Below are 57671 nucleotides of genomic sequence, written 5' to 3' on the forward strand. Positions count from 1 at the left end.
GTCGGTGGCGTTGGTGATCCGGACGCCGCTAGTGTTGTAGGGCGGCGGGAAGGTGAACGGGCCGCGCGCCGGCAGCAGCGCCTGCAGGACCGCGGCCGACAGTCTCGGCCGCACCTGTCCCGTCGTGGCGCTCTCCAGGAAACCGCCCGGCGCGATCGCGGTATCGGCGGCGGGCGTCGATTGCGACAGCGCCGGCATCGGCACCTGCACCAGCGCGACCACGCAGGCAATAATGGATGGAGAGAGACGAACGGATGGCAGACGAAGAACGGACATGGTGCTCCTCCTCACGCGGAGAACCACCAGTCCCTAAGTGGATTCTCTTGAGCTTCCTTCTCTTCGGCAGCCCGGCTGTCAAAAAAAACTCTGACCCGCGGCTTTGCGTCCCCGCCTCGCGACGGGTTTGCTCTTATCGGGAAGGGGTCTCCGCACAAGCAATCCAGACCCGAGTGCGAGGCTAAGGTGGAACACGGGATTTGTCAACGGAAAAACACGGAGAATGGATCGGAAAAATCCTTGGTCGGCGCGTACTATTCAGGTGATTACTCTAGGGATATGGCGCATTCTCGAGGGCGCCAGACCGGCTGTTCGCCCCGGCCCTCCCGCCTGCGGCGGGCGCGCCACGACGTCCGGAGCGCCCGCTCCGGATCGGACGGGTTTATTACACTGGGCATTCAGGTGTTTACCTGATGGCGGCTGCCCAATCCTCGGGGTATTCATGGCAGTCAAACCCGGGAGAGGGGCAGCCTAAGCGGGCTTCCGGGGGGGGCCTTTTGAAGGTATCATGATCGACACCTATTCCAGGGAACCTCGGTCGTCCGGCGGAGCGGGGCCCTTCCGGGGCCTGCGGGAGGAGGGCATGCAATGAAGGGGGGACGCAACCAGGCGGAACTGAAAACGGAACTGAAACAGGTGCCGTCCGAATCGACCACGGCGCTCCTGCGCGAGCTCGTGTCGCACCTGCGGCAGCACCGGACCCAGCTCCGGGAGGAATGGGCGCAGCGCATCACCGAGGCCAGGCTGCTGACGGCGATGACCAAAGAGGAGGTGTTCGCCGAAGCCACATCGGTCTACGACAACTACGTCGAGGCCCTCGAGACGGGAACCTTCGAAGCGCTGCAGGCTTACGCCCGGAACCTCTCCGAGCGCATCATCCCGCGGGGCGTGCAGACGGACGAGGTCGTCGGAATCGTGCTGCTGCTGCGCGACGTGCTGGCCCGGTCGCTGTTCGGCCGGTATCACGCCGACTTCGACAAGCTCAACAGGATCCTGGATGCCTACGAGCCGGCCGCCAACCGCATCGCCATCACCGTGGCCGTCGGCTTCGTCCAGGAGCGCGAGCGTACCATCCGCGAGCAGCAGGAGGCGATCCGGGAGCTGTCGACCCCCGTCCTCCAGGTCCGCGAGCGGCTCCTGATCCTGCCGATCATCGGCGTCATCGACCCCCAGCGCGCCCGCCAGCTCACCGAGCAGCTCCTGCGCGGCATCCGCACCAACCGCGCCCGGGTCGTGGTCATCGACATCACCGGCGTCGCGGCCATGGACTCGAACGTCGCGAACCACCTTGTCCTCACCGTCGAGGCGTCCCGTCTCCTCGGCGCGACGGTCATCGTCACCGGCCTGTCGCCCGAGATCGCCCAGACGCTCGTGAACATCGGGGTGGATCTCACCAAGATGAACACCGTCGGCGATCTGCAGGGAGGGATCGAGGAGGCGGAGCGGCTCCTGGGCTACAAGGTCCATCCCGTCGAGAAGCCGGAACTGACCGAATAATCTAAGGGGGCCTGCCATGGCCGTCCCGATTCTCAAGCAAGGCGCCTACCTCATCGCGAGCGTCCAGTCCGCCCTGACCGACGCAGACCTGCTGGAGCTGCGCAACGCCCTGGTCGAGATGGTCGGCCGCTACAGGTCGCGCGGTGTGATCGTGGACGTCACCGCGATGGACGTGATGGATTCCTTCGCCTCGCGGACGCTCCGCGACATCGCCCACATGATCCGGCTGCGCGGCGCCGAGACGGTCATCGTGGGCATCCAGCCTGAGGTGGCCTTCACGATGGTGCAGCTCGGACTCACGCTCGAAGGGGTGGCCACGGCGCTCGATCTCGAGGAGGGCCTCGCGTTCCTGGATCGGGGGGCCAAGAAGATGGGCCGTGATGTGGGCGCGACCGGCTGATGCGCTGGGAGCAGCGGACATCCGCGGCCGGCGCGGATGTGCGGCATGCGGGGGAGCGGCCTCCATTGAAGGACGAGACGAAGATCGCGATCCAGGGGGATCAGGACCTCGTGGCGGCCCGCCAGAAGGGACGGGCCCTGGCGCAGCAGCTGGGGTTCTCCAACAGCAATCTCACCCTCATCGCCACGGCGATTTCGGAGCTGGCGCGGAACATCCTTCTTTACGCGAAGACGGGCGAGATGACACTGGGCGTCCTGCAGGACAACGGCCGGGAGGGCATCGTGGTCGTGGCCCGGGACTCGGGCCCCGGAATCTCCGACATCCCGCGCGCCATGCAGATGGGGTATTCGACCTCGGGCAGCCTGGGACTCGGCCTGCCGGGAGTGAAACGGCTGATGGACGACTTCGAGATCGTCTCCAAGGTGGGCAAGGGGACGACGGTGACGGCGACCAAATGGAAGCGCTGAAACGGACGCGCCTCGCCTGGAGCGTGGCCAGCAGGGCGCGGGCCGGCGAGACGGAGTCGGGTGACCGATGCGTCGTCACCGAACAGACGGACGGCGCGCTCCTGGCGGTGGCGGACGGGCTCGGCCACGGGACCGAGGCGGCGCTGGCGGCGGACCTGGCGGTGCGGACGGTGGAGCGCTACGCCGCGGATCCCCTGATCGAGATCGTCAAGCGCTGTCATCAGAGTCTGCTCCGGACGCGCGGCGTGGCGCTGAGCCTGGCGCGCTGGGACGCCCGGGATCGCGTGCTGACCTGGATCGGCGTGGGAAACGTCGAGGGGCTCCTGCTGCATTCCAATGGAGGAGCGGCTCCCGCGAGCGACCGTCTGGTCCTGCGGGGCGGCGTCGTGGGCGTCCGGCTGCCGGCCCTTCTCGTCGCTCCGGTGGTCGTCACCGGGACGGGCCTGCTCGCTCTTGCGACCGACGGCATCTCGGGCGGCTTCGACAAGGAGATCGTCCTGTCGGGCCGGCCGGAGCCCATGGCGGATCAGATCCTGGCCAGACACTCGCGGAGCGCGGATGACGCCATGGTCCTGGTCGCGCGGCTCGAGGGATGACCCGATGAGAGACGAACACCTCGCGGCCCTCAAGGCCCGGTACGCCACGGCGCTGCGGGACTATCTTGGAGACCCCGGCGAGTCGGCGCTGCACCACGCCTACGAGCTCGGACGCCGGGCGATCGTGGACGGCCTCGGAGTCATCGACGTGATCGCCCTGCATCAGGAGGCCCAGGGCAAGGTTCTCGAGGAGCAGAAGGCGCCGGAATCGTGCGTGAGCGCGGTCGAGGGCTCTGCCCGCTTCCTGACGGAGAGCCTGTCACCGTTCGAGATGACGCACCGCAGTTTCCAGGACGCGGTCGCGGCGCTGCGTCGCCTGAACGAGATGCTGGAGGAGGAGGCCCGAAGGATCGCGCACGCGCTGCATGACGAGGCGGGACAGCTCCTCGTCGCGGTCCACCTGGCGGTGAAGGAGGTGGCCGACGGCCTGCCCCCGCGCGCCCGCGACCGCCTGATCGGAATCCGCGCTCCGCTGGATGAGATCGAAAGGCACCTGCGGCGGCTGTCGCACGAGCTCCGCCCGACGATCCTGGACGACCTCGGGCTCGTCCCGGCGCTGGAGTTCCTGGTCCAGGGAGTCAGCGAGAGGGCGGGCATCCCGATCGCCGTGGAGGGCCCCAAATCGCCCCGCCTGCCGGCCCCGGTCGAGGTGGCCATGTACCGGGTCGTGCAGGAGGCCGTGCGGAACGCCACGAAGCACGCCGTGGCGAACCGCGTCGACATCCGTCTCGCCGTCCTGGCGGACGAGGTCCGCTGCTCGGTCAAGGACGACGGCCGCGGCTTCGACGTCCCCGCGACGCTCAACCGCAAGGGGGACCGCGGCCTGGGGTTGATCGGAATGCGCGAGCGTCTCAACGCGCTGAACGGGCAGCTGACAATCGATTCGTCCCGGGGGCGCGGGACGGAGATACGCATCACCATTCCCTTGGGAGAACACCATGCCGATCCAGGTTCTGCTCGCGGATGACCATCAGATCGTACGTCAGGGGCTGAAAGCGATGCTCGAGCACGAGGGATTCAAGGTCGTGGGCGAGGCGGCAGACGGACGGGAGGCGGTGACCCTGGCCGAGACCACCCACCCCGACGTCGCGGTCCTCGATCTCGCCATGCCCGGCCTGAACGGTCTGGACGCGGCGCGCGTGATGCTGCGGGCCTCCGACCGGATGAAGGCGATCCTGCTGACCATGCACACCGACGACCCCTACGTCCTCGAGGCGTTGCGGGCCGGCATCAGCGGTTACGTTCTGAAGACGCAGGCCACCCTCGACCTGGTGCAGGCGATTCGCGAGGTGACCCGCGGGGCCATCTACCTGAGCCCCGGCGTGTCGAAGACCGTGGTCGATGCGTACCGCAACAAGTCCGACCTGCCGCCCGATCCGCTCAGTCCGCGCGAACGCGAGGTCCTGCAGCTGGTCGCGGAGGGGAAGACCACGAAGGAGGTCGCGGCCCTTCTTGGCGTCAGCGTCAAGACCGCCGAGTCGCACAGGACGCGCATCATGTCGAAGCTCGGTATCCACGAGACGGCCGGGCTGGTGCGCTACGCCATCCGCCGGGGCCTCGTCCAGCCCTGATCGTCCGACGGCCGCGCCTGCTCCCCACCCCTCCCTCGGGGAAATTCCCTTCATTCGCTCAGGTCATCACCTGATTTGACGAGGAGGTCTCGCGACGTATCGTCATCGGCAGTCGCCGGACCGGCTTCAGCGGCTGACCCGTTCCGCTGTGACGGACGGGTTGATGGACTGGTTCCCGGTGCCACGTGGTCCTTTTAAGGGCGCCGGGTGAAGGCCAGAGCCGGAAGGGCAGTCATCGATCTCCGGGCCGGCATATGGACCTGCCTCCCCGCGAGCCGCGGCCGGGTCCGCCATCAGGCCCACGCCGCAGGCTCCCGCCACTCCGGCCCCGCCGGGCCAGGGACGGGTCGCGGGGCGGAGGATGGAACATGAGGAAGCCTTCGACAGGCCGATGCGATGAATACCCGCGTACTGGTGGCTGACGACCACCCCGTCGTTCGCCAGGGCCTCAAGTCTCTCCTGACGCGCGAAGGCTTCAGCGTCGTCGGCGAGGCGGCCGACGGCCGCGAAGCGCTGCGGCAGGTCGAGGCCCTCCATCCCGAGGTGGCTCTCCTCGACCTGGGGATGCCCGGCCTGAACGGCCTGGACGCGGCGCGCGAGATCATGCAGAGCAGCGCGGGCACCAAGGTCGTCATCCTGACGCAGCATGCAGAGGAGCCGTACATCCTCGAGGCCCTGCGGGCCGGCGTTCATGGTTACGTCCTGAAGAGCCAGTCGGTTTCGGACGTGGTCCAGGCGATCAGGGACGTCACCCGCGGCAAGCTCTACGTCAGTCCGGCCATCTCGGAGGTGGTTGTCTCGGCCTATCGCGGTCAGACGAGGCTCCCCGCGGACCTTCTCACCACGAGAGAGCGGGAGGTCCTGCAGCTCGTCGCCGAGGGCAAATCGACGAAACAGATCGCCGAGCTCCTCGGAATCGCCCAGAAGACCGCCGAGTCGCATCGCAGTCACCTGATGGTCAAGCTCGGCATCCACCAGGTCGCAGGCCTCGTGCGCTACGCGGTCCGGCGCGGCCTGGTCCAGCCCTGAGATCCGCCCCCCGCGACGGCGGCGTCGAATCCGGGATCTCCCGACTTTCTTTGAGGAGTTCCCCTATTGCCCCGCTCCTCCGCAGGAGGTACGAATCGTTGTGACAGTCTGGAGCTCCGCCCGAGGGCGGGTTTCCGGGGGGCGCCATGACGACGATGACGGAGCGGACCGAAAGAAGGGTGCAGCCGGCCTGGCGTGTCCTCTGGACACAGAGCCACTGCGAGCAGCTGGTGCACGACCAGCTGAGAGTGCGGGGCTTCGAGAGCTTCCTGCCGAAGATCAATGTCTGGTCGAGGCGGGCGGGAAGGCGTCATCTGATCCGGCGCCCGATGTTCCCCGGGTACCTGTTCCTGCACAACACCCTGGACAAGCAGGCCTACATCGAGGTGCGCAAGGCGCGCGGCCTGGTGGCGATCCTGGGAGAGTCGTGGGAAAGACTGGCGACGGTACCCGACTCCGAGATCGCCTCGGTCCTGGCGCTGTCGCAATCCGATCTGCCCTCGATGCCCTATCCCTTCCTGAAGGCGGGGATGCGCGTGCGCATCGCCAGCGGGCCGCTGGCGGGGGTCGAGGGGATCCTCGAGCGCCGCAAGGCGGACAAGGGGTTCCTGGTGCTTTCAGTCGATCTGCTGAGCAGCAGCGTCGCGGTCGAGGTCGACTGCACCTCGGTGGTCCCCGCGTGACCGGGAGAGGCGGCCGGGTCGCGCAGGGGATCGGTTTTCTCGGCGGAATCGTCTTCGGTGGAGCGGCGATGGCCCAGCCGGATCTCTATCTCAAGGGGAGCCTGTCGCTCGCGGAGGTGCGGGACGACAATCTCTTCTACACCCCCGAGTCCAGGGAGAGCGACGTCATCTCCAGGCTCACCCCGGGGATCGAAGCGGGCTCGCGCGCGCCGCGTTTCGACATCGCCGGCCGGTGGGCCCTCGATGTCGAGCGCTTCGCCGACCATCCGGAGCTGGACACCGACCGGGCGCGGGAGTCCGCCGCGCTCGATCTCCACACCCGACTGTCCCGGCCGGTGACCTTCTCTCTGCATGGTGACTACGTGTCCACGCTGACACCGGGCGAGCTCAACCTGGCGACCGGGCTGGCGGGCGGCCGCGCGCGGGCCCGGAGGTTCTCCGCGAGCCCGTCGATCGCCTGGAAACTCGGCCGCGCCACGGACGGCACCTTCGCCTACGCCCGGACGAAGGACGACCTCGCCGGCGGCTCCAGGACGGACACCCGGAGCTCGACCCTGGGGCTGGAGCACCATCACTCTCCCCGGGACACCATGACCGCGGACTACGGCTTCAGCCGGTACGCCTTCGAGGGGAGCGGCCCGGTCGCCGTCCACACGCTGACCCTCGGCTGGGAGCGTCGCGTCGGTCCGCGAAGCTCGTTCGCGCTCCGCGCCGGTCCGCGCTATTCGGGCGGCAGGTTCGATCCCGAAGCGTCGGTGGCCCTGCAACATGGCGCCGGCCGCATCGACACGTCGCTCACTGTCGCAAGGACCCTGAGCACGGTGATCGGGCAATCGGGAACGTTTGTGACGGACAGCGCGCTCGCAGGCATCTCCTTCCGGCCGTCCCCCTCGCTGAGGCTGGGCATGACACCCGGTGTGTACTGGATAGGGGATCCGTCCGGCGGGCCGGAGACCCGGGTGTACGCGGTCGGTATCGAGGGAAGCTGGCGCATCAACGACTGGCTGTCACTCGTGGGCAGGTATCGCAGGAACCAGCAACGCGGGATTCTGGTCTCCTCCACCACGGGGACCGGCGACAGCGTGCAGGAGATCGCGCGCGACACCTTTTTTCTGGGCCTGACCGCCGGCCGCAGCGAGACCCGGCCGCCGGCCGCCGCAGGCGCGTCCGCGGAGGGAAGCCGATGAACTCCGGTCGCAGGATCGATGCATCGAAGTGGACGCTCGTGGCCCTGTGCGTGACGCTCCTGTCGGCGGGATCCCCGTCTCCCCGGGCGGAGGACCGGGGCAAGAGCGAGCCGGGGAAGGGCCCCGCGACGCCGGCCGGGGACTACCGGATCGGACCGGAGGACATGCTCGACATCGCCGTCTGGAAGAACGAGGCGCTCAGCCGGAAGGTGCCGGTCCGGCCGGACGGCATGATCTCTCTCCCGCTCCTCAACGACGTCCATGCGGAAGGGATGACACCCATGGAGCTCCGCGAGGTCCTGATCAAGCGGCTTGCGGAGTACATCCCCAATCCCGAGGTCTCCGTGATCGTGCAGGAGGTCAAGAGCCCCAAGGCGTCGGTCCTCGGAGAGGTCGCGCACCCCGGACGCTACGATCTCAAGGGGCGCACGACCGTCCTGGACGTTCTGGCGGCGGCGGGCGGCCTGACCGAGTTCGCGTCGCGATCGCGCATCGTGATCCTGCGCGAGGGAGGGGGGCGCGACAGACGCATTCGCTTCAACTACGACAAGGCGATGGAGGATGGCGATGCGAACCTCGAGCTTCGCCCCGGCGACATCGTGCTCGTCCGTTAGACGGATCGGGGCGGGCCGGGTGACGCGTCCTCTCGAGAGGAGTGAACGAAAAGGGCTTGTCCGCCGCCCCGGCCGGAGTTCCTGCCTCCGTCCGGCGTCCACCCGGAGGCCCCCCCGCAGCCGGGTGGCATGCGGGGCGGCGGACTCCAGTTCTCCAAGACCCGGATCGGACGGTCACGACCCGCCATGGCCAGCCTCGCCCTGTTCTGGATTTCCGTCCTGCTGATCGGCTACTCCCAGATCGGCTACACGGCCCTCATCCGCGCGTGGGCGGCGGGGCGCCGGCGCTGGGACGACGACCGGGATGAGCGGGTCCCGAGAGTCTCCATTCTCGTCGTGGCCCACAACGAGGCGGCGCGGATCGAGGGACGGATCGAGAATCTCCTGGCGCTCGACTATCCGAGGGATCGCCTGGAGGTCGTCGTGGGATCCGACGGCTCGAGCGACGACACGGCCTCCCGCGCGCGGGGGTTCGCGGCGGCCGGCGTCAGGGTCCTCGCCTTCCATCGTCGCCGCGGCAAGACCTCCGTGCTCAACGATCTGGTGCCCCGCTGCCGCGGCGAGATCGTGGTCCTCGCCGATGCCCGCCAGAGGTTCGAGCCGGACGCGGTCCGCGCCCTGGTCCGCCGTTTCGCCGACCGCACGGTCGGAGCGGTCGGCGGCGAATTGATCCTGGCGGACTCCGCCGGCTCGACCGTCGGGAGAGGGCTCGGTCTCTACTGGCGGTTCGAGAAATCGATCCGGCTGAGCGAGAGCCGCGTCGACTCGACGGTCGGTGCGACGGGCGCGATTTACGCCATCCGCCGCGATCTGTTCGATCCGATCCCCGACGACACCATCCTGGATGACGTCCTGATCCCGATGCGCATCGTCCGTCTCGGGTACAGGGTGGTGTTCGAGCCCGCGGCGCGCGCCCATGACCGGCCCGCGGCCGCCGCGCGCGAGGAGTTCGTGCGCAAGGTCCGCACCATCGCAGGGAACTTCCAGATGTTCGCGCGCGAGCGCTGGATGCTGAACCCCCTGCGGAACCGTCTCTGGCTGCAGACCGTGTCGCACAAGGGTCTCCGCCTTCTCGGACCGCTTCTCCTCACGACCGCCCTGGTCAGCAACGTGTGTCTCGCCGGCCGGCCGTTCTATGACTGGACGCTCCTGCTGCAGGGCGTCTTCTACGCTTCGGCCCTCGTCGGTCACCTCGAGCGCGCCGCGAGGAGGCTCCCGGTCGTCGCCGTTCCCTACACTCTCTGCCTCCTGAACTGGGCCACCGTCGTCGCGCTCCTGCACGTCCTCACCGGACGCCAGAGCGTCACCTGGGACAGGGCCGGACTCCGGTCCTGATCGGCACGGACCCCGGGACCCTCGCCGCGCGCCGGACATTCACCTAGTCCCCTCCGAGGTTCACTCACCGCCTCTCCCGGATTTCTCCAGGCGGACTTTGCAGAATCGACCAGATGGCCGCGGATTCCGCATGGCCGTAGTGTTAGCGGCCGATGAGGATCGTCGGTGCGCGGTCCATGGCGGACGCCGAAAGGAGGGCACGTGAAACGGGCGCGACGAGCCGGGAGACGCCCGCGGGACCGCGCCGACGACCCGCGATTTCGGAGTGGCGTTCAAACGCGTGACACAGTCTGGAGGTCGGAATGACTCGAACCATCAGTCAGCTTCGAACACTGGCCGTGCTCGCCCTCACGGGGGCCGGTCTTCTGGCCTGGCCCGCGGCCGCGACGGCCCAGACCGTCAGCGGCTCCGCGAGCGCGGTCCGGGCGAGCGTATTCGGGATGACGACCACCCTCGCCGACACCGGTCCCCTGGCCGATGCCTCTGACCTGCGGGATGCCTCCAACATGGCGGCCGGCATCCTGTCTCTGGGGAGCGCCGACGTCCTGCACGCTGCGACGGGGGCAAGCCCGGATTCCGTCGCCTCGGAGGCCTCGCTCGCCGACGCGGGTCTGGCGGTCGCCGGCAACTTCATCTCCGCCGCTTTCGTCATGGCCAGGGCCCTGGCCCCGGCCGCCGGTTCGCCCGTCGGCACGTCGGAGATCGACGGTCTTTCGATCAACGGTGTGCCGGTCACGGTGACCGGTCAACCCAACCAGACGGTCTGGCTCCTCGGTGGGCGGGTGATCCTGAACGAGCAGGTCCCGACCTCGACCGGCACGACCGTCAACGCAGTGCACGTCATCGTCAGCGGCGTGGCCGACATCGTGCTCGCCACCGCCAGCGCCGGCGTCGGCTCCAGCGGCTCGGGTCTCCCTCTGCCGCCCCCGCCGCTGCCGCCGCTCTTTTGAGGAAAGGAGGATGACCATGAGAAAACTCATTCTGCTTCTGGCGGTGGTCGGGTTCGCGGTCGTCTGTGGCGGTCGGATCTTCGCCTGGGGAGGTGGCGAGCAGCCGCCGTCCGATTTCGTGACCGGCGGAGGGTGGATCGTCGGAACCCCCTCCGGCGCCAAGGGGAACTTCGGCGTCGGCGGTGGCGTCAAGAACGGCGCCTTCTGGGGTCACTTGAACTATCTCGACCACGGCTCGGGCCTGCATGTGCAGGCGACGAGCATCACCGGCTACGTGTTCGTCGACGACCGTACCCGCGACATCTGCGGGACCTATACGACGAACACCGGCGACAGCGGCTACTTCCGCGTCAGGGTGACCGACAACGGCGAGCCTGGCCGCGATGATTTCTTCGGGATCAAGCTCCAGAGCGGCTATCTCGCCATGGGCGATCTGGGCGGCCCCGATCCGGGCGGGGGGAACATCCAGCTGCACAAGGGGAACGCTTCCAACACGCCCCCGACGACGCCCTCGTTCTGCCCGGTGTGATCGGCGTGTCCGTGCGCACCGGGCCGGCCGACAGTGCCTCGACCTCCGGTCTTCCACTGTCGAGGGATAGATGAATCGCCTGACCCCGCGGGCGGGCGCGAGCGAACACCGGCCCGGTGCGCGCCCGCCCGCGGTCCTTCCTCCGGGATCCCCCCGCGCGCCGGCTGCACTTGGAATCGGAAGGATCCCGGGGGACCGAGTGCACGTTTCTCCCCGGGGCGATTGCGGAATGCCCCGATGGTTTCGTCGCCCGTCGACCTGTACAACAGGGGCGCACGCTGACAGAGGAGTCGAAGCGGTGATTAACGAGGCGGTGGTCCGATGACGGTGGTCCTGGCGCTTCTCGAGTGCGTCCTGATCTGCGCCGCGACCTGCGCCGCCATCCACTTCGGGTCCGCACCGCGCGCCGGAGGGGCTGTCCTCCTGGCGATCGCCCTGGAGCGCTCGCTGGCCCTCTCCGTATCCTGCGTCGTCGCCTTCTATTACCAGCAGCTCTACGATCTGCGCGCCGTCAGGACGTTCAGGGCGTTCCTCGCCCGCCTGCCGAAGTCCGGCGGGCTGGCCTTCGTCCTGACGCTCGTCCTCTGGAGGCTGATCCAGCCGACGGAGATCCATCGCCTTGTTCCGCTCCTGATCCTGGCGGCGCTCCTCGCCGTCCTCCTGCCGCTGCGGGCGCTCGTCTATGGGTTTGCTGCCCTGCGTCCGTTCGCGCGGCGCAACCTGGTGCTCGGCACCGGTCCTCTGGCGAGACAGATCGTGCATGAGCTGGAGGCGCTCTCCGGCTCCCGTGATGCGCTCGCCGGCATCGTCGCCGAGAGCGGCGGCGATCGTTCCCTGACGATGAAGGCGCCGGTCCTCGGGACTCTCGAGGATCTGGACACGATCCTCACCCGGACCGATCCCGCGCGGATCGTGGTTGCCCTGGATGAACGACGGGGTCGTCTTCCTGTGAGGCGCCTGCTCGAGGCCAGGGTCCGGGGGATCGCCGTCGAGGACGGGGGGGAGGTCCTGGAGCGCCTGACCGGCAAGATCGCCATCGAGTCGATCCTGCCGGGCGCCCTGGCGTTCTCGAAGGACTTCCGCGCCTCCCGCGCCCACGACGCCCTGGCGCGGGCGGGCGGCGTACTGCTCGCGGGCGCGGGTCTCGTCCTCTCGTCCCCGCTCTTCCTCCTCGTCGCCCTCCTGATCAAGCTCGACTCGCGCGGTCCCGTCCTGTTCGTCCACGAACGCGTAGGGCTGGGGGGCAGGCGCTTCCGTCTTCTCAAGTTCCGGACGATGCACCCGGCCGACGGCGCCACCTCGGAATGGGTCCGCGAGAACGAGGATCGAATCACCCGGGTCGGCAGGTGGCTGCGCAAGTTCCGACTCGACGAGCTGCCGCAGTTCGTGAACATCCTGCGGGGCGACCTCAACTTCATCGGGCCGCGGCCGCACCCGGCGTCCAACTTCGATCTCTTCGACCGGGTCGTTCCCTATTACTGGCTGAGAACCCTGGTCCGTCCCGGAATCACGGGCTGGGCGCAGGTGCGCTACGGGTACGCCAACAACCTCGAGGAAGAGACGGAGAAGATGCGCTACGACCTGTACTACATCAAGCACCGCTCCTTCCTCCTGGACGTGCGCATCCTGCTGGACACGGCCCGGGTCGTTCTGCTGGGCCGCGGCGCCGAGTCCGTGGAGTCCCCTTCGGGCGAAGCCCGGGAGTACGACCGGGTCGCCGCGCTGCTGCCGCATCTCCTCCTCCGGCGCGACACGGGGCGGGCGCTCGCCCTGCACGGCGCCGCGACCCCGCTGGCGCTCGGCGACGATTTCAGGCGCCGCTCGGGAAAGCGACGGTCCTGAGGGCCCGCGACCGGCCGGAAGGCGGGCCGGCCCGGGGGCGGCTCAGGGATCCACCGCCCCGGTTCTGAGGGACCGCCTGATTGGATCTCGACGTCATCCGTCGCATCCTGTGCCCGGGCCGCCGGCGGATCGGTGGTCGCGAATCGCGGGAGCAAGACATGTGCGGCATCGCGGGGATCGTGGACTTCGAAGGGGGATCGGTCAGCGAAGAGCAGGTGCGCGCGATGTGCGCCGTGATGCGACACCGCGGGCCGGACGGTGAGGGGGTATATTTCGCGCCGGGAGTGGGTCTCGGGATGCGCCGGCTGAGCGTCATCGACCTCGACACGGGGGATCAGCCGGTGCGCAACGAGGACGGTACCGCCTGGGTCGTGTTCAACGGCGAGATCTACAACTACAGAGAGCTGCGTCGGGACCTGGAGGGGCGCGGGCACCGCTTCCACACCTCCTCCGACACCGAGTCGATCATCCACCTCTACGAGGACCGCGGCCAGGCCTGCGTCAAGGCGTTGCGCGGCATGTTCGGCCTCGCCATCTGGGACCAGACGCGGAGAACGCTGCTCCTGGCGCGTGACCGGCTCGGTATCAAGCCGCTCTACTACACCGAGGTGGGCGGCCGGCTCGCGTTCGCCTCCGAGCTGAAGGCGCTCCTGCAGCTGCCCGAGGTGGAGGCGAGGATCGACTGGAGGGCGTTCGGCGCGCTGCTCGGGACGCTCTGCACGCCCGCCGACCAGAGCATCGTCGCCGGCGTCAAGAAGCTCGAGCCGGGTCACGTGCTTGTGGCGCGGCCCGGCCGGGGCGTCCGGGTCGAGCGTTACTGGGACGTGTGGTTCGACCCCGTCATGGGCCGCCCGGAGGCGGACGTCGCCGACGAGCTGCGGGGCCTCCTCGAGGAATCGGTGCGCCTGCACATGGCGAGCGACGTCCCGCTGGGCGCCTTCCTCTCAGGCGGGATCGACTCGAGCAGCGTCGTGGCGCTGATGACGCGCCAAGGCGGTGGTCCGGTGAAGACGTTCTCGATCGGATTCAGCGACGCCGATTTCGACGAGACCCCCGACGCGCGGCAGGTGGCCCGGGCCCTGGGGACCGACCATCACGAGAGGATCCTCGCCCCCGACGCGACGGAGATTCTCGAGGACGTCGCCTTCCACCTCGACGAGCCGTTCGGCGACTCCTCGGCCATCCCGACCTACATGGTCTCCAAGCTCGCCTCGGCGCACGTGAAGGTGGTGCTGTCCGGCGACGGCGGCGACGAGCTGTTCGCGGGCTACGAGCGCTATCTTCGGGAGGAGCGCGAAAGGCGTCACGGGGCGCCGGCGCGCTGGGCGATGGGCCGCATCGGCCGCCTCATGCCGCGCGGCATGAGGGGCCGCGAGCGCATGCTGCATCTCTCCCTGCCCGACGACCGGCGCTACCTGCATGGCCTCACGCTGTACGAGCCGGACGACACGAAGATGCTTCTCCGCCCCGACGTCTACGCGGAGGTCGCCCGCCACGATCCGTGGGCCCGAGAGGCGGCGCGGCTGTCGCGCGACGGCCACTGGCTGTCGCGGCTCCAGGACCTGGATCTCACCAGCTACCTGCCGCTCGATATCCTTACGAAGGTCGATCGCATGAGCATGGCCCACTCGATCGAGGCCCGCGTCCCGCTCCTCGATCACAAGGTGGTGGAGTTCGCGGCTAGGATTCCGCCGGAGATGCTGCTGCGCGACGGACGGTCGAAGCACATCCTGAGGCGCGCCATGGCCGGTCTTCTCCCCGAGTCGGTGTTCGAGAAGCCCAAGCGCGGCTTCGCCATCCCCCTCGGCCGCTGGTTCGGCGGACCGCTGCGGGACCTCCCGCGCGACGTGCTGCTGTCGGAGCGCAGCCGGCGCAGGGGGATCCTGGACATGGCCGGCGTCGAGAGGCTCCTCCAGAATCCGAAGCGGCGCGGAACTCTCGACCTGCCAATCTGGACGCTCCTCTCCTTCGAGATGTGGTGCCGGACGTTTCTCGACCGGCCACGCAGGCCGATCGCATCCAGCCCGCGACCGCTGCGGCATGAGGGACGGCCGGCGTGGGCTGCGGCGCGCCCGCTGGTCTCGGCATGATCACGACGCTGACCGGCGACCTGGAGCGGCTCGACTCGGTGGTCGACCGGCTCGGAGCGCGGGCCGCAGAGAACCCCCCGGCTCCGGCGGTGGTGGCGGGCGGGAAGGTGTTGACCTACCGCGACCTCGAAATCCGATCCTCGCGGCTGGCGAAGCGGTTGCGCTCCCTGGGGGTCGGCCCCGACGTCATCGTGGGGCTGTGCCTGGAGCGCTCGCCTGACCTGGTGGTCGGGGCGCTCGGGATCCTCAAGGCGGGCGGAGCCTACCTGCCGCTCGATCCGTCCCACCCCGTCGAGCACCTGGCCCGGCTCCTGAATGATGCCGCGCCCCGGATCCTCGTGACCGCGGCGTGCCTGGCGGATCGCCTGCCACGCGGGGACCGGCGCCTGATCGACCTGGATGCGGAAGCCCCTGACGATGGTCCGGAGCCTCCGGGACACGGCAGCATGTCCATCTCCCCTCGAAGTCTGGCGTACGTCATCTATACCTCCGGCTCGACCGGCCGGCCGAAGGGAGTGGAGATCACGCATGGCGGCCTGTCGAACCTGGTGCGCTGGCATCAGGCGGCGTTCGCCGTCACGGCGCAGGATCGCGCCACGCAGATCGCCGCGGTCGGCTTCGACGCTGCGGTATGGGAGATCTGGCCCTATCTCGCGGCCGGCGCCAGCGTCCACATTCCCGACGAAGCGATCCGACAGAATCCCGAGGCGCTGCGCGACTGGCTGGTCTTCGAAGAGATCAGCGTCACGTTCCTGCCCACGCCCATGGCGGAGCGGATGATGACGCTCGCCTGGCCCGCCGGCGCTCCCCTCCGCGCTCTGCTGACCGGCGCCGATACGCTGCACCGCTACCCGCCGCCCGGCCTGCCCTTCAAGGTGGTGAACAACTACGGTCCGACCGAATGCACGGTGGTCGCGACCTCCGGAATCGTCCCTGCCGACGGAAGCGCCCAGCCGCTGCCCACGATCGGCCGGCCGATCGACAACGTTCAGGTGCACATCCTGGACGAGCGACGGCGACCGGTCGCGCAGGGTGCCGCGGGTGAGCTGTACATCGGCGGTGCGGGCGTCGGTCGAGGTTATCTGAACCGTCCCGATCTGACGGCGGAAAGGTTCCTCAGAGACCCATTCAGCCCGGAACCCACGGCGCGTCTCTACCGGACGGGAGACCTGGGCCGGCGACTTCCTGACGGCCAGATCGCCTTCATGGGCCGGCTCGACGAGCAGGTCAAAATCCGCGGCTATCGCATCGAGCCTGCCGAGATCGTCCGTGCGCTCAACGAACATCCGGATGTCCGGGAAAGCGCGGTCGTCGCCCACGAGACCGCGCTGGGCGACAAACGGCTCGTCGCCTACGTCGTGCCCGCCTCGCGAGAGCCGCCGGCCCCCCGGGCGCTGAAGGACTTCCTCGCGACGCGTCTTCCGGGCTACATGGTGCCCGCCGCCTTCGTGGAGCTTAAGTCCCTGCCGATCAGCGTGAGCGGCAAGCTCGATAGCACAGCCCTGCCACTTCCGGACGAAGGGACCGTCCTTCGGGAAGACGGCTACGTGGCGCCGCGCACGCAGGTCGAGGAGCGCGTCGCCGGGATCCTCGCGCCCCTCCTGGGCCTGGATCGCGTCGGCGTCCTCGACAACTTTTTCACGCTCGGCGGCCACTCCATGCTGGGCACGCAGCTCATCACACGTCTGCGCGAGGCCTTTTCCGTGCAGCTCGCCCTGCGCACCATCTTCGAGACGCCGACCGTCGCCGGTCTCTCGACCGAGATCGAACGCCTCCTGCTCCGCAGGCTCGAAGCCATGAGCGAGGACGAGGCCGCACGGATGCTGCGATGAACGCGAGCCGACTCGCCACGCCGGAGGTCGCCCCGCCGCTGAGCCTCTATCACCTCCTCGAACCGGAGATCATCGCCAACCCGTACCCGCTCTACAGCCGTCTACGGACCGAGGACCCCGTGCACTGGGATCCGTTCCTGTTCGTCTGGGTGGTGACGCGCTACCAGGACGTGATCCGCGTGCTCCGCGATTTCTCCGCGCAGTGCGCCCCGACGCCCGAGCAGCTCAAGGCCATGGGTGTCGCCGACCTGGGCCCGATCGCGAAGGTGATGGTCAAGCAGATGCTGTTCATGGACGCGCCGGCCCACACGCGCATCAGAGGTCTGGCCGCCTGCGCCTTCACGCCGGCGCGCGTCGAAGTCCTGCGGAGCCACATCCGCGAGATCACCGACCGCCTGCTGGAGCCGGTTCTCGCGAAGGGACGAATGGACGTCATCGCGGACCTGGCCGAGCCGCTGCCGTGCATCGTCAGCGCTGAAATGCTGGGCGTGCCGGTGGAGGACCACCGCCGGCTCAAGGCGTGGTCGCAGGATTTCGGGCAGATGCTCGGCAACCTCCAGCACGATCCCAATCTGACACCCGGGGTCCTGCGCACTGTCGAGGAGATGACCGCCTACTTCCGCTCCGCTATGCGCGATCAGAGGAGGCGCCCGCGGGAGGGTCTGGTGAGCACCCTGATGAACGCGGAAATCGACGGCGATCGTCTCACGGAGGAGGAGGTGATCGCGAACTGCATCCTGACCATGGTCGGGGGTCAGGAGACGACCACCAACCTCATCGGCAACGGCGTCTTGTCGCTCCTGCGCCATCCGGACCAGCTCGCGATGCTCAGGAGCGATCTTTCCCTCATCCCGTCCGCGGTCGAGGAGCTGCTCCGCTTCGAGAGTCCGAGCCAGCACACGAGTCGCCTGGCCCCCGCCGATGTCGAGATGGGCGGGCGCCTGATCCGAAAGGGCCAGGTGGTGGTCGCGGTCATGGGCGCGGGCAACCGCGATCCCGATCGGTTTCTCGAGCCCGACCGTCTCGACATCACCCGCCAGGACAACCGTCACCTGGCGTTCGGTTGGGCCGCGCACTTCTGCTTCGGTGCGCCGCTCGCGCGCATCGAAGGTCAGATCGCCTTCGAGGGGATCCTGCGCCGCATGCCCGACCTCGCTCTCGAGCCCGCTCCCCTCGTCTGGCGGACGAACCTGGGCCTGCGCGGCCTGAAGACGTTGCCGGTGACGTTCAGGCACGCCGCTCCCGCCCCCTCGTCCTGACGAACGGTCCACCGCGATGCCCATCGAGGCCCCTCCGGCCGCCTCCTCCGGCACCCCGCTCTCGGAATCGAAGCGCCGACTCCTCGAGAAGTACCGGCGCGGGGACGTTTCCGAGACTCAGGCGGATCGCGACGTCATTTCGCGCCGGCCCGCGGGAGTGAACCCGCCGCTCTCCGTAGGTCAGCATCAGATATGGCTGCACAGTCAGATCGCTCCCGAATTGCCGCTCTACAACGAGCCCATGACGGTGCACCGGACGGGCCTCCTGGACGTGCCGGCCCTGGAGTGGAGCCTGGGAGAGATCCTCAAGCGTCACGAGATCTGGCGGACGACGGTGGCGGTCGTGGACGGCGAGCCGGTCCAGGTCGTCCAGCCGGCCGCGGCATTCTCCCTCCCGGTCGTCGATCTGCGGTCGCTGCCCGGGGCCGCGCGGGAGGCGGAGGCGCTGAGGCTCGCCACCGAAGAGGCTCGACGACCGATGGACCTGGCCCACGGGCCCTTGGCGCGATTCAGACTGATCCACCTGGGCGACGAGGCACACCGGCTCTACATCACACTCCACCAGATGATCTTCGACGGTGTATCGATGTACTCCGTGTTCCTCCCGGAGCTGACGTCTCTCTATGAAGCCCGCGTCGAGGGCCGGCCGTCGCCCCTCCAGCAGCCCCAGACCCAGTACGGAGATTTCGCCCTCTGGCAGAGGCGGCGACAGCGGGAGGATCTCCCATCGAATGCCTTGGACTACTGGCGGCGGCAGCTGGCTGGTGCCCCCGCTGTGCTCGAGCTGCCATGCGATCGGCCGCGACTCTCGCTGCAGACCTTTCGGGGCGGCCAGCCCACGTTTGCCCTGTCGAAGGACCTGAGCGAGCGGCTCAAGACGCTCTCGCGGTCTCTTGGGGCGACGCTCTTCATGATGCTCCTGGCCGCGTTCAACGTCCTCCTCTACCGCTACACGGGACAGGAGGACATCCTCGTCGGGACGGCGGCGACGCGCCGCCGCCGGCCCGAGCTCGAGCACGCCCTGGGTTTCTTCCTCAACACGCTGGTGCTCCGGACTCGTCTCTCGGAACAGCGCAGCTTCCGGGATCTCCTGGCGAGCTTGCGGGAGACGACGCTCGAGGCCCTGGCCCACGGAGATGTTCCGATCGCGGAGGTGGTGAAGAGCCTGCAGCCCAATCGGGATTCAAGCCGCAATCCGCTGTTCCAGGTCATGTTCATCCTGGAACCTCCCCTGCCTCCGCCTCGGCCGGGCTGGACCCTGACGCAGATGGACGTGAACACGGGCATATCCCGGTTCGACCTCTATCTCGAGGCCGACGATCGGCCGGAGGGGATCATCGGCCGCGTCCGCTACAGCACCGATCTCTTCGAACGCGCGACGGTCGATCGGCTGCTCGAGCGCTTCGAAGCCCTGCTCGAGAGCATCGTGGCCAATCCGGAGCAGCGCATCTCCGCCCTGCCCATCCTCGCGCCCGCCGAGCGCAGCGGCGCGCTCCATGACGGCTGCCAGGCGGGGCCGATCCGGCCCGCAGCGGCGTTCGAAAGGAACGAGATCGAGCAGAGCCTTGCGCAACGCTTCGCTCATCTGGCTGAGAGACACCCGCAGCGCGTCGCCGTCAGGGAGGAGGGAGGGGAGTGGACCTACGCCGCGCTCGCTGCAGCGGCAGACCGCGTCGCCGGAGGCCTCGGGGCGGAGCTCGATGAAGACGGAGCGCGGGTAGCACTGCTGCTCGACCACGACGCGCGGATGGTCGCCGGTGTCGTCGGCGCCTTGAAGGCAGGCGGCGTCTATGTGCCCCTCGATCCGGGCCATCCTTCCTCGAGGTTGTCGCACATCGTGGCGGACTGCGACGCCCGCGTCGTGCTGACCACCGCGCGTCATCGAGATCTGGCCGGGACGTTCGCGGGAGCGCGCAAGGTGCTCATCCTGGAGGAGATCCTGGACCGCCCGTCCGGTGACGGACGACCCCGGCTGCCGTCGCCGGACAAGCCCGCCTACATCTTGTATACGTCCGGGTCCACGGGTCGGCCGAAAGGGGTCCTGCAGAGCCACCGGAACGTGCTGCATTTCATCCGGGCCTACAGCGCGAGTCTCCGCCTCCGCGCAGACGATCGGCTGACACTCTTGTCTTCCTACAGCGTCGACGCGGCGGTGATGGACATCTTCGGTGCGCTCCTGAACGCAGCAACACTCTGTCCGATCGACATTCGCGACGTCGGTCTCGCGGGCATGCGCGACCGGCTGCGACGCGACGGAGTCACCATCTATCACTCGACACCCACGGTGTTCCGGCACCTGATCGGAGCGTTGTCCGGAGGCGGGCTGTCCGATAGCCTGCGGTTCATCGTCCTCGGAGGGGAAGAGGTCCGCCGTGAGGACGTCGAGGCGTACCGGCGGCTCACAGGGCCCCGCTGCCGATTCGTGAACGGTCTCGGACCCACGGAATCGACCGTGTCCCTGCAGTACTTCGTCGACAAGGAGACCCGACTCGGTCGGCCCACGCTACCGGTCGGACGCCCGGTCGCGGATACCGAGGTGCTGCTGCTCAGTCGGCGGGGCGAACCCGGCCAGGTGTACGGGGAGATCGCCATCCGCAGCCGTCACGTGGCCCTCGGCTACTGGCGGAAACCGGTCCTGACACGGGAGGTCTTCCTGCCCGATCCTGAAGGAGGTGACAAACGGATCTACCGGACCGGGGACATGGGACGGTTGCTCGCGGACGGTTGCATCGAGTTCGCGGGGAGAAGAGATTCCCAGCTGAAGATCCGAGGATTCCGGGTCGAGCCGGCGGAGATCGAGGACGCGCTGTCGCGGCATACAGGCGTCCGGGAAGCCACAGTGGCGGTCTGCGATGATCCCCGCGGTGAGAAGCGCCTCATGGCGTACTGGGTCGCCGGTGCCGATCCGGTGCCGGCGGACGAGGACCTGCGGCGACACCTGCGCGAGACGCTCCCCGATTTCATGATGCCTTGGGCCTTCGTCCGCCTCGCAGCATTGCCCCTGACGCCCAGCGGGAAAATCGATCGGCTCGCCCTTCCCGATCCCCGGGAAGCGCGGCCGGAGAGCGGGCACCTGTCTCGCCCGCCCGCAGACGGGCTCGAGATTCGGCTGGCGCTCCTCTGGCAGCGTCTTCTCGAGACTGGCCCCGTCGCCTCGGGGGACAACTTCTTCGATCTCGGCGGACATTCGCTTCTGGCGGTGCGGCTGTTCGCGGAAATCGAGGACGCCTTCGGGCTCCGGCTCCCCATGGCCACCTTGTTCAAGGCGCCGACCGTCGAGCAGCTCGCCGCCGTCCTCCGTGACCACGGGACGTCGGCCCAGTGGTCGTCGCTCGTGCCGCTGCAGCCCGGCGACAGCCTGCGTCCGTTCTTCGGCGTGCACGGACACTCGGGAGAGGTCCTGTTCTATAGCGATCTGTGCCGCCGACTGGGTCCGGACCAGCCGTTCTTCGCGCTCCAGGCGCAAGGGCTCGGCGGCAAGCTGCCCCATAGAACGATCGAATCAATGGCCGCCCATTACCTCGAGGAGATCCGCACCGTGCAACCGCGCGGCCCTTACCGCATCGGCGGCTTCTGCCTGGGGGCGACCGTCGCCTTCGAGATGGCGCAGCAGCTCCTGGCGCGCGGGGAAGAGGTCACCCTCCTGGCCCTGTTCGTCGGATACGACGCCGACCTTCGGCATCGCCTCGGGGGGCTGCGCCGCCTGCGCCGAAGAGTATCGCTCAACCTGGAACGGGCCCGAACCCTGCCCGACCGCGACAGAGGGGCCTATCTCCTGGGCAAGGGGCGGGCCGCCGCGCGCCATCTCGCGCGATCCGCGCGTTCCCTCCTCCTGCGGCTGGCTTACGGATGTCTCGACAGGCTCCCCCTCCTGCCGCTGTCACCGCCCGGCGACATCGAGGACATCAACCTCCACGCCGCGCGCCGGTACGCGCCCGGGACCTTTCCGGGACGCATGACCGTCTTCCTGAGCGGGGAGACGCCTGCCGGCTTCTCGCTCGACCCGAAACGGGACCTGGACGGCCTCGAGGCGCGGGAGATCGAGGTGATCAGGGTCCCGGGCGTCACCGACACCATGATGAACGAGCCGCACGTCGGTGTCCTCGGCGCCCTGTTGAGGGCGCGCCTCGACACCGCGGCGTCGAGGCGCGGCGGGGCCTGGATCCAACCTGGCGCGGAAGGTGGAGCGACCGAGGCGTGCCGCACCGGACAGACCCGCATGGAAGCAATGCCCGCCTTTCCCCGCGGGAAGACCTGAAGAGCGCACAGTCACCGCGGGTCCGGGTTTTTCCGGGGTCGATCACCGGGTATTTCCCGCATGAGTGAGGGTTTTCACCTATGGCCCCCGCTTCACGCTCGACGTACGCTATCGTCGGGTTGGTGGGAGCTTCGTGGTAGACGGTCGCCCCCGGGGACCCTCCTACTCCACACCCCCCGGGGGCGTTCGTTCCGTTCGGTCGTTCTGAAACCCCAGCAAGATGAGAGTTCCGGACTCGTCGGTCACCGACAGAATCGGCGGAACTCCGCCAACCGGGGGAGCGAACAGGAGCTCCGCCGGGACCTTGACGATGAAGGCATCCAGCCTGTCGCCGCCGGCATTCCCTGTCCAGACGAAGTACCGGCCCGTCACATCCAGGCTCCCCTTCGGCTCCTTCGCATAATCGTCGCCGCCGCCGGGAGCGTCGAGATCGGTGAGGACGGGGGCGACCACCAGGACGCCCAGGGAGCCGTCCAGCCGGAAACAGACGATCTCGTTCGACCAGACCGCGTCGGTTCGCGAAGCGCTGCTGCCGCAGGCGTACTGGCGGTCCGCGGGCGCGTCCGGCCGCGCGTTGCCGTGCGCGATGTGATTGGGCCCCGGCGCCGTCCAGGTCGTGTTGTGCGAGACCAGCAGACCGGAGAGGGGATCCTTGGAGAAGTCCCAGAGCAGGACGACGTTGGGAAAGATGTTCCAGTTGTCGGCTCCCGCGACGTAGCCGTATCCCATGTCGGCGTGCCCGACGGCGCCGGCCTGGTCCCAGACCAGCCTCTCGTTTCCGGTCCGAAGATCGAAGATCCGCATCTCCAGATCGAACCTGTGGTCCACGTCCTCCAGGCTCATGAGCCAGCGGCCGCTCTTGTCGACATGACATTCGTTGAACGTGCCGATCCTGGGGAAGTACTGGAAGGCGCCCGTGTCCTCGTGGTAGACGACGCAGCCCAGCATCCGGTAGTCGGGGAGCGCGAGAAGCGTCGCCGAGTGGACCGTGTCGTCATCGCTGGAGTGCATCTGCCGGATGACCTTAGTCCTGGCCGAACGGCGGCCGCACGTCGAACACCTTCTGGAACTGCCGGCTCGCGACGTCGAACCGCAGCATCTGCGGGCCGTCGTCGATGTAGAGGACGGTCGGCCGCGTGGCGCTCCAGTACCAGCCCTCTCCGCTGCGCCAGCTCAAGGGAGAGGACGGGTCGAACAGCGGCTCCGGCCCCGCGACCCGGTCGGCCGTCTTGTCGTACCGGAACAGCGATGGCCCGGGGCCGCCGCGGGCCCGGTCGAGCCCGAGCAGGATCAGCATCTCGTCCTGACCGACGTGATCGTTGATGTTCCTCCAGTAGAAGTAGCCGACGTAATCCACGCAATCACCGCCGGCGCAGTCGTCGGCGTTGGTGAGGCGCACGCCGGTCGTGCCGTAGGGCGGCGGAAACGCGAACGCGCCGCGAGCCGGCAGGAGCGCCTGGATCTCCGCGATGGACAGGCGAGGCCGGATCAGCCCGGTGGTGGCACTCTCCAGGAACCCGCCGGGTACGGTCGGGAGGGCGGTCGCGGCCCCGGTCCGGCCGATGCCCGCCCCCGGGCGGAAAGCGACTGCGGCCGCGAGGATCACGGCGAGGATCGGGCAGGCGGACGCGACACGCCTTCTCCCGCGGGACCGCGAGGGGGTTGACGACGTCATCGGATCTCGACTCTACACCCCGGCGGCGGGCGAACGAACGCGGTGGATCCAGCAAGAGCCTCAGGAGGGATCCCCGAGGCCCGTCCGCGTGTCGCCGCGCGTCCGGGCCGCGCGTCCTTCAGGGATTCCCCCGCGGCGCCTTCGGTGAATTCCCTGATTGGCCGCCGCAGCCCGTGGTCGTAGTGTGGACTGGAACGGGCGCACCGAGACGCCAGGGGAGAAACCGTGGACGCGCGCGGGACGCAGGAATCGGGAATCCATCAGGCGCTGGAGACTCTGGCGCGGCGGCGCTGGCTGGGGCTCGTGATCTTCCTCGGGGCGCTGGTGCCGGGCCTCTGCGTCATCGCGTCGCTGCCGGACATCTTCCGGGCCAGCGCCACGGTCCTCGTGGAGCGCCAGCAGGTTCCCGAGACGTTCGTCCGTCCGGCCGTGACGGACGAGCTCGAGATCAGGCTTCACGCCATCAGCGAGGAGGTCATGAGTCGGTCGAGGCTCCAGGAGCTCATCGAGCGCTTCGACCTCTATCCGCGCCAGCGCGCGACGCTCTCGTCCGAGGCGCTGGTCGAGCGGATGCGGCGCGACATCGCTCTCGACCTGAAGGGCGTCGAGCGGACCTGGGACCGCGGGGGGACCGTCGCATTCGCCCTCGGCTTTCGCGGCCGCGACCCGCAGAAGGTCGCCGAGGTGGCCAACGCCCTCGCGTCGCTGTACGTGGAGCAGAACCTCAAGGCTCGCGAGAGGCAGGCGACGCGCACGGCGGACTTCCTGAAGACCCAGCTCGACGAGATGAAGAAGAAGCTGGAGGCGCAGGAGGACAGGATCGGCGAATACAAGAAGCGTCATACCGGCGAGCTGCCGCAGCAGGTGGAGTCGAACATCTCCGTCCTCGGGCGGCTGAACGGCCAGCTGCAGCTCAACGCGGACAGGCAGGCCCGGGCGATGGAGCGCCGCGACCGGCTGGAGGGCCTGGCCGCCGGCGGGGCGCCGGGCGCCGCGGCGGGCGTTTCGGAGGACGTGGAGACGAGGATCGACCGGCTGAGTCTCGAGCTCGCCGAGATGCGCAGACAGTACACCGACAACTACCCCGACGTCGTACGCCTGCAGCAGGAGATCGCCGGCCTCAAGCGCCAGGTCGCTGAGACCCCGCCGGACTCCTCGTCGAAGGGCGCCGCCCGCTCCCAGGACGCGGGGAAGCCTCCGGTGTCGGCCGGACCGGGGCTCAAGGCCGACGCCGAGATCGCGTCCCTGAAACGCGAGGAGGATCGTCTGCGTCGCTCGATCGCCGAGTACGAGCGTCGGATCGACGCCGCGCCCCAGAGACAGCAGGAGTTCCAGGCGCTGTCCCGCGACTACGAGACCACCAAGGAGCTGTACGATTCGCTGCTCAAGCACTACCAGGAATCCCTGGTCTCCGAGAACATGGAGCACGGACAGGCCACCGAACAGTTCCGTATCCTCGATACGGCCGTTCCGCCGCCGCAGGCGTATGCGCCCAACAGGCTCTGGCTGTCGCTCATGGGGCTGATGCTTGCCCTCGGCGTCGCGGTGGTGGGCATGGTCACGGCCGAGCGGCTCGACACCTCGTTTCACGACATCGACAGCATCCGGTCGTTCACCCGCCTGCCGATCCTGGCGAGGGTCCCGCGCATCGTGACGCGGGCGGACGTCATCTGGAGGGCCGTCAAGACAGGTCTCGCGGTCGTGGTGCTGGCGGCCGGGCTGGCGGCGGCCGGGGCGGCCTCGTACTACGTTGCGCGTGATCAGGAGCAGCTGGTCTTTATTCTGGGCGGGGGACGACAGTAGCCGGGACTGCGGGGGACAGGATGAGAGCATCGGCCGATGCACCCTTGGATCGCCACACGGACAGAATCGCTCCGGCGCCCCGCGTCGAGGAGGGAGGAGAGTTGAACCCCCGCCTGGTCAGTCTGATCGCACCCGCGTCGTTCGAGGCCGAGCAATACCGGTCCCTCCGCCATCGGCTCGAGTCGCGGGCGGGAGACGAGCGGCTCCAGGTCGTCGCCGTGACCAGCGCCGTTCCCGGGGAAGGGAAGACCACCACGGCGATCAATCTGGCCGGGGCGCTGGCGCAGTCACGCGAGTCGCGCGTCCTTCTGATCGACGCCGATCTCCGTCGCCCCGGCGTCGGGGTGCAGCTGGGTCTGCCCGACTCGCGGGGGACCGGGCTTGCGGACGCGATCCTCGACCCGACTCTCTCCCTCGAAAGCGTGATCCTGCGCCGCGTTCCCCTGAGCATCGGGATCCTGACGGCCGGAAGGGTGCCCCCCGCCCCCTACGAGGCGCTGCAATCGCCCCGGCTCGGCGCCCTCCTCGAGGAGGCGCGAGGCCTCTTCGATCACGTCGTGGTCGACACGCCGCCCTTGATCCCGGTCCCCGACTGCCGGCTGATCGCGCGCTGGGTCGACGGACTCCTCATGGTGGTGGCGGCGGACAGGACTCCCCGGAAGATGTTCGAAGAAGGGCTCAACATGATCGAGCCCGCGAAGATGATCGGCGTCGTCTTCAACGGCGAAAGGCGCAGCCGGTCCGGCTACTACGGGTACTCCCGCGCCTACGCCGGATCGCCGCGCCCGCCACGCCGGGAACCCCGCGCCGGGGCGCGCTGATCGGGTGGTTTACCGACGGTGTTTGCGGGATACCCCGATTGAAGCGACGCTCTCCCGGGGGTAAAAACACTGCGCCATGCTGGACCAGGCCGCGGGACCTGTCACCGGGGTCCCCGGGCACAGCACATCCGCAATCGGCGGCTTCGCTCCCGGAGGGATGCCGGAACCGAAGGGGGCGAAGCCCGTCGAGGATCGCACGCCCGGATCGTCGGTCCCAAATCACCGGACAATGCAGAGAGCCCGGGTCGAGAGCAGGATCGCTTCATGCGATGACGTCGCTTGGTGGAGGGCGGGCGTCCAGGAAATCCACCTTGCGGAGTCGGAGGACCCAGGGAGCCGCGTCACGTTCTGGGCGCTGATTGCCTTCACCTTCGTTCTCCTGCTCGCTCCCCAGGCCTTCCTCCCGGCGCTCGCGCCTCTGCACCTGGGGGTGCTGACGGCGGCGGTGGCGATCACGACTTACCTCGTCGATCGGTTCGTCTATCGCAGACCGCTCCTGAGGGTCACACCCGAGATCGTCGCCCTCGCCTGCCTGGTCATGTGGGCGCTGATCACCATTCCCTGGTCCTACTGGCCGGGTGGCAGCCTGGCGTTTCTCGTGAACGATTTCTTCAAGACCCTGGCGATCTTCGTGCTGCTCTGCAACGTCCTGAGCACCCGGTCGCGGCTGCGCCTGGCGGTCAGGTGGCTGGTGGTGATGGCGGTGCCTCTCGCGGCCTTCGGCGTCCACGAGTACCTCGCGGGGCGCTTCATGGACGAAGGCGCCGTGAAGCGGATCCAGAGCTACGAAGCGCCGCTCACCTCGAACCCGAACGACCTCGCCCTGATGCTCAACCTGATCCTGCCGCTGACGCTGGCGCTCGCTCTGGCGCAGTCGGGGACGCTCCCGCGTCTCCTCCTCCTGGGATGCGCCGGGCTCGATGCCGCGGCGGTGATCCTGACCTTCTCGCGCGCCGGCTTCATCTGCCTGGCCGCGACGAGCGTCATCTACTTCCTCAGGCTCCTGCGCCGCCCCGAGCGCGGCTGGGCGATCGCGGCGCTCTGCCTCGCCCTCATGGCCGTGCCCTGTCTGCCCGCGGGATACATGGATCGGCTGAGCACGATCACCCACATCGAATCCGACCCGACCGGCTCGGCGCAGGAGCGGCGGGACGACACGCTGGCGGCCCTGCGCCTCGTCTCCCAGAGTCCGATCGTCGGCGCCGGTATCGGCGAGAACATCCTGGCCCTCAACGAGATCAGGGGGGCGAGCTGGAAGAAGGTCCACAACGTCTATCTGGAGTATGCGACGGACTTGGGTGTTCCGGGGTTGATCCTGTTCCTGGTGGTCCTCGTGGGGTCCGTGCGATCGGCCGGGTTCGTCATGCGGCGGACGGCCTGGACGCCACCGCTGCGGGATCTGTTCCTCCTGGCCGAGGGGATCCAGATCAGCCTCTTCGTCTTCGCGATCGCCGCGCTGTTCCACCCGGTGGCGTACCACTTCTACTTCTATTACATGGCCGGGCTCGCCCTGGCGGCGCGAGGGGCGCATGTCGGGGCGAGCCGGGAGGTGACGCGATGACGACCGCGCGGGTCGGCCCGAGCGACTGGCTCTGGAAGGAAGGGGGCGGCTACTACACCGAGACCGCCGGCGAGCTGGTTCTCCGGCCCATCCTGCCGGACATCGGCCGCCCGCGCGATCGGAGGCTCTTCGAGCTGTTCGAGCGGCACTGCGGCCTGGGCCCGGGATCCCGCGTGCTCGAGGCGGGATGCGGGCGCTCCCGCTGGCTTCCATTCCTCGGCCTGCGTCTCGGCTGCCGCGTGACCGGGATCGACATCGAGCCGCACGCCGCCGACCTCGCGAGCGCGAACCTCCGGGGCGCCGGAGCCGAGGGGGACGTCGTCTGCGGAGACGCCTTCGCCCTGCACCGGCGCGAGGACCTGCGCGGCGCCTTCGACGTCGTCTACTCGATGGGTGTCCTGGAGCATTTCCCCGACGTGGTCGGGCGGGTCGCCTCCCTCGCGCTCTACCTGAAGCCCGGCGGCCGCATCCTGACCACCGTTCCCAATCTTCAAGGACTGAACTGGCTCCTGCAGCGCCTGGGGGATCTGCGCACGCTCCAGGCGCACGTGGTCTACGACACGCCGGCCCTGGTGAAGGTCCACGAGGAGGCCGGGTTCCGGACGATCGCGGCCGGCTACGCCGGATTCTTCGACGCCTATCTGTCGTCCTCCGCCGGAAGCGAGAGCCGCCTCCGGCGCGCGGCGCACGCGGAGACCTGCCGGGCGCTCGGCCGGAGCGCGGAGGCGTGGCTGCGGCTCCTGCGCGGCCGCGGCACTCCCGAGATGCGATACCTGGCGCCGCATGTCGTCTATGTCGGCCGCCTCGGGCGCGAGGCTGGGGTGCTCCGATGATCGCCGCTCCGCCCCCGCCGGCCGCCGGCCCGGTGTCGTCGAGCGACGACAGGATCAGGCTCCTGACGTTCGTGAACCATTTCGCGGTGGGGGGGACGGAGAGGCACGTCGTGAACCTGGGGAAATCGCTCGATCGATCGCAGTTCGACGTCCACCTGGCCTGCTTCCGCCGGATGGGGCAGTTCCTAGGGGAGGCCGAGGCCTGCCGTCTGCCGATCTGGGAATACCCGATCAACAGTCTCCACAACCGCAGGACCCTCCGGCAGCAGTGGCGATTCGTCCGGGATCTCCGGCGTCACCGGATCCAGATCGTCCACACCTACAACTTCTACCCGAACGTATTCGCCCTGCCCGCGGCCAGACTGGCGCGTGCGCCGCGCGTCGTCGCGTCCATCCGGGACACGGGCATCTACCAGACGCCGATGCAGAAGCGCGTCCAGAGGCTCGCCTGCCGGATGGCGGACTGCATCGTGGTCAACGCCGACGCGGTCCGGCTGTGGCTGATTGGCGAAGGCTACCAGCCGCACAAGATCGTCGTCATCAGGAACGGCGTGGATCTGAGCCAATTCGAGGCGGGGGGGGACGGAGGTCGCGTGCGGCGCGAGATCGGGGTGCCGCAGGGGGCGCCGATCGTGGCCGTCGTCTCGCGCCTGCACGAGCTCAAGGGCCTCGACGACTTTCTCGAGGCGGCCGCCCTCCTGGCGGCCCGCCACCGGGAGGTCCGCTTCCTGATCGTCGGCGGCCGCCTCGCCCTGAGGGACGGGACTCCGGTAAGCGACGACGCCTATTCGGAGAGCCTGGCACGCAAGGCGCGGCACCTCGGCATCGCCGACCGTGTGGTGTTCACCGGCTTCCGGCTGGACGTCGCGAATCTGCTGCGGGAGGTCTCCGTGTCCGTGCTCCCGTCCTTGAGCGAGGGGCTGTCGAACGTCCTGCTCGAATCGATGGCCGCCGGCGTCCCCGTCGTCACGACTCCGGTGGGCGGCAGCCCCGAGGCGGTCGTGGACGGCGTGACCGGGTTCCTGGTCCCGACGCGGAACCCGGGGGCCCTGGCGCGCGCCATCGACTCTCTGCTCGCCGATCCCGGCCTGGCACGGCGCCTGGGCGAGGCGGGACGCCGGCGGATCGTGGAGCACTTCAGCCTCGACGGCATGACCAGGGCGACCGAGCGGTTGTACCAATCGCTCCTGGACCGGCGTCGGTTCCAGGGCGCGGAAGAGCGGGACTCCGGCGTCCGGCGGGAAGCAGTCTAAGGAATAAGGAGGCGCACGCATGTTCGACCCACGCATCGAGGTCTTTTCCACCTGCCCGCCGTCGAGCGGCTTCGACGCGGGGAGCTACCTCCACGAGGTCGTCCGCGTGGCCCGCTGGAGCGAGGGGGCGGGCTGCCGCGGGATCCTCGTCTATTCCGACAACTCGCTCGTGGATCCGTGGCTGGTGTCGCAGGTGATCATCGAGAGCACGAGGTCCCTGTGCCCGCTGGTCGCGGTGCAGCCGGTCTACATGCATCCCTACTCCGTCGCCAGGATGGCGGCGTCCTTCGGTCATCTGCACGGGCGGCGGATCTACCTGAACATGGTCGCGGGGGGATTCAAGAACGACCTGACGGCGCTCAACGACACGACCCCCCACGACAGCCGCTACCAGAGGCTCATCGAGTACACGACCATCATCCAGCGCCTCCTCTCGGGCCCGACCCCGCTCACCTTCGATGGGGAGTTCTACAAGGTCGACAGGCTCAAGCTGACGCCGACGCTCCCTCCCAGCCTGTTTCCGGGAATCTTCGTCTCGGGATCGTCGGACGCCGGCAGGGCCGCCGCCCGCGTGATCGGTGCGACCGCCATCGAGTACCCGAAACCCGCCGAGACGCCAGGAGAGCGGCCGGCGGACGGAATGGAGCACGGGATCCGCGTCGGAATCATCACCCGGGCGGAGGAGGCGGACGCGTGGGATCTCGCCCGTGCGCGCTTCCCCGAGGACCGCCGGGGCCAGCTCACGCGCCAGCTGGCGACGAAGGTCTCCGACTCCGTCTGGCACGGGCAGCTGGCGCGGATCGCCACCGGTCCGGAAGAGAGTCCGTACTGGCTGGTCCCGTTCCAGAACTACAAGACGATGTGTCCCTATCTCGTGGGCGGCTACGAGCGGGTCTCCGAGGAGCTCGGACGGTACGCGGCGCTCGGGTATCGCTCCTTCATCCTGGACGTGCCGGTTGCGCCCGACGAGCTGCACCACGCGAGTCTCGCGTTCGAGCGTGCCCTCGACCGATGCCTGAATCGCTCGCAGACTGGGTAACCCTGCAGGCCGAACGACGCCCGGATGCCGTGGCCGTGGTCGGCGACGGGCTCGCCCTGACCTACGCCGAGCTCGAGACCCGCTCGAACCGGCTGGCGGCGATCCTGCGGGAGAGCGGCTGCGTCCCCGGCGATCGCGTCTGCCTGCTGATGGCGAAGTCGCCCCTCGCCATCATCGGTCTGCTCGGGATCTACAAGGCTCGCGCCATCTATGTGCCCCTGGATCCGTCGAGTCCCGCCGCCCGCCTGGAGAAGATCGTGGCCTCCTGCGGCCCGGCCTTCATCCTTGCGGCCGGAGCCGTGACCCGGCTGGCCGGCGAGCTCGTGGACGGCCCCGGGACGAACGGCGCCGTCGCGGTGGGCTGGCTCGACGACGGGCCGGAGCGGGGGGCCGGCCGGCCGTCGCGCTTCACCGCGCGGGACATCTCGCTCGCCCGGGACACGGCACCATCCGGCGGACGGGCGCGGCACGAACCGGCGCACATCCTGTTCACCTCGGGCTCCACGGGGATCCCCAAGGGGGTCGTGATCACGCACGCGAACGTCATCCACTTCGTCGAGTGGGCCACGAAGCACTTCGGCATCGGTCCGTCCGATCGGCTCTCCGGCCACCCGCCGCTTCAATTCGATCTGTCGTTCTTCGACATCTTCGGCGCCTTCGCCGCCGGCGCCCAGCTCCACCTGGTTCCGCCGGCGGCGACCCTGCTGCCGAACGCGCTGGCCGATTTCATGCGCGCCTCCGCGCTGACCCAGTGGTTTTCGGTCCCCTCGGTGCTCAGCTACATGGCGAAATTCGACGTGGTGGGCTACGACGACTTCCCGGCCTTGAGACGCCTGCTCTGGTGCGGGGAGGTGTTCGCGACCCCCGCCCTCATGCACTGGATGAAGCGGCTGCCCCACGTGTCGTTCACCAATCTCTATGGACCGACGGAGACGACGATCGCCAGCAGCCACTACACGCTGCCGTCCTGCCCGGGGAGCGAGCGGCAGGTCATCCCGATCGGCGTGGCGTGCGACGGAGAAGAGCTGCTCGTCCTGGACGAGGGTCTCGACCCCCTCCCGGACGGCCAGGTCGGGAGTCTCTACATCCGCGGGGCGGGGCTGAGCCCCGGTTACTGGAACGACCCCGGCAGGACGCGCGAAGTCTTCCTGGACCGTCCGACCGTCGCGGGAGGGTCCGAGCGCCTCTACAGGACGGGGGATCTCGCCTGGAGGGACGAGGCCGGCCGTTTCTTTTTCGCCGGACGCGCCGACACGCAGATCAAGAGCCGCGGATACCGGATCGAGCTCGGGGAGATCGAGACCTGCCTGGGGACGCTGGAATCGATCCGGGAGAGCGCGGTCGTGGCGATCGCCACCGGCGGGTTCGAGGGCGCCATGATCTGCTGCGCCTACGTGCCGGCATCGGAGCCCGACGCGACACCGGTGTCCCTGCGCCAGAGTCTGGGACGCCTGCTGCCGGTCCACATGCTCCCATCGCGCTGGATGACGTTCGATCGGCTCCCGAGGAACGGCAACGGGAAGATCGATCGCGCCTCCCTCAGGCGTCTGTTCGAGACCCATGAGACTGTTGCCGCTCGACAGCCCTGAGCTGATCCGGCTGGTCGCCGGCTGGATGTCCAGGAAGGAGAACTACGAGTGGCTGGACTTCGGCAACGGCAAGCAGGTCCTGACGCCCGAGTGGCTGAAGATCGCGACACAGCGGGACACCGAGCTCCTGCGCGTGTTCACGGCGGATGACGACTCCGCACCCGTCGGCATCGTCGGGCTGACGAACATCGATCGCGTGTTCCGGACGGCGCGCATCTGGGTCGTGGTCGGCGACAAGTCCTTCGGCGCGCGCGGCCACGCCACGCGGGCGGCGTCGAGGCTCCTGTCGTACGCCTTCGGGGAGCTCGGGTTGCACGCGGTGAACACGTGGATCGTCGAGCACAACCCCTCGCGCCGCATCGCCGAGCGCCTGGGATTCACGCCGATCGGCCGGCAGCGGCAGTGCCACTGCATCGACGGACGCCCCTTCGATCGTCTCTGGTTCGACCTGCTGGCGACCGAGCACCGGGAGATCTGAGATGCAGGGGAACGACGCCCTGAAGGCGAGGATCACGAGGTTGTTCGCGGAGCGTCTGAACCTGGACGTCCCGTCGGCCGACACCGATCTGTTCGAGTCGGGGGCGCTGGATTCGATGGCCTTCGTCGAACTCCTCGCCCGGCTCGAGGGGGAGTTCGGGATCGACGTCGCGCTCGCCGACATCGCGATGGACACCTTCCGGTCGATCGAGAGGATCGCCGGCTTCGTCGAGGAGAGGTCCCGGATGAAGCGCGCGGCGAAGACTGGATGAACACGACCGCGCGCCGGAAGACCCTGCGGATGCTGTCGAACGGCCTCTACGTCATGACCGCGCGCAGCGGCCATCGCTACGGGGCGGCGACGGTGACCTGGGTGTCCCAGGCCTCGTTCCGGCCGCCGCTCATCATGGCGGCGGTCCGCCCGGAGAGCAACGTGTTCGCGTGCCTGCGGGACAGCGGTCTTGCGGCCGTCCACATCCTCGCGCGCGGGCAGGAGGAGATGGCGCGCCGGTTCTTCGCGCCGACGCGGGTGCACGACGGCGACCTCAACGGCGAGCCGTTCCGCAAGGGCGCTCTCGACGCGCCGATCCTGAACAACGCCCCGGCCTACCTGGAGTGCCGCGTCCGGCGGATCTTCGACGGTCTCGGCGATCACGCCCTGGTGGTCCTGGAGGTGATGGAGGCCGAGTGCCGCGAGCAGGCGAGACCCCTGACCATCGCTGACACGCCGTGGGAGTACGGCGGGTGAGGGCGGGCTCGCGAAGGAACGTGGCATGGAGATGACCCGAAAACTTGGCGACCGGGACGGACCTCCCGGGCCGGAGGAGGCGGCCGGCGAGGTGCGGCCCATGACCGAGAGCGACGTTCCGCGGGTCGTGAGGCTGTACGAGCGTGTGTTCGCCGGGCCCGGGGCGCGCAGCGACGAGTCCGTGCAGGATCACCTGCGCGCGGTCTTCTGCCGGAATCCCTGGCGCGACGAGGCGCTCCCCTCCCTCGTGTACGAGGACGAGTCCGGGGCGATCGCCGGGTGCCTCGGAGTGGTGCCGCGCACGATGCTGTTCGAAGGCCGGCCGATCCAGGCCGCGGTCAGCCACACCTTCATGGTCGAGCCCGGCAGCCGATCGAGCCTGGCGGCCCTGGCGCTCGCCCGCGCGTTTCTCGAGGGCGGCCAGGACCTCTCGATCGCCGAGGGGGGCGGCGCGTCCCGCCGGATCCTGGAGCGGTTCGGAGGATCGACCTCGCTCCTCCTCAGTCTGCGCTGGACCCGGCCGTTGCGCCCGAGCCGTTACGTCCTGTCGATCCTGAAGCGGCGCGGCCTGGCGGCGGTGGCGTCCTGGGCGTGCGCCCCCTTCTGCTCCGCCGCGGACGCGCTCGCCCCCCTCGTCCTGGGGGAGCCGGTCCGGATGCCCCGCCCGCGCTCCACGGGGGAGGATCTGACCACGGACGATCTGCTGGAGGGGCTGTCCCGCCTGACGGTCGATCGATCCCTGCGGCCGCAGTACGACCGGGCATCCCTGGATTGGCTCCTGAGTCTGCTGGCGAACCGGAGGCGCCGTGGTCTGTTCCAGCGCGTCGCCGTGCGGGACGGCGCGGGAGATCTTCTGGGCTGGTACCTCTATTACCTCAACGCCGGCGGCATCAGCGAAGTCGTGCAGGTCGCCGCGAGAAAGGGGTTCATGGACGAGGTCCTGACCCACCTCTTTCACCACGCCCGCAAGGGGGGTGCCCTGGCGGTGTCGGGACAGATGGACCCGGCCGCCTTCCAGGCGCTCGCCGCGAAGGGGTCCGTCTTTCACCATGATGGAATCTCGTGGTTCCTGGTGCATTCCAGGAACCCGCGCGTGCTCGCGGCGATCCATCGGGCCGACGCCTTTCTGACGAGGCTGGAGGGGGAGTGGTGCATTGGACCCTAGGTGTGCGTGATTGGAGCGGCCCGCTGGGCGCCGTTCTGGAGAGGGAGCGGGAGGTCGTGTCGGTCGAGGTCGTAGACGACACCGGTCGTCTCATGGAGTTGAGGGAGGAATGGGACGACCTGCTCGCGGAGAGCGAGGCGGATGGCCTGTTTCTGACATGGGAGTGGCTGTCGACCTGGTGGAGACATCTGGGAGGGGACAGGAGGCTGTTCATCGCGGTCGTGCGCCATCGAGGCGAGCTCGTGGCCATAGCGCCGATGACAGTGAGGCCGCCGGGACTCTCCAGCGTTCTGCCGTTCCCGGCGCTCGAGTTCATGGGCACCGGCAGCATCGGCTCCGACTACCTGGACGTGATCATCCGCCGCGGGCACGAGTCCAGCGCCATGAAGACCATCGCCGAGTGCGTCTCCGGCATGAACCGCGCCATCGAGCTCGAGCAGATCAAGATCGGGGGATGCGCCGCGCTCGAGGTCGGCCGGCTCCTGGGTCGATGCGGCTGGAGCGTCTCGGAGGAGGAGACCAACGTCTCGCGGTACATCGATTTGACCGGGCGATCGTGGACGGATTACCTCGGCAGCCTCGGTGCGGCGCACCGATACAACTTCAAACGCAGGCTGCGGCGGCTCCGGCGTGAGTTCAAGGTGCGCTTCGAAGCGAGCACGACGGAGGAAGACCGGGGTCCGGCGCTGGGCCGTCTGATCGCCCTTCACCGGGCGCGCTGGAGGGAATTCACGCGCGCCTTCCACACCCCGGGCCACGTACGCTTCCACGAAGACTTCACGCGGCTCGCCTGCGAGCGTGGCTGGCTGAGGATCTTCACGCTGTGGCTGGACGACGAAGCGGTGGCGGCCCTGTACGCCCTGCGTTACGGGAAGGTCTTCTCGTTCTACCAGTCGGGGTTCGATCCGGCGTACGCGAAATTCAGCACCGGCCTGGTGACCATGGGTCTCGCCATCGAGAGCGCTTTCGAGGAAGGGGCGCAGGAATTCGACATGCTGCAGGGGCTGGAGCAGTACAAGGAGCGCTGGGCGGACCGGGTCCGCCCGCTCGGACGGGTCGAATGCTACCCGCCGCACCTGCGCGGGCTCATCTACCGCCGCGCGATGGAGCTGAGCCGGGCGGCCCGGCGCGCCGCGCGCCGCGTGCTCCCCCGGACCATCGCCGACAGGCTCGCCCTGCGGCGCGAGCGCGTGCCGAGGAGCTGATCGCTTGGTGCGACACGTCGTCAAATCGGGCCTGGCCTGCGGGCTGCGCTGGAGCGGGACGAGCCTCCTGAGACGGAGGCTCAACGGCCGCTCCGGAACTCCGTGGATCGTCGGGTACCACCGGGTCGTGGAGGACTACGCGCGGAGCGCGCGGCGCTCCATCCCGGCCATGCTGGTCAGCCGCGCGATGCTTCGCCGTCACCTCGACTGGATCGGGCGGCGCTTCGATGTGGTTCCTCTCGACGAGATCGTCACGCGCCGCGGGCGGGGGGGGAGGTTCCGCAGGCCGTCGGCGGCCATCACCTTCGACGACGGCTTCCGCGACGTCTACGAGCTGGCCTTCCCGCTCCTGAAGGCGAAGGGGATGCCGGCGGCGATCTTCGTCGTGACCTCCCTTGTCGGCACGTCCGGCGTCCCCTTGTTCGAGCGGCTGTACCTGGCGCTGCTGCGCGCGCGGAACACCTCGCAGTCCCTGAGCACCCGGCTCGGGAGCATCGTGTCGGCCCTCGGTCTCGAGGTCGAGGGACTCGCGGACGCCGCGCCCGCGGCGGGGGATACGCTCCGGCTGACGCGACGGATCCTGGAAACTCTGCGCCGGGACGATCTCGCGCTCCTGGTGGAAGCGCTCGAGAAGGAGGTCGGAGTGGACGAAGAGGCCCTCCGCGAGCGTCGTCCTCTCGACTGGGACATGCTCAAGGAGATGCGGCGCTCGGGTGTCACCATCGGCTCGCACACGCGCCGGCATGTCGTCCTGACCCTGGAGAGCGAGAAGCGCGTGCAGGAGGAGACGGTCGGATCCCGGCGCGATCTGGAGGAACGGCTCGGCGCCGCCGTCCACCACTTCGCCTACCCGAACGGCTGGTTCGACGACGCGACCGTGGCCGCCGTGCAGGCGGCCGGATACAGCTTCGCCTACACCTCGTGCCGCCACCGCGATCCCGCTCATCCCCATCTGACCCTGCCGCGCACCCTCCTGTGGGAGAAGTCGAGCCTCGGGATGTTCGGCACCTTCTCGCCCGCCGTGATGGGCTGCCAGGCCGATGGCACCTTCGATCGCTCCGGGCTGTGCCCCCTGCACCGTCGGAACTGAGCCCATGGATTCGACCCTCAAACCCACCGCCGTGCTGATGTCGGGCCGTCTGGCCGGCATCGTCGTGGCGTTCAGCATCCCGATCGTGCTCGCCAGGACCCTCGACCAGTCCGCCTTCGGCACGTACAAGCAGCTGTTCCTGATCTACGCCACTCTGTACGGGATCGCCCAGCTCGGCATGGCGGAGAGCCTGTTCTACTTTCTCCCGGCCGACCCGGCGAAGGCCGGCCGCTACACGCTGAACTCGCTGCTGGTCCTGGCCGCGGCGGGAGCCTTCTGCTTCTTCGCGCTCTGGGCCGGCCGTGACCGGGTGGCGGCGTGGTTCGGAAACGGCGACCTCGCGGCAGGCCTTCCGTGGATCGGCCTCTACCTCGGGCTGATGCTCGCATCGACGCCGCTCGAGATCGTGCAGGTCGCCCGCAATCGCTTCGCCCGGGCCGCCTGGACCTACGCCGCGTCGGACCTGGCGCGGACCGCCCTGTGCCTGCTTCCGGTGCTCCTGTCGAGGAGCCTCCGGGGAGTCCTGATCGGGGGAGCGGCGTTCGCGCTTCTGCGCTTCGGGGCGGTCATCCGGATACTGAGCACGGAGTTCGGCCACGAGCCCCGGCCGGACCCTTCGCTTCTGCGCACGCAGCTGGCCTACGCCATGCCCTTCCAGCTGGCGGTCCTGCTCGAGATCCTGCAGGCGAACCTGCACCAGTACGCGGTGTCCCTGCGTTTCGATCCGGCGACCTTCGCGATCTACTCCGTCGGCTGCCTGCAGGTGCCGCTGGTGGACCTCCTGGCCGGCACGAGCTGCAACGTCATGATGGTGAAGATGGGGGAGGACCTCCGGACCGGCCGCGGCGAGGCGGCCGTGGCCGCCTGGCACGCCACGGTCCGCAAGCTGGCCCTGGCGTTCTTCCCCCTCGTCGCGATCCTGCTGGTCAACGCGCGCGACCTCATCGTCTTCCTGTTCACGGCGCGCTACCTGGAGAGCGTGCCGATCTTCATGGTCTGGACCGCATCCTTCCTTCTCATGACGCTCCCCGTGGACGGAGTCCTGCGGGTGCACGCCGACACCCGCTTCCTGTTTCTGCTCGGGGCGGTCAAGCTCCTGATCATCGGGGCCACGGTCGGCTGGTTCCTCGGGCGCTTCCAGCTGCTGGGCGGCGTGTTCGTGTCCCTGCTGGCCGTCCTGGTCGGGAAATCGCTGGCGCTCTTCCGGGTGAAGCGCCATTTGAAGGTGACGTGGTCCGGACTCATGCCGTGGTCGTCCCTGGCCGCCACCCTCCTCTCGGCCCTGGCCGCCGCTCTTCCGGCTCTCCTGGTCAAGGACACGCTGGCGCTTCCCCCCGTGGCGTCGATGCTCGTGAGCGGCGTGGTCTACCTTCTCGCCTACGCCGCGCTGGCCGGTGGATTCATCGACAGCGGTCTGCGCCGGCGGCTCGTGTCGATCCTGGAGGCGCAGAGGTAGGGGCATGCGCGGCCTCCGGTCGTCACGGTCTCCGAAGATCGCCATGGTGGCCGCCAGCCACGACATCCTCGGCGGACAGTTCGTCCAGGCGGCCAGCCTCGCGGCCGCGCTGCGCGCGGACGGAGCGGAGGTCACATTCATCCCGGTCAACCCGCCCTTCCCCGCCGCGATCCGCTGGGCGCGCCGCTGGCCGTATGCCCGGACGGTGCTGAACGAAGCGCTCTATCTCCCGAGTCTGGGCGGCTTGAGGGACGCGGACGTCGTGCACGTCTTCTCGGCGGCCTACTGGTCGTTTCTCCTGGGCCCCGCGGCCGCCATCACGATGGCGAGGGCTCTCCACAGGCGCGTGATCCTTCACTACCACAGCGGTGAAGCGGAGCGGCATCTCGCCCGGTGGGGAGCCCTTGTCCACCCGTGGCTGCGGCGGGTCGACGAGATCGTCGTTCCCTCGGAGTACCTGCGACGGATCTTCGCGGTCCACGGATATCGCGCGCGGGTCATCCGGAACGTGATCGAGACGCCGCGATTCTGCTACCGCGAGCGCGTCCCGCTGCGTCCGCGCCTCCTGTCCACCCGCAATTTCGAGCCGCATTACCGGGTGGAGAACACCCTGCGGGCCTTCGCCGCCCTGCGGAGCCGCTACCCCGAGGCGACTCTGACCCTCGCGGGGTACGGCAGCGAGGAGGAACGCCTCCGGCAGGTGGCTGCCCGGCTCGGCCCGCAGGGCATCCGGTTCGCGGGGCGGGTGGAGCCCGAGAACGTGCCGGCCCTTTACGAAGGCTCGGACATCTTCGTCAACTCGTCGGTCATCGACAACCAGCCGGTCTCGATCCTCGAGGCCTTCGCCTCGGGTCTTCCCGTCGTGTCCACCGGCACCGGGGACATCCCCGCCATGGTCGGGTCGGGGGAGATGGGCCTCCTCGTGCCTCCCGACCGGCCCGATGCGATGGCGCAGGCCGTCGCCGCCCTGCTGCAGGAGCCGCAGCGGGCCCTGCTCATCGCGCGGCGTGCCCGGGAGGCGATCAGGGACTACGCCTGGACGAGCGTGCGGGAGGCGTGGTCGGCGGTGTACGCGGGGCGGTCGTGATGAGACTGCAGCGTCTGCTCGGCATCGGGATGGGCGGCCTCGCCGAGCGCGGCCGCCAGGAGGGGCGCAAGTGGCTGGAGCGGCGGGGCCTGGCGCGTCCGGAGCCCATGCGGTCCTTCACGGACGAGCATCGCCTCGAGCGCTTCCGCAAGGTGAGCGCGGTGCGGTTCTTCGCCGGGGCGATGACCCGCGCGACGCCGTTCTTCCTGGCAGCCCGGATGCCGGAAGCCCGGACACGCGCGCTCCGAACCGCCTCAGATCTCTGGAAGGGGCGCTTCGATCTGCTCGGGTACCGCGGTCTCTCGTTCGGCGATCCGGTGGACTGGCACCTCGACCCGGTCTCGGGGCGACGCGCCCCGCTGGTCCACTGGAGCCTGATCGATCCGCTCGATGCCCGGGCGGTCGGGGACAGCAAGGTGGTCTGGGAGCTCAACCGTCACCAGTGGCTGGTCCGCCTGGGGCAGGCGTTCCGTCTCACGGGGGACGACCGCTTCGCCGAGGCGTTCGCGCTTCACGTGCGCGACTGGCTCAAGGCCAACCCGGAGGGGATCGGAATCAACTGGACGAGCAGCCTGGAGGCGGCCCTGCGCCTGATCTCCTGGTGCTGGGCCCTCTGTCTGTTCCGGGGCGCGCCGGCGCTCACGAACGGGTTGTTCACGCAGATGCTCTCCTCCATCCGGGCGCACGCCACGCACGTGGAACGGTACCTGTCGCGATCGTACTCGCCCAACACGCACCTCACCGGCGAGGCGCTCGGCCTGTTCTACGCCGGCACCCTCTTCCCGGGCCTGCGCGACGCCCCGCGCTGGGGACAGCTGGGCGCGCGGATTCTGCTGGAGGAGAGCGGGCGGCAGATTCTTCCCGACGGTGTGTATTTCGAGCGCTCCACCTGCTACCAGCGCTACACCGTGGAGATCTACCTGCATTTCCTGATCCTGGCGCGCCGCAGCGGCCTGGATCTGCCCGAGGTCCTGGAACAGCGGGTCTGCCGCATGCTCGACGTCCTGCTGGCGCTGCGGCGCCCCGACGGAGCGATGCCTTCGATCGGTGACGCCGATGGCGGCTGGCTGTTGCCTCTCGACGAGAGGAGTCCCGAGGATCTTCGCGGGGTGTTCTCGACCGCGGCGGCCCTGTTCGAGCGGGCCGACTACGCCTGGGCGGCCGCCGGAGCGGCCCCCGAGACGCTGTGGCTGCTCGGGCGGGCCGGGATCGAAGCCTTCGAGGCGATGACGCCTGAACCGCCGGCCGTGAACCCCTCCCGCCTGTTCCCCGAAGGCGGGTACGCGGTGATGCGCAGCGGCTGGTCGCCCCGGGACCATCAGCTCATCTTCGACGTCGGTCCGCTCGGCTGTCCCATCAGCGCGGGGCACGGGCACGCCGACCTGCTCGGAATCCAGTGCGCCGCGTTCGGCAAGCCGTTCCTGACGGACCCCGGCACCTACGGGTATACCGCCGAGCCGGAGTGGCGCGATTTCTTCCGCGGTACCGCGGCCCACAGCACCGTGATCGTCGATGGCCGGCCCCAGGCCGAGGCGGCGGGGCCGTTCGCCTGGAAGGAGAGGCCCGCGGCGCGCCTGCGCCGCTTCTTCACCTCGGACGACGTCGATTTCGCCGACGCCGAGCACGACGCCTACGGCCGTCTGTCCGATCCGGTGAGGCACCGCCGCCGTCTGCTGTTCGTCAAGCCGCGGTTCTTCATCATCGTGGACGACCTCGACGGCCGGGAGGAGCACCGGGTCGAGCTCCGATTCCAGTTCGGCCCGATGGTCGTGACGGTCGATCCGGAGCTGTGGGCGCGGGCGTACGGACCGGGGCGCCACGATCTCAGGATCCGCCCCCTGGCGACAGTCCCGCTCTCCGGCGAGGTGCGCGAGGGGGAGACCGGGCCGATCCAGGGGTGGGTGTCGCCGGACTACGGCCGCCGCCTGGCGGCTCCCGTCCTGATCTACCGGGCCGTGACGCGCCTGCCGGTGCGGATCGTCACCCTCCTTCTGCCGTGCGATCGACCGTCCGAGCCTCTCCCTTCCGTGCTCCCGCTCCTCCGGGACGGCCGCCTGGCCGGCCTCCGCCTCGACTCGTCGGGAGAGTCCTTCCGCTTCGACGACGACGATTTCGTCGTGGAGAGGTCCTAGATCGATGTGCGGGATCGTCGGAATCGTCCGGTTCGACCCCCGCGAAAGGGTGGATGCCAGCCGACTGAAGAGGATGGCCGACGCGCTCCGGCACCGGGGGCCGGACGGGTCGGGACAGTGGATCGAAGGACCGATCGGGCTCGGGCACCGTCGTCTGGCGATCATGGACGTCGCCGGCGGCGCCCAGCCGATGACCAACGAGGACGGCTCGCTCGTCATCGTGCACAACGGCGAGACCTACAACCACCCGGTCCTGCGGCCGCTCCTCGAGGCGAAAGGACACCGCTACCGCACCCGCAGCGACACCGAGACCATCCTGCATCTCTACGAAGACGAAGCGGAAGGGTGCGTCGAGCGACTGCGCGGCATGTTCGCCTTCGCGCTCTGGGACCGCCGGGAGGGGCGGCTGCTCCTGGCGCGCGATCGCCTCGGGATCAAGCCGCTCTACTACGCCCTGACCGACTCCGAGCTGCTGTTCGCCTCGGAGATCAAGGCGATCCTGGCCGCGGGCTCGGTGCGGGCCGCGCTCGACGAAGCGGTCCTCCCCGAGTTCCTGGCGACCCGCTTCGTCTCCGGCGAGGAGACCTTCTTCCGCGGCGTGCGCAAGCTGCTGCCCGGGAGGACGCTGACCTGGTCCCTCGAGCGCGGGTTCGGAGGGCGCCGCTACTGGAGCCTGCCCGCGCCGCGGGAGCCGGCCGGCGGCGGACTTCAGGAAGAGGCCGTGAGAGTGCGGGATCGGCTCGAGGAGGCCGTGAGAGTCCACCTCATGAGCGACGTCCCCGTGGGCCTCTTCCTGTCCGGCGGGATCGATTCCTCGGCCATCGCGGCGCTGGCGGCGAGGCTGGCCGGCCGCCCGCTCCGCACCTTCGCGGTCGGCTTCGCCGAGAAGGATGCCGACGAGCTGGCGTACGCGCGGCTCGCGGCGCGCTCCGTCGGCGCTGTGCACCGCGAGGTGGTCATGTCCGCCGGGGAATTCTTCCACGCCCTGCCGCGCCTCGTCTGGCACGAGGACGAGCCGATCGCCTTTCCCTCGAGCGTTCCGCTTCACTTCGTTTCCCGGCTGGCGGCGGAGCACGTCAAGGTGGTGCTGACGGGAGAAGGGGCGGACGAGCTCTTCCTCGGCTATAACCGCTACCGGGTCACGCGCTGGAACGAGCGTCTGGGCGCGGCCTACGGCGCGCTGGTGCCCCCGATCCTGAGGGACGCCGCGGGACGCCTCGTCACGACGCTGCCACGGCCGGCCCGCCGGTACGCCTCGCGGACATTCCTGGCGTTCGGGTCCGGCCCGCGAGAGTCGTTCTTCGAGAACTTCGCGGTGTTTCCCGAGGCGCGGCTCAAGACGCTCCTTCTGGACCGCGGCCCGCTCGACGCCCGCGACCCGTATGCCGTCGGGTTGCGCTGCTACGGGGAGACCGCCGGCTCCTCGCTCCAGAAGATGAGCCACGCCGACCTCCAGACTTACCTGGTCGAGCTCCTCATGAAGCAGGACCAGATGAGCATGGCGGCCTCGATCGAGAGCCGCGTCCCCTACCTGGACCACGAGTTCGTCGAGTACATCGCGTCCCTGCCGCCCGATCTCAAGATCCGCGGCCTGCGGACCAAGGCGATCCTGAGGGAGGCGGTCCGGGGGCTGGTGCCGCGCGAGATCCTGACGCGGAGGAAGATGGGCTTCCCGGTCCCGGTCGGTCTCTGGTTCCGCGGGCCGTTCGCGCCGCTCGTCGGCGATCTCGTCCTGGGACCCCGCGCCCTCGGCCGCGGTCTCTTCGATCGATCCGAGGTCGAGCGTCTTTACGCCGAGCACCGCTCCGGGTCGGCGCGGCACGCCGACAGGCTGTGGCTCCTGATCAACCTGGAAATCTGGCAGCGAATCTTCATCGATGGTGAGGACCCCGCCGACATGATGTCGGCCGCGAGCGAGCCCGCGGCCAGGATCGCGTCGCCTGGTCTTGCAATGGCCGCGGGGGCGGCCGGGAGGCGTCACCCATGATCGATACCTTGAGGTCCTGCGCCGAGACCTTGTTCTTCCGCCTGGAGCGCGCCGTCACGGCGGCGCTCTATCCGTGGTGCCTGCTGCGCCGCCGCCTGGGAGAGCGGCCCCGCGTCCCGATCCTCTTGTATCACCAGGTCGGCCGTCCCGTGGAGGGGGTGCCGGCCTGCGCCGACTGCGTCTCCCCGGACCGGTTCGAGCGGCAGATCCTCGCCATCCTCGACGCCGGCTACGAGGTCATCCCGCTCTCGTCCCTGGTCCGGGCGCTCCGGGACGGGCGGACGCCGCTTCCCGCGCGCTCGGTCGTGCTGACCTTCGACGACGGTTTCCGGGGCCAGTTCGTGAACGCCTACCCGGTCCTGCGGCGCCATCGCCTGCCCGCCACTCTGTTCGTGGTCCCGGGTTATGTCGGACGGTACTCGTTCTACCGCCACCTCGGTGTCGAGGACGCCCCGGCCGCGCGCGGCGGCACGCCCCCGCTGGCCTGGCTGCCGCTGTCCTGGGATGAGGTCGAGGACATGCATCGGCACGGAGTCGAGGTCGGGTCGCATTCCATGTCGCATCGATCCCTGGGCCGGCTGTCCGGCGCGGAGGCGGAGTTCGAAGCCCGCAGATCGAGGGAGATCCTGGCGGAGCGGCTGGGAGCGCCGATCGATCTTTTCGCCTACCCGTTCGGATCACAGGCCTACAAGGATTTCGATCAGAGTCTCGAGGAGATGCTGCGCGGGATGGAGTACGACGGTGCGTGCACCACGGTGATCGGCCGGTGCGCTCCCGGGGTGGATCTCTACGCCCTGCCGCGCATCCCGATGGAGGAGGCCGATACTCCCTTCCGCGTGCGCTGCAAGCTCGCGGGGGCCTACGACTGGGTGGGCACGGTCAAGTCGATCTGCCAGCGCCTCGTGGCGCGGCGGGATCGGGTCGATGCCGGGCTGCCGTTCGATGAGACCTCCGGGCTGGGGGCCGGGTTCACACGGACATGAGCGTCCTGGTCACCGACGCCTCCGGAAACCACGCCCTGGCGGTCGTCCGATCGCTCGGGCGCCGCGGTCTGCGCGTCATCGCGGCCGAGACCGGCCGGCTGGCGCAGGCCGGGTTCAGCCGCTTCTGCGCGGCGCGCGCCCTTTACCCCTCGCCGATCCGCGGCGTGAGGGAGTTCCAGGAAGGCCTGCGCCGGCTCCTCGACGTCCACCGGCCGGATCTCCTCATGCCGATGACGGAGCGGACGATCCTGGCGATGGGCCCGATGCGCCGGGAGATCGAATCCCGGACCAGGCTGGCGCCGCTTCCCTCCGAGGAATCCCTGCGCGTCGCGTTCGACAAGCAGGCGACGATCGGCCTGGCGGCGTCGCTCGGGATCGCCGTGCCGAGGACAATCGTGCTGTCGAACCCGTCCGACGTCGCGGCGGTGCGCTCGCGCCTGACCTATCCCGCGGTGATCAAGCCCCGGTGCTCCGAGTACCTGATGGCGGACGGCGGCATGACGAAGGGGGGGCCGCCGGTGTATTGCTTCGGGCCGGACGACCTGGAGGCCGCGTACCTCTCCGTGCATCGGCGCGCGCCGTCGCCGCTGATCCAGGAGTTCATACCGGGCGAGGGGTACGGCATCTCGGCCCTGTACGACCGCGGCCGGCCCAGGGCCCTGTTCGCGCACCGGCGGCTGCGCATGATCCAGCCGACCGGCTCGGGGAGCTCGCTGCGCGAGAGCGTATCGCCGCCGCCCGACATGGCCGAGGCGGCGCGCGCTCTCCTGGAGGCTCTCTCCTGGCACGGCGTGGCCATGGTCGAGTTCAAGAGGGACGCGCGCGACGGCCGGCCGCGACTGATGGAGATCAACGGCCGCTTCTGGAACTCGCTGCCGCTCGCGGTCGCCAGCGGCGTGGACTTCCCGTTCCTCCTTTATACCCTCGCCGTCGAGGGGAAGTGTGAGGAGCGCTTCGACTACCGGATGGGAGTCCGCTGCCGCTGGCTCGCGGGAGACGTGCAGCACCTCGTGCGGGTGCTGCGTGGACGGCCGGCCGGATGGACCGACAGCTACCCCTCCCGACTGAGGACCGTCCTCGACTTCCTGAAGCCGGCCGGGAGGGACCTGCACTACGACGACCTGTGGCCGGCCGATCCTCTGCCGTTCTTCATAGCACTCGCCGGGGCGGCGCTGCGCGGTCCCGGCGGCCGCGCGCCCGGGCAGCCTCTGCCGGTGCTCGAGAGGGCGCCCCATGTCTGAGGCCCCGGCTTGAGGATCCTCTGGGTCAAGGTCGGGGGGCTGTGGCCGCTCGAGACCGGCGGCCGGCTGCGGAGCTTCCACCTGGTCTCGGAGCTGTCGCGCCGCCACTCCGTCGTCCTCCTCACGACGCACGCCGCGGCCGACGATGCCGGCGCCCTGGCCCGCCGCCTGCCGCGCGCTGAAGTCGTCTCCTTCCCGTTCGACATCCCGAAGCGGTCCACCGCCGCCTTCGCGCGGACGCTCCTGCGTTCGTGGCTCTCGCCGCTGCCGGTCGATCTCCTGAAGTTCCAGGTCCCGGCCCTGGCGCGTGAAGTGCGCCGGCGAGCGCTCTCGGGGGGGGCCGATCTCTGCGTCGCGGATTTCCTCAGCGCCACGGTGAACGTCCCCCTGGACGGGCCGCTGCCCGTGCTGTTCTTCGCCCACAACGTGGAGCACCTGATCTGGAGACGGCTGGGCTCGATCGAACGACGGCCGTGGATTCGCCTGCCGCTGGCGATCGAGTGGCGGAAGATGCGCCGGGCCGAGTCGCGGGCATGCGCCCGCGCGGACCTGACCGTGGCGGTGTCCGAGGCGGACGCCGCGCTGCTCGCGGCCGGCTCCGTGGGCGCCCCGGTGAGCGCCGTCCCCACGGGGGTCGACGCCACCTACTTCACGCCGGGCGGCGAGGAATCGCCGCGTCCGTCGATCGTCTTCACCGGCTCGATGGACTGGTATCCGAACGAGGACGCGATCCTGCACTTCCTGGGCGAGATCCTTCCCGTTGTCCGGACCTACGTCCCGGACGTCTCGTTCTCGGTGGTCGGACGGAACCCGACGGCCCGGCTGCGCGCCGCCGCGGCCGCCGCCGGTGCGCGCGTCACCGGGACCGTCCCGGACGTGCGCCCCTATCTCTCGGAGGGGATGGTGTACGTCGTGCCGTTGCGAATCGGCGGCGGGACGCGTCTCAAGATATTCGAGGCGCTGGCGGCGGGGAAGGCCGTGGTCTCGACGACCGTGGGGGCGGAGGGGCTTCCGCTCGTCCCGGGCGTGCACTTCCTGCAGGTGGACGATCCCAAGGAGTTCGCGCGGGCCATCGTCTCGCTCCTGCGCGATCCCCGGCGCCGCGCCGCGCTCGGCGCGGCGGGACGGCGGCTGGTCGAGGACCGTTTCGGCTGGCCGCGGGTGGCGGAGGACTTCGAGGTGCTCTGCGCCGAGGCCGTCGGGCGGGCCCGCGCCGGGCGGACCACGGGCGGGAGCGCCGGCCGCATCCCGATCCTCCGGCGCGGCAGGCGATGGCTGCCGCGCGGGATCCTGACGCTGGCGAGGGCGCACCGGACCCTCGACGCGCGGCAGATCCGGATCTACTGGAGTCTCAGGTTCAGGCGCGCCCTCGGCCTGCGCACAGCACCGGGGGAGCCGCCCCGGGCGGTCCACAGCGTCGTGTACATCTGCCGCGGCAACATCATCCGCAGCCCGATGGCGGAGGCGCTCCTGAAGCGGTGCCTCGACGATCGGGGCGGACGTGCGGTCGAGGTGAGCTCGGCCGGTCTCTACGCCCGCAAGGGCCAGCCCGCCGACCCGCGTGCGCGCATCGCCGCCCGGCATTTCGGGATCGATCTCGAGAGCCATCAGGCGCGGCCGGTGTCGCGCGCGCTCCTGGAGCGCGCCGCACTCATCGTCCCGATGGACTCCCTCATCGAGGCGGAGCTGCGCGCGCGCCATCCGGACTTCACCGACAGGATCAGGCTGTTCCACTCGGAGGGAGGCGGCCGCGTCCCGCGGCCGATCGACATTCCCGATCCCTACGATGGAGACGTGACGGAGATCCGCCGCCGCTACGATCTCATCGAAGCCTGCGTCCGCCGCCAGGCGGAGGAGCTTCTGGCGCGGCGCCCGGACGAGAGAGAGGTGGAGATCCGTCGTGCGCGTTAGTGTGTTCGGGCTCGGGTACGTCGGTTGCGTGACCGCCGCCTGCCTGGCGAAGACCGGGCACGAGGTGATCGGTGTCGATGTGGACCCGGACAAAGTGTCCATGCTGAACGAGGCGATGCCGCCCGTCGTCGAGGCAGGGCTGGGCGGGCTGCTCGAGGAGGTCGTCGGCGAGAGGCGGCTTCGAGCCACGACCGATCCGAAGGAGGCGGTGGAGGGCTCCGACGTGGCGTTGATCTGCGTCGGGACTCCGGGGCGCGCCAACGGGCAGCCGGACGTCGCGGCGATCGAGCGCGTGGGCCGCGAGATCGGCCTGGCGCTCGCGGGCCGCGAAGAGCCGTTCACCGTGGTGCTGCGCAGCACGGTTCTCCCCGGCACGACCGAGAGAGTCCTCCTTCCCTCGCTGTTCTCGGGGCCGCTGCAGGGACAGCGAGGGCCGCTGCGGGTCGCCGTGAATCCCGAGTTCATGCGCGAGGGGTCCTCCCTGCGCGACTTCGCGCAGCCCCCGTTCACGCTCTTCGGGTGCGACGATCCCGCGACCGCCTTCCTGTTCCGATCGCTCTATACCGGCGTCGACGCCCCGTTCATTCACACGACTCTGCGGGTCGCCGAGACCGTCAAGTACGTCTGCAACGCCTTCCACGCCCTCAAGGTCTGCTTCGGCAACGAGATCGCGGACGCGTGCCAGGCCCTGGGTGTCGATGCCGCGGAGGTCATGCGGATCTTCCTCATGGACCGGAAGCTCAATGTCTCCGAGGCCTACCTTCGCCCAGGCTTCGCGTTCGGAGGATCGTGCCTGCCGAAGGACCTGCGCGCCCTCGTCCACGCCGGCCGCCAGGCGGACCTGCCGCTGCCGCTCCTTTCGTCCATTCTGCCTTCGAACGACGAGCAGATCCGCCGGGCCGTCGAGACGGTCCTGCGGACCCGCAAGAAGCGCGTCGGGATCGTCGGCCTGTCGTTCAAGCCGGGGACGGACGATCTCCGGGAGAGTCCCATGGTCGCGCTCGTGGAGACGCTCGTCGGCAAGGGGTGCGACGTCCGCATCCTCGACCGGAGCGTCTCGATCGCCCGGCTGGTGGGCGCGAACCGCCGCTTCATCCGTGAGGAGATCCCGCACATCGCGTCGTTGATGTGCGGCAGCGCGCCGGCGCTCCTGGCCCACGCGGACGTCCTCGTCATCGGCCGCCCCGGCGAGGAGGCGGCCGGCGTGCTGGCGGACATCGGACCCGGGCAGACGGTGATCGATCTGACGCGCGGCGCTGTGAAGGCGCCGGCGCACCGGCGCGAACAGGTGGAATCCCGGTGAGGACGCTCGCGGTGGCGGCGGTGCTCGCGGCTCTTCCGCTGGCGTCTTCGTCCATCGGGAAGGTCGAACGACCGCGGACCACCGTCGACACCGCGTTCCCAGCCCCCGCGGGGAAGACCCTCGCCGTCGCCGCCGGCGGCGATCTCCAGGAAGCGCTCGACAAGGCGGCTCCGGGGGACGTCATCGTCCTGCAGGCGGGGGCGGTCTACCGGGGACCGTTCACGCTTCCCAGGAAGGAGGGTTCGGGATGGATCGTCGTCCGGACGGGCGCGGGGAACGGCGATCTGCCGCCCCCCGGGACGCGCGTCGACCCGTCGTTCGCGCGCATCATGCCCAGGCTCGAGTCCGCGTCCGGCGCCGTGATCCGGACGGCGCCGGGAGCGCACCACTATCGGTTCGTCGGGCTCGAGATCCGTCCTGCGACCGGCGCGTTCCTCTACGGTCTCGTCCTTCTCGGGAACGACGAGACCTCGGCGGACAGCCTGCCGCACCACATCGTCGTCGATCGCTGCTATCTCCACGGCGATCCTCGCAAAGGGACCCGGCGGGGGATCGCCCTCAACTCCAGCGACACGGCCGTCATCGATTCCTGGCTCGCCGACTTCAAGGAGCCCGGGGCCGATTCGCAGGCGATCGCGGGCTGGAACGGCCCCGGTCCGTTCAGGATCGTCAACAACCATCTCGAGGGAGCGGGGGAGAACATCATCTTCGGGGGGTCGCCCCCCTCCATCCCCGGTCTGGTCCCCTCCGACATCGAAGTGCGCGACAACCACCTGTACAAGCCGCCGGCCTGGAAGGCGGACGATCCGTCGTTCGAGGGGACGCATTGGTCGGTCAAGAACATCTTCGAGCTGAAAAACGCCCGGCGCGTCCTGGTCGAGCACAACGTGCTGGAGAACAACTGGGTCGACGGACAGGACGGGTTCGGAATCCTGTTCACGGTGCGCACCGAGGGGGACAAGGCGCCCTGGGCCGTGGTCCAGGACGTGACCTTCGCGAACAACGTCGTAAGGAACACGACGTCCGGTGTCAACATCCTCGGGATCGACAACACGTCGCCGGCGCGCGCGGGACGGACCACGCGTCTCGAGATCGCGAACAACCTGTTCATCGACATCGGGTCGCCCGGCAGGGAAGGGTCGGGGACATTGTTCCAGATCGTCGACGGAGCATCGGGCGTCACGATCGAGCACAACACGGCGTTCCACACCGGCAGCATCATCGCCGCCGACCTGGCGCCGAGCCCGGGCCTGGTGTTCCGGGACAACATCGTCGAGCACAACACGTACGGAGTCTTCGGCAGCGGCCTGGGCAGCGGCCTGCCGGCGCTCGAGCACTATTTCCCCGGGTTCGAGTTCCGCAAGAACGTCGTCATCGCGAATCCGGCCCCGCGGCGGTACCCCGCCGATAATTTCTATCCCTCCTCCATCGCGGGGGTCGGCTTCGTCGACTACGGTCACGGCGACTTTCGGCTCGCCGGGGCCAGCCCGCTCCGCGGCAAGGGCACCCAGGGGACCGACCCGGGTGCCGACCTCGCTCTCGTCCCCCCGCTCTCCCGGTCCCCGGGGTCCTCGGATCGCAGAGGACCCGCAGTTCCCGGTTGATCCGGCAAGGGACCGCGGTACATTCCTCTCAGATACCACGCGATTCCTCTGCGGAAACCCGTCTGCCCGTCCGGCCGCGCCCGGACGCACGAGGTGCGACGATGAGGACGACCTTCCTCCTGCCCGTCGTGGTCGCGGCGGCGCTGCTCTCCCTTCCCGGCCACGCCGAGCCGCTCTTTCCGAACACGCTCTCCGTCGTGGGGATCCGCGGCACGGACGTCGTCGCCGCCGATTTCAACGCCGACGGCCGGCTGGACTATGCCGTCACCCAGGAGAACACCCTGGCGATCGCGGTGGTGCTGGGCAGCGGCCGCGGCACGTTCTCGCGGCAGGTCCAGTACGAGGCCTACCCCCTCGACTCGATCGCGGTAGGGGACCTGAACGAGGACGGCCATCCCGACATCGTGAGCGCCGGACCGTCCAGGCTGATCGTGCTCCCCGGCCGCGGAGACGGCTCCTTCGAGGAGGACCTGGATTTCTTCGCCGGCATTCCGGTGATGGATGTCGCCGTGGCGGACCTCAACGGCGACGGCCACCTCGACGTGGCCGGCGCCGCTCAGGGCGGAACCTTCTGTCCGACCTGTCCGGACGTTCCGGGGGATGTCGAGATCTTCCTGGGGCGCGGCGACGGAACGCTCGGCCCCCGGACCATCATCAAGGAGGGCGATCATCCCGACGCCGTCGCCGTTGCCGACCTGAACGGCGACGGCCGGGCCGATCTGATCGCCGGCAACTCGTCCTCGAACGACGTGTCGATCTTCCTCGGCGACGGCCACGGGGCCTTCGCACCGGAGATCCGGATTGCGACCGGCCCGTCGCCGGCAGCCCTCGCGGTGCGCGACCTGGACGGCGACGCCCGGCCCGACCTGGCGGTCGCCGATCGCGGCGCCGGACCGGACTTCGCCGGTGATGTCACGCTGCTTCGCGGCCTGGGGGACGGGACCTTTGCCCCGATGGGGCGGATCGGAGTGGAGGGGGCCGTCCTGGACATGACTCTCGGAGACTTCGACGCCGACGCCATCCCGGATCTGGCCCTCGTGGTCGGGGGCACGGACATCGCGCTGCTCAACGGGCACGGAGACGGCACGTTCGGGCCGGAGAGGAGGTTCGTCGCCACGGGCGGCACCATCCGGATCGCGGCGGCCGATTTCAACGGGAACGGGCGGGACGACGTCGTCATGACCGGCACCCCCCGGCAGGACGTGTTCGGACCGGACATGGGACTCCTCCTCGACCCCGAGGGTGCGACGTTCGGAGCGCGCTCCCGGTTCACCGCCGGTCGCGTCCGCTCCGCCGTCTCCGGGGATTTCGACGGTGACGGCCGCGCCGACCTGGCGGTGGCGAACGGCGGCGTGTTCACCTGCCAGCCGATCTGCGGCAACACTCCCGGAGACGTGTCGATCCTCCTGGGCGCGGGGGACGGGACGCTCGCCGCCGGTTCCGCGGGCTCCGTGGGGACCGATCCGTCGTCCCTGGTGCGGGCCGATCTCGACAACGATGGCAGCACCGACCTGGCGATGGCCAACGAAGGCTCGGACGACCTGTCGATCCTCTTCGGGAGAGGGGACGGCACGTTCGCGGAGACACGCCTGCCCGCCGGGGCCGTGCCGGTGTCCCTGGCCGCGGTCGATCTCAACGGCGACGGTGCAATCGATCTGGCCGTGGCCGACCGGGGCCGGCCCGGCGCGGCACCGGGAGGAGTCTCCCTCCTGTTCGGCGGCGGGAACGGCTCGTTCACGGCGGCGGCGCCGCTCTTCGCGGGCGCGGCGCCGTCCGCGGTCGCCGCTGGCGATTTCGACGGAGACGGGCGGCCGGATCTGGCGGTGGGGGAGAGCCAGGATCAGGAGTTCTGGGTCTTTCTCGGCAACGGCGACGGTACTTTCCGGCCGCCGGTCCGTTCGCCCGGTTTCCCGCCTTCGGCCAGCGTCGCCGTGGGGGACTTCAACACCGACCCGAAGGAGGATCTGGCGGTGTTCACGCCATTCGACGACATCTTCATCTTCTACAGCCGCGCGAACGGCGCCCTGTCTGCCCCGACGATCCTGCACTGGTACGACGGGACGTTCGTATCCCCTCCTCCCGGCGGAACGGCGGCGACGGCGCCGGTGCTCGCGGCGCCCTCGCCCGTGGGTCTTTCGGGAATCGTCGCCGACCTGAACGGGGACGGCCGGGACGACGTCGCGTCGGTGCTGCCCGACAAGGGCCGGCTTCAGGTGTTCCTGAACCGGGGCGGCGGCTCGTTCCTGTTCCGCGGCCCCTTCCTGACCGGGGACACTCCCACGGCGCTCGCCTCGGCCGACTTCAACGGGGATGGGCTCGGCGATCTCGCCGCGGCGCTCGCCTCGGGGAGCGGCTCCGTCCTGCTCAACAGCGGCTCGACGGACGCCGACGGGGACGGCGTCACCGATCTGGGCGACAGCTGCCCGGACCTGGCGAACACCGATCAGCACGATACCGACCACGACGGCCTGGGGGACGCCTGCGACGACTGCCCGACCGTGGCCGATCCGCTCCAGGCCGACCTCGACCACGACGGACTGGGGGATGCCTGCGACAACTGCCACATCCTTGTGAACCAGGATCAGGACGATTTCGACGGCGACGGGGTGGGGGACGTGTGCGACAACTGCATCGGCAAGACGAACCCGGGCCAGGAGGACTGCGACCACGACGGCATCGGCGACGCCTGCGACCCGTTCTCGTTCTGCAACGGCTTCCCCGGCGAGGAGAAGGTGATCGATATCTTCATCAGCACCTCGAGCGATCTCGGCAAGGGGTCCGGGACCGTCACCTGGGGCACGTCGATCGAGACCGACCTCGTCGGCTTCAACGTGATCCTCTACGACACGCAGGGGAACAGGATCCAGCTGAACACGGTGAGGATCCCGTGCGAGCAGTGCATCACGGGTGGGACCGCCACGTACGCCTTCCCCGTTCCGAAGCACAAGAGCGGGCGGAACGTGTTCATCGAAATGCTCCGGAGGGGCTTCCCGACCCAGGTCTTCGGTCCGGCGGTGAAGCGCTGAGCACGTTCCTCTACTCCAGGCCCGCGACGACCACGCCGCGGGGCGCTCGCACCCGGTAGACGAGGTCAATCTCCCTTTTGGCACCCTTCGGGACCGGGACCTTCCAGGTCAGGATGCCAGGCTCGTTCGGGTCGCTCGCGGCGCCGACGGTCGTCGTCTCGTCGTCCAGGGCGATCTCGATCCGCTCGTCGTCCGACACGGGGATGCGGTCCTTCACCTCGATGACGCCGTCGCGGCCGAGATGGTTCTCGAGGGTGGTGACGAAACGATAGGCGACTTCATCGTCCTTGCCATGCCGCTCCACTCTCTTCTGGATCTGCTTCCTCTCAGCCTTCAGGCGATCGTCGGTACCGAACGACAGGGCGAACTCCTCGCCCGCCGCGCGCCCCACCGTGACCGAGCTGCCGACGAGGTCGCTCCCCACGAAGTGCTGCACCTTGCCCTGGAGGATCGGCACGTCTCCCGGCAGCTTGACCGTCGCGACCAGGAAGACTCCCGGGACGATTTGCGGCACGGCTCGGTGCTCGATTTTCGCCTGCATCTCGCGTGTCGCGATCAGGTGCTTGTGCGGCTGCCCGTCGCTCGGGATGTCCAGCGGGCCGGGCAGGATGAATGTGACCGCCGCCTCGTGGCGGTCGGCGCTGGCGAGGGCGAACTGGATTGGAAGGGTTTTCGCCTCGTCCGCCAGGGTGGCCACATCGGTGTCGCGCGCACCGTGGATGACAGGATTGCCGTCCGTATCGACATCGGCGACGCCGGGCGCCAGCCTCAGGACGTCCTGATGGTTCCTTCCAAGGATCGGCAAACTGTCGATGTACTCGCTGTTGAATGAAGTCAGGGTCGAAACGACCCGCTGCGGCAGGGTAAGGTTGAGCGACGCCAGCGCGGGCAGGTCGATTCCGGCGGACGGTTGCGTCGTGGCCAGGGTGACGGCGACTTCCTTCCAGTCTTCACCCGTGGTCTGGAAGACCTGCGCCTGCCAGGAAATTTTCACCTCTTCTGTGGCCGGGTCGAGGCGTGCGTCGTAGAGCGGCTGCCACGTGGCGCCCGTGGCGAGGTAGGAGGCTCGCAAAGCCAGGTCACCTCCCCGGGGTGCCGAGACCATGACGGCGGCGGTCCAGCGCTGGATTCCCCCCTGGGAGACCATCTGTGACTGCTTGCCCCGCGCCACCTCGAGCCTCTGACCCAGGTCTCGCTGCTTCGTATCCAGGGAACGCTCCTCCAGCGACAACGCGTCGAGCCGTGATGAGAAGAAGTCGAACGCCTTCTGCCACGATTCGACGGCGAAGCCTCTTGTCAGGACGTCCTTGGACGATCCTTGACCGCCCGACGCCTTGAGACCACCCAGGAACTCGCGCAGCGCGGCGATCGATTGCCGGCGGTCGTTGACCAGGGACATCTGGTGGTTGAGATCGTCCAGCTCACGCTCGACCTGCCGGTACTCAGGCGTCAGGCTCGGCTGGCGGAACTCCCTCTGCACCTCGACTCCGCCGATCTCGATTCCCGCGGAACCGGTGCCGTTGACGCGCACTGAGTCGGGATCGGCGACCGAGGGGAGGCCGCTCAGGATGATCCTGTGGCTGCCCGGCGGCAGGGTCAGGCGGGTCTCGCGCGTGACCAGGGCGGCCTGGCGGTACACGGTCACCTCGACGACGCGCGATTCGGGGGTGAACTCGGCGGCTAACGTGGCGCCGGTGAACGGCGCGGCGGCGGACAGCAGCAGAAGCAGGACGACCGGTCTCATCACAAGCATGGGCACCTTCCCTTTCGACAGCTCACTTGTCGGTCAGTTCCTCGATATCGAGATCGATGACTTCGTCGGTCTCCCCGCCCTGGACCCGCGGCGCCCGGCGGAACCGATCGAGCACCGGATGTCCCCTGTACAGGGGCGCCAGGTCGGCGACGATCTCGTAGATCTCCCCGTCCAGGATCGTCTCGTTCAGGCCGCAGCTCCGCGCCAGAAGCAGGACCCTGTCGAAGTCGGCCGGGTCGATCGTGATGGCGACACCGATCACCTCGTCCCCCGGCTCGATCACCTCCAGGAGCCCGGCGTCCATCAGCCCCTGCGCCACGTCCGACTCCACGTCGTTCACCGGCAGGTCGAATTCGCGTCGAATGACCATGATCCTCTCCTTCTTTGCATCTTGAGATGCGGGTGCTCGTCCCGGAGAGTCAATGAAGCGCAGGGGGACCCAGCAGTCGTTCTCGTCGATCCTGGCCCACGATTCGTTGTCCCGCTCGAAGTGGTCCTTGACCTCCGTCTCCGTTCCCGCGGGCAGCCGGCTGAACTTCGCGGGATCACCGGCGACATCCGGGAATTCCCAGCAGCGCAGCGTGAGCATGCCGGGCGGCGGAGCAAGGAGGCTCTTCTCCGGCTCATCCTCCACGAGGATGACGTCGGTGTCCCGCCCGCGGCCGCTGCCGGCCGCCGGCTCCGAGTCGGCCGGTGACTCCTCGCGGGGCCGGCCCAGGTACATCTCCAGCCAGCCGAGCTCACGGGAGCGACTGTCATCGGGACCGAATTCAAGACCGGCCAGCTCGGCCAGGACGGCGGGGTCGTCCAGGTCACGGAGGGTGGCCACGGCAGCCGACTGCGTCGGAGCGTTCTCCTGGGTCGGGGGCTCCCGCAGGATCTGCAGCGCGACGCGGATGCGAAGCGAAGGATCGACTCCTTTCGAATCGCCGAGGGATTCGAGGGCGGTGGCGCGAACGTAGGAATCACCGCGGGAGGTGGCCAGCTCATAGATCCGTGCCGCGGCCGCCGGATCGTCGAAGTGCCCCAGAATCCCGGCGGCGTGCCGCTGGAAATCGGCGTGGGGCGAACGGCTCGCCTCGAGGGCGGCATCGAGTGCGTCGCGGGAATCGGGCCAGCGCGCCAGAGCGTCGAGGGCCATGAGGCCGGCATTCGAGCGGGAGGCGCGGGCGGATCAGGAATGGGACGACCTCGGGGTCGCCGATGAGGGTGAGGGCCCGGATGGCTGAGGTGGCGAGAGACGCATCCTTCCCCCGGGCTAGATCGAGGAACGCCTCCGTGTCATCCCGGGAACCGTGCCGCACCAGCGCGATCATCAGATTCGCCCTGACCCAGGGGCGATCTTCGTGCCGCCAGGCGTATTCCATCTCCGGCAGCGCCTCGAGATCGGTGTGCTCGCTGAACCAGTGAATGGCGGAGGATCGAAGATTGGGCGACCGGCTCTTCAGAGCATCAAGGAATAGAGGGGCGAGGATCTCGTCGTCATGATCCGCCAGCTCGTTCAGCAGACGATA

46 protein-coding genes, 1 pseudogene and 1 riboswitch (1 of these 48 running past the window's edge) are annotated in these 57671 nt (G+C 69.2%); of the genes and pseudogenes, 41 read left to right on the forward strand and 6 right to left on the reverse strand.

Annotated elements, in window-relative coordinates:
* Window positions 1-276: hypothetical protein (locus VEW47_17745; GenBank protein HYS07024.1), on the reverse strand; the 276-nt coding region annotated here is incomplete at its 3' end.
* A 62-nt stretch (window positions 277-338) separates the two neighbouring features.
* Window positions 339-418, reverse strand: a riboswitch (cyclic di-GMP riboswitch).
* Between the two features lie 446 nt (window positions 419-864).
* On the opposite strand from VEW47_17745, the gene VEW47_17750 reads away from it, so the two are divergent.
* From VEW47_17750 to VEW47_17835, 18 genes are all read left to right on the forward strand, one after another.
* On the forward strand, window positions 865-1773 hold the full coding sequence (locus VEW47_17750) for an STAS domain-containing protein (GenBank protein HYS07025.1): 909 nt from the start codon (window positions 865-867) through the stop codon (window positions 1771-1773).
* 16 nt (window positions 1774-1789) lie between these two features.
* Window positions 1790-2173: an STAS domain-containing protein gene (locus VEW47_17755; GenBank protein HYS07026.1), complete on the forward strand. Its 384-nt coding sequence runs from the start codon at window positions 1790-1792 to the stop codon at window positions 2171-2173.
* A 65-nt stretch (window positions 2174-2238) separates the two neighbouring features.
* Window positions 2239-2640, forward strand: a complete 402-nt coding sequence (locus tag VEW47_17760) for an anti-sigma regulatory factor (GenBank protein ID HYS07027.1) — start codon at window positions 2239-2241, stop codon at window positions 2638-2640.
* Complete coding sequence (locus VEW47_17765) at window positions 2628-3236, forward strand: SpoIIE family protein phosphatase (GenBank protein ID HYS07028.1); 609 nt, start codon at window positions 2628-2630, stop codon at window positions 3234-3236. Before VEW47_17760 ends, VEW47_17765 begins: the two co-directional genes overlap by 13 nt.
* A gap of 4 nt (window positions 3237-3240) precedes the next feature.
* A complete protein-coding gene (locus VEW47_17770; GenBank protein ID HYS07029.1) occupies window positions 3241-4203 on the forward strand; it encodes an ATP-binding protein in 963 nt (320 codons plus the stop codon).
* Window positions 4175-4807, forward strand: coding sequence for a response regulator transcription factor (locus VEW47_17775; protein ID HYS07030.1), 633 nt, complete (start codon window positions 4175-4177; stop codon window positions 4805-4807). The genes VEW47_17770 and VEW47_17775 overlap by 29 nt, the downstream gene beginning before the upstream one ends.
* A 414-nt stretch (window positions 4808-5221) precedes the next feature.
* Window positions 5222-5836 (forward strand): response regulator transcription factor, encoded by a 615-nt coding sequence (locus VEW47_17780; protein ID HYS07031.1) that lies wholly within the window; start codon window positions 5222-5224, stop codon window positions 5834-5836.
* A gap of 146 nt (window positions 5837-5982) precedes the next feature.
* The gene (locus tag VEW47_17785; protein ID HYS07032.1) at window positions 5983-6519 is read left to right on the forward strand and encodes a transcription termination/antitermination NusG family protein; all 537 of its coding nucleotides are present in this window, start codon (window positions 5983-5985) and stop codon (window positions 6517-6519) included.
* Window positions 6516-7706, forward strand: a complete 1191-nt coding sequence (locus tag VEW47_17790) for a hypothetical protein (GenBank protein HYS07033.1) — start codon at window positions 6516-6518, stop codon at window positions 7704-7706. Before VEW47_17785 ends, VEW47_17790 begins: the two co-directional genes overlap by 4 nt.
* Window positions 7703-8320 (forward strand): polysaccharide biosynthesis/export family protein, encoded by a 618-nt coding sequence (locus VEW47_17795; protein ID HYS07034.1) that lies wholly within the window; start codon window positions 7703-7705, stop codon window positions 8318-8320. Before VEW47_17790 ends, VEW47_17795 begins: the two co-directional genes overlap by 4 nt.
* Window positions 8321-8506: 186 nt before the next feature.
* Window positions 8507-9655 carry a glycosyltransferase family 2 protein gene (locus VEW47_17800; protein HYS07035.1) on the forward strand — a complete coding sequence of 383 codons (1149 nt, stop codon included), beginning with the start codon at window positions 8507-8509 and terminating at the stop codon, window positions 9653-9655.
* Between the two features lie 302 nt (window positions 9656-9957).
* On the forward strand, window positions 9958-10605 hold the full coding sequence (locus VEW47_17805) for a choice-of-anchor P family protein (GenBank protein ID HYS07036.1): 648 nt from the start codon (window positions 9958-9960) through the stop codon (window positions 10603-10605).
* 16 nt (window positions 10606-10621) lie between these two features.
* Window positions 10622-11134 (forward strand): post-COAP-1 domain-containing protein, encoded by a 513-nt coding sequence (locus tag VEW47_17810; GenBank protein ID HYS07037.1) that lies wholly within the window; start codon window positions 10622-10624, stop codon window positions 11132-11134.
* 321 nt (window positions 11135-11455) lie between these two features.
* Window positions 11456-12976, forward strand: coding sequence for a sugar transferase (locus VEW47_17815; GenBank protein ID HYS07038.1), 1521 nt, complete (start codon window positions 11456-11458; stop codon window positions 12974-12976).
* Window positions 12977-13134: 158 nt separating this feature from the next.
* On the forward strand, window positions 13135-15066 hold the full coding sequence (gene asnB / locus VEW47_17820) for an asparagine synthase (glutamine-hydrolyzing) (protein ID HYS07039.1): 1932 nt from the start codon (window positions 13135-13137) through the stop codon (window positions 15064-15066).
* Window positions 15033-16898, forward strand: coding sequence for a non-ribosomal peptide synthetase (locus VEW47_17825; GenBank protein ID HYS07040.1), 1866 nt, complete (start codon window positions 15033-15035; stop codon window positions 16896-16898). The genes asnB (VEW47_17820) and VEW47_17825 overlap by 34 nt, the downstream gene beginning before the upstream one ends.
* Window positions 16895-18157 carry a cytochrome P450 gene (locus VEW47_17830; protein HYS07041.1) on the forward strand — a complete coding sequence of 421 codons (1263 nt, stop codon included), beginning with the start codon at window positions 16895-16897 and terminating at the stop codon, window positions 18155-18157. Before VEW47_17825 ends, VEW47_17830 begins: the two co-directional genes overlap by 4 nt.
* Window positions 18158-18173: 16 nt before the next feature.
* The gene (locus VEW47_17835; protein ID HYS07042.1) at window positions 18174-22415 is read left to right on the forward strand and encodes an amino acid adenylation domain-containing protein; all 4242 of its coding nucleotides are present in this window, start codon (window positions 18174-18176) and stop codon (window positions 22413-22415) included.
* A gap of 162 nt (window positions 22416-22577) precedes the next feature.
* Here VEW47_17835 and VEW47_17840 read toward each other — a convergent pair whose 3' ends face one another.
* Both VEW47_17840 and VEW47_17845 read right to left on the reverse strand, forming a co-directional pair.
* Window positions 22578-23426 carry a hypothetical protein gene (locus VEW47_17840; protein HYS07043.1) on the reverse strand — a complete coding sequence of 283 codons (849 nt, stop codon included), beginning with the start codon at window positions 23424-23426 and terminating at the stop codon, window positions 22578-22580.
* Window positions 23427-23439: 13 nt separating this feature from the next.
* Window positions 23440-24090 carry a hypothetical protein gene (locus VEW47_17845; GenBank protein HYS07044.1) on the reverse strand — a complete coding sequence of 217 codons (651 nt, stop codon included), beginning with the start codon at window positions 24088-24090 and terminating at the stop codon, window positions 23440-23442.
* Between the two features lie 225 nt (window positions 24091-24315).
* Between VEW47_17845 and VEW47_17850 the strand changes: the two genes are divergently transcribed.
* From VEW47_17850 to VEW47_17960, 23 genes are all read left to right on the forward strand, one after another.
* Window positions 24316-25893: an XrtA system polysaccharide chain length determinant gene (locus tag VEW47_17850; GenBank protein HYS07045.1), complete on the forward strand. Its 1578-nt coding sequence runs from the start codon at window positions 24316-24318 to the stop codon at window positions 25891-25893.
* A gap of 101 nt (window positions 25894-25994) precedes the next feature.
* Entirely contained in the window at window positions 25995-26714 is a 720-nt protein-coding gene (locus VEW47_17855) for a CpsD/CapB family tyrosine-protein kinase (protein ID HYS07046.1), read from the forward strand.
* Between the two features lie 229 nt (window positions 26715-26943).
* Entirely contained in the window at window positions 26944-28275 is a 1332-nt protein-coding gene (locus VEW47_17860) for an O-antigen ligase family protein (GenBank protein HYS07047.1), read from the forward strand.
* On the forward strand, window positions 28272-29108 hold the full coding sequence (locus VEW47_17865; GenBank protein ID HYS07048.1) for a class I SAM-dependent methyltransferase: 837 nt from the start codon (window positions 28272-28274) through the stop codon (window positions 29106-29108). Before VEW47_17860 ends, VEW47_17865 begins: the two co-directional genes overlap by 4 nt.
* On the forward strand, window positions 29105-30361 hold the full coding sequence (locus VEW47_17870; protein HYS07049.1) for a glycosyltransferase: 1257 nt from the start codon (window positions 29105-29107) through the stop codon (window positions 30359-30361). Before VEW47_17865 ends, VEW47_17870 begins: the two co-directional genes overlap by 4 nt.
* Before the next feature lie 19 nt (window positions 30362-30380).
* Window positions 30381-31400, forward strand: coding sequence for an LLM class flavin-dependent oxidoreductase (locus tag VEW47_17875; GenBank protein ID HYS07050.1), 1020 nt, complete (start codon window positions 30381-30383; stop codon window positions 31398-31400).
* Window positions 31373-32989, forward strand: coding sequence for an amino acid adenylation domain-containing protein (locus VEW47_17880; protein ID HYS07051.1), 1617 nt, complete (start codon window positions 31373-31375; stop codon window positions 32987-32989). Before VEW47_17875 ends, VEW47_17880 begins: the two co-directional genes overlap by 28 nt.
* Window positions 32961-33467 (forward strand): GNAT family protein, encoded by a 507-nt coding sequence (locus VEW47_17885; GenBank protein HYS07052.1) that lies wholly within the window; start codon window positions 32961-32963, stop codon window positions 33465-33467. The genes VEW47_17880 and VEW47_17885 overlap by 29 nt, the downstream gene beginning before the upstream one ends.
* 1 nt (window position 33468) lies before the next feature.
* On the forward strand, window positions 33469-33738 hold the full coding sequence (locus VEW47_17890; GenBank protein ID HYS07053.1) for an acyl carrier protein: 270 nt from the start codon (window positions 33469-33471) through the stop codon (window positions 33736-33738).
* On the forward strand, window positions 33735-34214 hold the full coding sequence (locus tag VEW47_17895) for a flavin reductase family protein (protein ID HYS07054.1): 480 nt from the start codon (window positions 33735-33737) through the stop codon (window positions 34212-34214). The genes VEW47_17890 and VEW47_17895 overlap by 4 nt, the downstream gene beginning before the upstream one ends.
* Window positions 34215-34245: 31 nt before the next feature.
* Window positions 34246-35379 carry a GNAT family N-acetyltransferase gene (locus VEW47_17900; protein HYS07055.1) on the forward strand — a complete coding sequence of 378 codons (1134 nt, stop codon included), beginning with the start codon at window positions 34246-34248 and terminating at the stop codon, window positions 35377-35379.
* Window positions 35364-36584, forward strand: coding sequence for a GNAT family N-acetyltransferase (locus tag VEW47_17905; GenBank protein HYS07056.1), 1221 nt, complete (start codon window positions 35364-35366; stop codon window positions 36582-36584). Before VEW47_17900 ends, VEW47_17905 begins: the two co-directional genes overlap by 16 nt.
* A 7-nt stretch (window positions 36585-36591) precedes the next feature.
* Window positions 36592-37674, forward strand: a complete 1083-nt coding sequence (locus tag VEW47_17910; protein HYS07057.1) for a polysaccharide deacetylase family protein — start codon at window positions 36592-36594, stop codon at window positions 37672-37674.
* Between the two features lie 4 nt (window positions 37675-37678).
* Window positions 37679-39130, forward strand: coding sequence for an oligosaccharide flippase family protein (locus VEW47_17915; protein HYS07058.1), 1452 nt, complete (start codon window positions 37679-37681; stop codon window positions 39128-39130).
* A 4-nt stretch (window positions 39131-39134) separates the two neighbouring features.
* The gene (locus VEW47_17920; GenBank protein ID HYS07059.1) at window positions 39135-40217 is read left to right on the forward strand and encodes a glycosyltransferase family 4 protein; all 1083 of its coding nucleotides are present in this window, start codon (window positions 39135-39137) and stop codon (window positions 40215-40217) included.
* The gene (locus VEW47_17925) at window positions 40217-42349 is read left to right on the forward strand and encodes an alginate lyase family protein (protein ID HYS07060.1); all 2133 of its coding nucleotides are present in this window, start codon (window positions 40217-40219) and stop codon (window positions 42347-42349) included. The genes VEW47_17920 and VEW47_17925 overlap by 1 nt, the downstream gene beginning before the upstream one ends.
* A gap of 4 nt (window positions 42350-42353) precedes the next feature.
* Entirely contained in the window at window positions 42354-44336 is a 1983-nt protein-coding gene (gene asnB, locus VEW47_17930) for an asparagine synthase (glutamine-hydrolyzing) (protein ID HYS07061.1), read from the forward strand.
* The gene (locus VEW47_17935) at window positions 44333-45319 is read left to right on the forward strand and encodes a polysaccharide deacetylase family protein (GenBank protein ID HYS07062.1); all 987 of its coding nucleotides are present in this window, start codon (window positions 44333-44335) and stop codon (window positions 45317-45319) included. The genes asnB (VEW47_17930) and VEW47_17935 overlap by 4 nt, the downstream gene beginning before the upstream one ends.
* Window positions 45316-46560, forward strand: a complete 1245-nt coding sequence (locus tag VEW47_17940; protein ID HYS07063.1) for an ATP-grasp domain-containing protein — start codon at window positions 45316-45318, stop codon at window positions 46558-46560. Before VEW47_17935 ends, VEW47_17940 begins: the two co-directional genes overlap by 4 nt.
* Window positions 46561-46569: 9 nt before the next feature.
* Window positions 46570-48471: a glycosyltransferase gene (locus tag VEW47_17945; protein HYS07064.1), complete on the forward strand. Its 1902-nt coding sequence runs from the start codon at window positions 46570-46572 to the stop codon at window positions 48469-48471.
* Window positions 48461-49774, forward strand: coding sequence for a nucleotide sugar dehydrogenase (locus VEW47_17950; protein HYS07065.1), 1314 nt, complete (start codon window positions 48461-48463; stop codon window positions 49772-49774). Before VEW47_17945 ends, VEW47_17950 begins: the two co-directional genes overlap by 11 nt.
* Window positions 49771-51378 (forward strand): hypothetical protein, encoded by a 1608-nt coding sequence (locus tag VEW47_17955; protein ID HYS07066.1) that lies wholly within the window; start codon window positions 49771-49773, stop codon window positions 51376-51378. Before VEW47_17950 ends, VEW47_17955 begins: the two co-directional genes overlap by 4 nt.
* A 101-nt stretch (window positions 51379-51479) precedes the next feature.
* On the forward strand, window positions 51480-54404 hold the full coding sequence (locus tag VEW47_17960) for a VCBS repeat-containing protein (GenBank protein HYS07067.1): 2925 nt from the start codon (window positions 51480-51482) through the stop codon (window positions 54402-54404).
* Between the two features lie 10 nt (window positions 54405-54414).
* Here VEW47_17960 and VEW47_17965 read toward each other — a convergent pair whose 3' ends face one another.
* From VEW47_17965 to VEW47_17975, 3 genes and pseudogenes are all read right to left on the reverse strand, one after another.
* A complete protein-coding gene (locus VEW47_17965) occupies window positions 54415-56157 on the reverse strand; it encodes a mucoidy inhibitor MuiA family protein (protein ID HYS07068.1) in 1743 nt (580 codons plus the stop codon).
* Window positions 56158-56179: 22 nt separating this feature from the next.
* A complete protein-coding gene (locus VEW47_17970; protein HYS07069.1) occupies window positions 56180-57298 on the reverse strand; it encodes a HEAT repeat domain-containing protein in 1119 nt (372 codons plus the stop codon).
* Window positions 57299-57380: 82 nt separating this feature from the next.
* Window positions 57381-57671: pseudogene (locus tag VEW47_17975) on the reverse strand (HEAT repeat domain-containing protein); it runs 321 nt beyond the window's last position.

Source organism: Candidatus Dormiibacterota bacterium (assembly GCA_035635555.1).
Taxonomy (GTDB): Bacteria; Acidobacteriota; Polarisedimenticolia; order Gp22-AA2; family Gp22-AA2; genus Gp22-AA3.

Coding starts and splice junctions, on each gene's coding strand:
- VEW47_17750 (HYS07025.1), top strand. CDS start 865: ATGAAGGGGGGACGCAACCAGGCGGAACTGAAAACGGAACTGAAACAG.
- VEW47_17755 (HYS07026.1), top strand. CDS start 1,790: ATGGCCGTCCCGATTCTCAAGCAAGGCGCCTACCTCATCGCGAGCGTC.
- VEW47_17765 (HYS07028.1), top strand. CDS start 2,628: ATGGAAGCGCTGAAACGGACGCGCCTCGCCTGGAGCGTGGCCAGCAGG.
- VEW47_17770 (HYS07029.1), top strand. CDS start 3,241: ATGAGAGACGAACACCTCGCGGCCCTCAAGGCCCGGTACGCCACGGCG.
- VEW47_17775 (HYS07030.1), top strand. CDS start 4,175: ATGCCGATCCAGGTTCTGCTCGCGGATGACCATCAGATCGTACGTCAG.
- VEW47_17785 (HYS07032.1), top strand. CDS start 5,983: ATGACGACGATGACGGAGCGGACCGAAAGAAGGGTGCAGCCGGCCTGG.
- VEW47_17795 (HYS07034.1), top strand. CDS start 7,703: ATGAACTCCGGTCGCAGGATCGATGCATCGAAGTGGACGCTCGTGGCC.
- VEW47_17800 (HYS07035.1), top strand. CDS start 8,507: ATGGCCAGCCTCGCCCTGTTCTGGATTTCCGTCCTGCTGATCGGCTAC.
- VEW47_17805 (HYS07036.1), top strand. CDS start 9,958: ATGACTCGAACCATCAGTCAGCTTCGAACACTGGCCGTGCTCGCCCTC.
- VEW47_17810 (HYS07037.1), top strand. CDS start 10,622: ATGAGAAAACTCATTCTGCTTCTGGCGGTGGTCGGGTTCGCGGTCGTC.
- VEW47_17815 (HYS07038.1), top strand. CDS start 11,456: ATGACGGTGGTCCTGGCGCTTCTCGAGTGCGTCCTGATCTGCGCCGCG.
- asnB (HYS07039.1), top strand. CDS start 13,135: ATGTGCGGCATCGCGGGGATCGTGGACTTCGAAGGGGGATCGGTCAGC.
- VEW47_17830 (HYS07041.1), top strand. CDS start 16,895: ATGAACGCGAGCCGACTCGCCACGCCGGAGGTCGCCCCGCCGCTGAGC.
- VEW47_17835 (HYS07042.1), top strand. CDS start 18,174: ATGCCCATCGAGGCCCCTCCGGCCGCCTCCTCCGGCACCCCGCTCTCG.
- VEW47_17840 (HYS07043.1), bottom strand. CDS start 23,426: ATGCACTCCAGCGATGACGACACGGTCCACTCGGCGACGCTTCTCGCG.
- VEW47_17845 (HYS07044.1), bottom strand. CDS start 24,090: ATGACGTCGTCAACCCCCTCGCGGTCCCGCGGGAGAAGGCGTGTCGCG.
- VEW47_17860 (HYS07047.1), top strand. CDS start 26,944: ATGCAGAGAGCCCGGGTCGAGAGCAGGATCGCTTCATGCGATGACGTC.
- VEW47_17865 (HYS07048.1), top strand. CDS start 28,272: ATGACGACCGCGCGGGTCGGCCCGAGCGACTGGCTCTGGAAGGAAGGG.
- VEW47_17870 (HYS07049.1), top strand. CDS start 29,105: ATGATCGCCGCTCCGCCCCCGCCGGCCGCCGGCCCGGTGTCGTCGAGC.
- VEW47_17875 (HYS07050.1), top strand. CDS start 30,381: ATGTTCGACCCACGCATCGAGGTCTTTTCCACCTGCCCGCCGTCGAGC.
- VEW47_17880 (HYS07051.1), top strand. CDS start 31,373: ATGCCTGAATCGCTCGCAGACTGGGTAACCCTGCAGGCCGAACGACGC.
- VEW47_17885 (HYS07052.1), top strand. CDS start 32,961: ATGAGACTGTTGCCGCTCGACAGCCCTGAGCTGATCCGGCTGGTCGCC.
- VEW47_17890 (HYS07053.1), top strand. CDS start 33,469: ATGCAGGGGAACGACGCCCTGAAGGCGAGGATCACGAGGTTGTTCGCG.
- VEW47_17895 (HYS07054.1), top strand. CDS start 33,735: ATGAACACGACCGCGCGCCGGAAGACCCTGCGGATGCTGTCGAACGGC.
- VEW47_17900 (HYS07055.1), top strand. CDS start 34,246: ATGACCCGAAAACTTGGCGACCGGGACGGACCTCCCGGGCCGGAGGAG.
- VEW47_17915 (HYS07058.1), top strand. CDS start 37,679: ATGGATTCGACCCTCAAACCCACCGCCGTGCTGATGTCGGGCCGTCTG.
- VEW47_17920 (HYS07059.1), top strand. CDS start 39,135: ATGCGCGGCCTCCGGTCGTCACGGTCTCCGAAGATCGCCATGGTGGCC.
- VEW47_17925 (HYS07060.1), top strand. CDS start 40,217: ATGAGACTGCAGCGTCTGCTCGGCATCGGGATGGGCGGCCTCGCCGAG.
- asnB (HYS07061.1), top strand. CDS start 42,354: ATGTGCGGGATCGTCGGAATCGTCCGGTTCGACCCCCGCGAAAGGGTG.
- VEW47_17935 (HYS07062.1), top strand. CDS start 44,333: ATGATCGATACCTTGAGGTCCTGCGCCGAGACCTTGTTCTTCCGCCTG.
- VEW47_17940 (HYS07063.1), top strand. CDS start 45,316: ATGAGCGTCCTGGTCACCGACGCCTCCGGAAACCACGCCCTGGCGGTC.
- VEW47_17960 (HYS07067.1), top strand. CDS start 51,480: ATGAGGACGACCTTCCTCCTGCCCGTCGTGGTCGCGGCGGCGCTGCTC.
- VEW47_17965 (HYS07068.1), bottom strand. CDS start 56,157: ATGCTTGTGATGAGACCGGTCGTCCTGCTTCTGCTGCTGTCCGCCGCC.
- VEW47_17970 (HYS07069.1), bottom strand. CDS start 57,298: ATGGCCCTCGACGCTCTGGCGCGCTGGCCCGATTCCCGCGACGCACTC.